Below are 56,650 nucleotides of genomic sequence, written 5' to 3' on the forward strand. Positions count from 1 at the left end.
TAGACGCCGTCGGCCTTCACGATCACGCGGCTGCCCGCGCGATTGAGCGCACCCATGTCCGAGAACGGATGGATGTGATGCGCGGCGTCGAGCGCGCGGTATTCGGCGGTCGAGTGTGCTTGCGTCGTGCGCGGTGCGGTGGCCGGCGCGGTGGGCTGGATCCACGCGGGTTCGTTACGGTAAGTCATGTTTCCTCCGTCGTTCCTTGATGCGGTCGTGCGCACGCTCACACGTGCAGCAGCAGATGGCGACGTTCCCACGAACTGATCACGCGGAAGAACGCTTCGTATTCGGTTTCCTTCAGCGCCAGGTACGCCTTCACGAACTTGTCACCGAGAATGCCGGCGAGCGGCGTGCACGCCGCCATCAGCGAGATGCCTTCCTCGAGGTTGCGCGGCAGCTGGTACGGCAGGTCGTAGCCGTCGGACGCGATCGGTTCGGTCGGCGCGAGCTGCTGCGTGAGGCCGAGATAACCGGCGGCGAGCGTCGCCGCGAACGCGAGGTACGGATTGCAGTCGACGCCCGGAATCCGGTTCTCGATGCGCCGCGCGACCGGCGTCGACTGCGGGATGCGAAAGCCGACCGTACGGTTGTCGTAGCCCCACTGCACGTTGATCGGCGCGGCCATGAAGCGCGACAGGCGGCGATACGAGTTGATGTACGGTGCGAAGATCGGCATCAGCGCGGGCGTATATTTCTGCAGGCCCGCAAGATAGCTTTGGAACATCGGCGACACGACGCCGCCGTCGTCGGCGAACAGGTTGCGGCCGGTGTGCACATCGGCGAGGCTCTGGTGGATATGCATCGCGGAGCCCGGCTCGTTTTCCATCGGCTTGGCCATGAACGTCGCATACATGTTGTGGCGCAGCGCCGCCTCGCGCACCGTGCGCTTGAACAGGAACACCTGGTCGGCGAGCGACAGCGCGTCGCCGTGCACGAAGTTGATCTCCATCTGCGCGGCGCCGACCTCGTGGATCAGCGTCTCGATGTCGAGGCCCTGCATCTCGCAGTATTCGTAGATGTCCTCGAACAGCGGATCGAACTCGTTGACGGCCTCGATCGAATACGACTGACGGCCGGTTTCCGCCCGCCCCGTGCGCCCGACCGGCGGACGCAGCGGCAGGTCGGGGTCGGCGTTCATGTCGACCAGATAGAACTCGAGTTCAGGCGCGACCACGGGCTTCCAGCCCTTTTCCTTGTACAGGTCGAGCACGCGGCGCAGCACGTAGCGCGGCGAGATCTCGACCGGCGAACCGTCGAAATGCACGCAATCGTGGATCACCTGCGCGGTCGGGTCGACGGCCCACGGAATCAGGCAGATCGTCGACGGATCGGGCACGCACACCATGTCGGGATCGGTCACGCCGGTCAGCGTGCCGTCCTCCGGATAGTCGCCGGTGACGGTCTGCACCATCACGGCCTGCGGCAGGCGCATCGATTCGCCGGACTCGAATTTGTTGCGCGGAATGATCTTGCCGCGCGCGATGCCGGCCATGTCGGGAATGATCGCCTCGACTTCGGTGATGCGGTGCTGGCGCAGGAATTCGCTCAGTTCGGGTTGCATGATCGGCCTCGTTCAGTCGATGTCGGATGCAGCCGGCGACGGCATGGTGCCGCCGGCCGCATAAATGCGGTGTGTCATGCGCGCGCGGCACGCCGCGCCGAATGCCGTAAAGATGTCGCGCGACAGCGGTTGCTCCGCGTGGCGCCATTCGGGATGCCACTGCACGCCGAGCGCGAACGCGCGCGCGCCGCGCACGCTCACGGCCTCGATCAGCCCGTCGGGCGCGCTCGCCTCGACCGCGAGGCCCGCGCCGAGCCGCGCGATACCCTGGTCGTGCAACGAATTGACCATCGCGTCGTGCGCGCCGTGCGCGATCCGTTGCAGCAGCCCGCCCGGCGCGAACTGCACGCGGTGCGCGGGGCCGTACTGCCGCTCGAGCGGATCGCCGTCGCGCTCGCGATGATCGTCGAAGCCCGCGCTCGCATGCAGCCGCTGATGCAAGGTGCCGCCATACGCGACGTTCAGCTCCTGCATGCCGCGGCAGATCGCGAGCACCGGCACGCCCGCATCGATCGCCGCTCGGATCAGCGGCAGCGCGGTCGCATCGCGCGCGGGATCGTGCAGGGTATCGGGCGCGCTCGCCAGGCCGCCGTAGTGATGCGGCTCGACGTTCGAATAACTGCCGGTCATCAGCAGCCCGTCGATCGCCGCGACGATCGCGTCGACCGGCTGCCGCGCACCCAGCGCGGGCAGCACGAACGCCAGCGCGCCGGCACCGTCGACCAGCGCGACGAGATACTTCTCCCCGGCCGTGTGGTTCGGATGGGCGCCGCGCATGACGCGATCGGCGGTGACGGCTACGAGCGGGCGCGGTCGCATGATCGCCTCCGCGATAAATGCGCGACGCGTGCGGACGCGCAGGACGATGGCGGCCCGCGATGGCGCTGCACGCGTCCACGCGCGATCGTGCCGCTCGGACGGTGCGGCAGCAGGCGGTGCGATCCGACGCGAAAGCGGAAAAGGACGCTAGGGCAACAATGAAGCGCTGCCGTCGCACTGCACCGCGCTGAACACGTGTGCGGTGACGACATTGAAGCGGCGCAGGCCGCGATGGGGCACAGCGAAGAAGCGGGGCTCGCGTATGGGGGCGGCGCGCGTGCCGCGATCAGCATGCCGGATCGGCCCGGCCTGAGGCGGCGCGCCCGCCGACGGACTTCGGGTCCGGCGTATCGAAGGGCTGGCGGCTTTCACGATCGTACTCGACTGACTGATGAAGGCAGGACACGTGTCGCGATGAAGCGGGGGCGGCAATGCCGCGCGACGACACGTCGGCAAGGTGTCTCGCAACGGATTCCGGCGCGGTGCGGCGCTGATCGACGCTGTCGCGGCCGGGGCGCGCGTGACGACTTCCTGACATTCAGCTTATATCACCTAAAAATTGCGTCAAATTTTCAGGTACCGATCCCGACATAGATCAGACGAAAAAACGGCATCGACCGCTCGGGTCGATGCCGTTTTGTGCGATGCACCAATGTGCGCCTTGCCAGCCGGCCGGCCGTGGCGCGACATCGCGCCGTGCCGCCGCACGCGCCGACGGATCAGCGATGCGCGAGCGCGGTTTCGACGAGCGTCTGCAGCAGCGGCACGATCCGCGCGGCGCGCGCTTCGTCGTACGCATACGGACGCGTCTCTTCCATGTAAGTGATCTGCGACAGCTCCAGTTGCACGGCTTCGACGCCGGTCGCGGGCACGCCGTAGTGGCGCGTGATGTAGCCGCCCTTGAAACGCCCGTTCGCGACGGCCGTATAACCGCCGTGCGCGCTCACGCATGCGGCCAGCGCCTCGGCAAGGCCCGGCGCGGCGCTCGCGCCGCTCGACGTGCCGAAGTTGAAGTCCGGCAGGCGGCCCTCGAAGAAGCGCGGCACGTGCGAGCGGATCGAATGCGCTTCCCACACGAGCACGCGGCCGTGCTCGCGCTTCAGGCGCGCGATCTCGCCCTGCAGCGCGTCGTGATACGGGCGCCAGTAGCGGTCGCGACGGCGCATGATCTCGTCGTTGCCGGGCAGCGCGCCCGCCGGATACAGCGGCGCCTTGTCGAACGTATCGACCGGCACGAGCCCGGTCGTGTCCTGCCCCGGATACAGGTTCTCGTTGTCGGGCGGACGGTTCAGGTCGACGACGTAACGCGCGTGCGACGGCACGAGGATCGACGCGCCGAGCGTCGCCGCGAAGCCGTACAGGCGCTCGAGGTGCCAGTCGCAATCGTCGACGAAGCGCGCGTCGGGCGTCATCGTCGCGGCGATGTCGTCGGGGATGTGGGTGCCTGCGTGCGGAATCGAGATCAGCAGCGGCAGCGTGCCCTGCTTCAGCGTGAATACAGCCGGTTGTTCAGTCATGTCGCATCACCGTAAAAGTCGGCCGGCGCACGCGCGCGGCGTGCGCCGGATGCCGCGCATTCAGCGCAGCAGTTGCGCCAGCGCGGCGCGGTAGTCGGCATAAGCTGCGGCTTCGTCGCGATGGCGGCGGCCGCTCACGACGCGCTCGCCGCCGGTATAGACGTCGAGCACCGGCGTGTCGCCGTGCTCGGCGAACACCGTGCCCGACAGCCAGGACGCGCTGTCGTGCTCCGCGATCGCCGGATGATCGGGATCGAGCACGAGCCAGTCGGCGCGGCAGCCTTCACGCAGCGCGCCGATGCGCCGCCCGCTCGCCTGCGCGCCGCCCGCGAGCGACGCGTCGAACAGCCGGTCGGCGACATGCGCCTGCGTGTCGCTCGCGAGCACGTTGCGCGCGCGATGCACGAGCCGCTGCCCGTATTCGAGCAGGCGCAGTTCCGAGCGCCAGTCGACCGACGCATGGCTGTCCGAGCCGACGCCGATCACGCCGCCCTGCGCGAGATAGTCGAGCGCCGGGAACACGCCGTCGCCGAGGTTCGCCTCGGTGGTCAGGCACAGGCCGGCCACCGCGCGACGCTTCGCGAGCGCGGCCGTTTCGGCCGCATCGACGTGCGTCGCGTGCACGAGGCACCAGCGCGCATCGACGTCGAAACGATCGAGCAGCCATTGCACGGGACGCGCGCCGTAGGCGCGCACGCAATCGTCGACTTCGGCCGTCTGTTCGGCGATATGGATATGCACCGGCGCGTCGTCGGGCAGGCCTTCGAGCAGCACGCGCAAGCCGTTCTCGGACACCGCGCGCAGCGAGTGCGGGGCGACGCCATAGCGCAGGCCGCCGTGCTCGGGCGCGACGCGGCGCATCGCGTCGAGCAGCTCGAGCAGGCCGTCCGGCGTATTGATGAAGCGGCGCTGGTCGTCGCGCGGCGGCTTGTTGCCGAAGCCGGCGAACTGGTACGACACGGGCAGCATCGTGATGCCGATGCCGGCCGAGCGCGCGGCGTCGACCACGCGCGCACCGAGTTCCGCGATCTGCGGATAGCGTGAGCCGTCCTGCGCGTGATGCACGTAGTGGAATTCGCAGACCGACGTGTAGCCGCACTTCAGCATCTCGACGTACAGCCAGCGCGCGATCGCCGCAAGCGCGTCGGGCGTGATCTTCAGCGCGAAGCGGTACATCAGGTCGCGCCAGCTCCAGAAGCTGTCGGCGGGATTCGCGCGATATTCGGTGAGCCCCGCCATCGCGCGCTGGAACGCGTGCGAATGCAGGTTCGGCATGCCGGGCAGCACGGGCCCGGCCGCGCGCGCGACGCCGGCCGGCGCGTCGGTGTCGGGCGTCACGTCGGTCAGCGTGCCGGCCGCGTCCCAGCGCAGCAGCACGTTGCGGCGCCAGCCATCGGGCAGCCGGGCATGGTCTGCGAACAACATAGAGTCGGTCATCGTGAGTCCTTGTTGGCCGGATTCGGCGAGCTAACGCGCAGTCCGGTCCCAAGCCCCGGATGGCAGGAGGCGGCGCGTCGGCGCCCGCTTCCGCTCCGTGGCGATCGACCGGACCGACGCTTCAGCGCCGCGTCCGGCCCTCCGCAAAAACTAGCCGTTCATCCGGCGAAACACCGTCGCGCCGCCGCGCACGACCTGCTCGCACAGCGGCCGGCCGATCCAGTACGCGAGCTCCGACAGCGAGCCGACCGACCAGACCGCGAAATCGGCCTGGCGGCCGATCTCGAGCGCACCGTGACGATCGGCGCGACCGAGCGCCGCGGCCGCATGGCGCGTCACGCCCTGCAGCACCTCGGGCACCGTCATGCGGAACAGCGTGCAGCCCATGTTCAGCGTCAGCAGCAGCGATTCGAGCGGCGAGGTACCGGGGTTGTGATCGGTCGCGAGCGCGATCGGCACGCCATGCTTGCGCAGCAGCTCGATCGGCGGCAATTGCGTTTCGCGAATGAAGTAATACGCGCCGGGCAACAGCACGGCGACCGTACCGGCCGCCTTCATCGCCTCGATGCCGGCTTCGTCGAGAAATTCGAGGTGGTCGGCCGACAGCGCGCGATAACGCGCGGCAAGCGCGGTGCCGCCCGCGTTCGACAACTGCTCCGCGTGCAGTTTCACCGGCAGCCCGCGCCGCGTCGCGGCCTCGAACACGCGCTCGGTCTGCGCGAGCGAAAAGCCGATGCGCTCGCAGAACACGTCGACCGCGTCGACCAGGCCTTCGTCGGCGAGCGCCGGCAGCATCCGGCCGCACACTTCGTCGATGTATTCATCCGCACGGCCCGCATATTCCGGCGGCAGCGCGTGCGCGCCGAGGAACGTGGTGTAGACCGTGACCGGGAAGCGCTCGCCGAGCTGGCGCGCGACGCGCAGCATCTTGCGCTCGCTCGCGAGGTCGAGCCCGTAGCCCGACTTGATCTCGATCGCCGTCACGCCGTCGGCGAGCAGCGGCTGCAGGCGCGCGGCGGCCTGCACGAACAGCGTCGTCTCGTCGGCCGCGCGCGTCGCGCGCACCGTCGACACGATCCCGCCGCCCTGCCGCGCGATCTCCTCGTAGCTGACGCCGGCGAGGCGCTGCGCGAACTCGTCGGCCCGCGTGCCGCCGTACACGAGGTGCGTATGGCAGTCGACGAGGCCCGGCGTCACCCACGCGCCGTGCAGGTCTTCCCGCTGCCAGTGCGCATAACCGTGCGGCAGCGCGGACAACGCGCCGAGCCACACGATCGTGCCGGTTTCGTCGACGGCGATCGCCGCGTCGTCGATCGTCTCGTCGGGATGGCCGTGCGGACACAGCCTCAGGTGATGCCAGACAGTCGGTTTCATGCGTTCAGTCTCGTTCGCCGACGGCGAGCGACACGGCGAGCAGCGCGCCGCCTCCGCTCACGACGACGTCAAACGCACGCTGCGGCCCGTCGAGCCGCAGCGTGTCCATTTCCTGCAGTGCGTAGTGCGCGCCGTCGATCTCGACGCCGACCGCGCCCGTCGCGCAGAACAGCAGCACGGTATCGGCGCGCTCGGCGCGGTGCGTGCCTTCGGGCCACACGTCGAGCGTCCCGCGCGCGGCCGAACGGCGCGTCATCAGGTTGAAGTCGCGCGTCGCGCCGTCGTGCAGCGTCGCGTCGATCGCCGTCTCGCCGGCGAAGTCCGCACGCGCGAGCGGCGCGTCGAGCACGTGGCGCGCGCCCCCTTCTTCGGCGAGCGTCATGCCCGCGCCGGACAGCAGCACGAGCGTGCGGTCGATCCCGTCGAAACGCGAGAACGGGCCGGCCGCGCCGACGTCCGCGACGCTCACGCGCCATGCGAACCTATCGAGCGCGGCGCCCGGCGGGAATGCACCGATCTCGCGCGTCACGCCGCCGCCGTTCTTCCACGGCGACGCGACGAGATCCGCCGCGCGGATCATCGTCACGCTCACCGGCGCCTGGTCGAGCGCCGTCATGCTCAGCGGCCGAGCATCGGCAGCTTCAGGCCGGCTTCGCGGGCCGTCTGCTGCGCGAGTTCGTAGCCGGCATCCGCATGGCGCATCACGCCCGTCGCCGGATCGTTCAGCAGCACGCGGCCGAGACGCTCGTGCGCTTCGGCGGTACCGTCGGCGACGATCACGACGCCCGAGTGCTGCGAGAAGCCCATGCCGACGCCGCCGCCATGATGCAGCGACACCCACGATGCGCCGCCTGCGGTGTTCAGCAGGGCGTTCAGCAGCGGCCAGTCGCTCACGGCGTCCGAACCGTCCTTCATCGATTCCGTCTCGCGGTTCGGGCTCGCGACCGAACCGGTGTCGAGGTGGTCGCGGCCGATCACGATCGGGGCCTTCAGTTCGCCGTTCTTCACCATCTCGTTGAACGCCTGGCCGAGGCGATAGCGATCCTTCACGCCGACCCAGCAGATCCGCGCCGGCAGACCCTGGAACGCGATGCGCTCACGCGCCATGTCGAGCCAGTTGTGCAGGTGCGGATCGTCGGGGATCAGCTCCTTCACCTTCTGGTCGGTCTTGTAGATGTCTTCCGGATCGCCGGACAGCGCGACCCAGCGGAACGGGCCCTTGCCTTCGCAGAACAGCGGGCGGATATAGGCCGGCACGAAGCCCGGGAAGTCGAATGCGTTCTCGACGCCCATTTCCAGCGCCATCTGGCGGATGTTGTTGCCGTAGTCGAGCGTGGCGGCGCCGCGCTCCTGCAGCGTCAGCATCGCGCGCACCTGCACGGCCATCGACTGCTTCGCGACCTTCACGATGCTCTGCGGATCGACCTTCTGCGCTTCGCGCCATTGCGCGACGGTCCAGCCTTGCGGCAGGTAGCCGTTGATCGGGTCGTGCGCGCTCGTCTGGTCGGTCACGCAGTCCGGCGTGATACCGCGCGTCACGAGTTCCGCGAACACGTCGGCCGCGTTGCCGAGCAGGCCGACCGACACCGGCTTGCCGGTGCGCTTCGCTTCGTCGATCATGCCGAGCGCTTCGTCGAGCGTCGTCGCCTTCTTGTCGACGTAGCGCGTCTTCAGGCGGAAGTCGATGCGCGTCTCGTCGCATTCGACCGCGATCATCGAGAAGCCGGCCATCGTCGCGGCGAGCGGCTGCGCGCCGCCCATACCGCCGAGGCCGCCCGTCAGGATCCAGCGGCCCGACGGATCGCCGTTGAAGTGCTGGTTCGCGACCGAGAAGAAGGTTTCATAGGTGCCCTGCACGATGCCCTGGCTGCCGATGTAGATCCAGCTGCCGGCCGTCATCTGGCCGTACATCATCAGGCCCTTGCGGTCGAGCTCGTGGAAGTGATCCCAGGTCGCCCAGTGCGGCACCAGGTTCGAGTTCGCGAGCAGCACGCGCGGCGCATCCTTGTGCGTGCGGAACACACCGACCGGCTTGCCCGACTGGATCAGCAGCGTCTCGTTCTCTTCGAGATCCTTCAGCGACGCGAGGATCTGGTCGTAGCATTCCCAGTTGCGCGCCGCGCGGCCGATGCCGCCGTACACGACGAGCGCGTGCGGATGCTCGGCGACTTCCGGATCCAGGTTGTTCTGGATCATCCGGTAGGCCGCTTCGGCCAGCCAGGTCTTGCAGACCTTCTCGCTGCCGCGCGGCGCGCGGATCGTGCGGGTCGGATCGAGACGGGGATCGATGTGTTTCGGATGGTTCATGACGACTGCTCCCGAAGGAAAATGACTATCAAATAGGAATCAGAAATGCCCGGTGAAGCGATAACGGCTGCCGGGGTGCCACAGATTCGCCACCGAGGCGACGACGCCCTGCGACCAGGTGCGCCGATGTAAAACCAGACACGGCTCGACGTCGTCCATCCGCAGCTGCTCGCGCCGCCCGGGCGCCGGAGCCGCCGCTTCGATCCGGTACTCGACGCGCTGCAGCGGGGCCGCGCGCATCAGGTACAGGTTCGGCGTCGTGTTCGTAAAATCCTGCTCGGCATAATCCGGCGCGACCGCCGGATTCACCCACCGTTCTTCGAGCTGGACGGGTTCGTCATTCTCGAAGTGCAACACCTGTGAATAAAACAGCTTCGCGCGCACGGCCATCTGCATCTCGTCGGCGAGCGCCTCGTCGGCGCGGATCGTCTCGAGGCCGAGCACGCTGGCGCGGTACGCATGCCCGCGCGCGTCGACCTCTTCCGAGATGCTGCGGATCGCGACGAGCGTCGACTCGTACTTCGGCCGCGCGACGTAGGTGCCGGCGCCCTTCATGCGCGTCAGCACCTGCTCGGCCGTCAACTCGCGCAACGCGCGGTTGACGGTCATGCGCGCGACCTTGAACTCGCGGGCCAGTTCGTTCTCGGAGGGCACCTGGTCGCCCTCCGCCCACTCGCCGGCGTGAATGCGGCCCAGGATGAAATCCTTGATCTCCTGGTAGACCGGCGCGCTCATGGGCTTACTGTTCCGATGCGAACGAGAACGGCGCGACCTTCGCGAACGCGCGCTCGCCGACGAGCTTCGCGATCACCGCGATGTCCGGTGCGAAGTAGTGGTCGAGCTCGTAGTGCGCAACCTTGCCGCGGATCGTTTCCATCACCGGCGCGAGCTTCGGGCTCGTGTGGTACGGCGCGCGCAGGTCGACGCCCTGGGCGGCGGCCAGCAGTTCGATCGCGAGGATGTGCTTCGTGTTGTCCGCGATGTCGGCGAGCTTGCGCGCGGCGAACGTCGCCATCGACACGTGGTCTTCCTGGTTCGCCGAGGTCGGCAGCGAGTCGACCGACGCCGGGTGCGCGAGCGTCTTGTTTTCCGATGCCAGCGCGGCCGCCGTCACGTGGGCGATCATGAAGCCCGAGTTCACGCCGCCGTCCTTCACGAGGAACGGGGGCAGGCCCGACAGCGTCGCGTCGATCAGCAGCGCGATGCGGCGCTCGGCCAGCGCGCCGATTTCCGCCGCGGCGAGCGCGAGGTTGTCGGCCGCGAATGCGACGGGTTCAGCGTGGAAGTTGCCGCCCGACAGCACTTCGCCGGTATCCGGGAAGATCAGCGGGTTGTCCGACACGGCGTTCGCTTCGACCAGCAGCACGTCGGCTGCATGGCGCATCTGGTCCAGGCACGCGCCCATCACCTGCGGCTGGCAGCGCAGGCTGTACGGATCCTGCACCTTGTCGCAGTCGCGGTGCGACTGGTTGATCGGCGAGCCTTCGAGCAGGTCGCGGTACGACGCGGCCGCGTCGATCTGCCCTTGATGGCCGCGCAGTTCGTGGATGCGGGCGTCGAACGGCTTCACCGAGCCGGCTGCCGCGTCGACCGACAGCGCGCCCGCGACCAGCGCGGTGCGGTACAGGTCTTCGATCGCGAACATGTTGTCGAGCGCCAGCGCGGTCGACGCCTGCGTGCCGTTCAGCAGCGCCAGGCCTTCCTTCGCCTGCAGCGTCAGCGGCGCGAGGCCCGCGACGCGCAGACCGTCCAGCGCGCTGGCGCGCTCGCCGCGGATGAACACTTCACCGACGCCCAGCAGCACGGCCGACATGTGCGCGAGGGGTGCCAGGTCGCCCGATGCGCCGACCGAGCCCTTCACCGGGATCAGCGGCAGCACGTCGGCGTTGAACAGCGTGATCAGCGCGTCCATCACTTCGCGACGGATGCCGGAGTGGCCGCGGCCGAGGCTCGACAGCTTCAGTGCCATCAGGAGACGCACCGACGAGCGCGCCATCGGCTCGCCCACGCCGACCGCATGCGACAGCACCAGGTTCTTCTGCAGCAGCTCGAGCTGGTCGTGCGGGATGTGCGTGCTGGCCAGGCGGCCGAAACCCGTGTTGATGCCGTATGCGGGCTCGCCCTTCGCCGCGATGTCGGCGACGGCCTTCGCGCCCGCGTCGATCTTCGCGAAGCTCGCCGGGTCGAGCTTGAGCTGCACGGATTCGCGAGCGATCTTGCGCAGTTGCGGAAGGGTCAGGTGGCCGGGGGTCAACGTAATCATGTGAGCAATCCTGTCTAGACAAGTTCGGGATGGATTGCAGTGTAGCCACCGCGACTTGTCTAGACAACCTGTTTTTCATAATTCCGACTCGGGAGTTTCCCTGATGTCCGGCGCGGCGCGCCGGAGCGGCCAGACAGGCCTCGCAATTAACATATGTTGCAATTATTTTGTCTTTGGCAACATACGAATCGACGCTTCCCTACGATCCGCCCACGGAGATCCGCCATGACCACCCCGCCCCGGTTGACCACCCTTCTCGGCCGCGGCCTGCTCGTCGCCGCGTGCGCGCTCGCGTGCGGCGCATCGCTCGCCGCGGAGCCGCTGTCCGGCACGCTCGAGAAGGTGCGGCAAAGCGGCCTGATCTCGATCGGCCATCGCGAGACGTCGGTGCCGTTCTCCTATGTCGACGCGAGCGGCAAGGTGATCGGCTTCTCGCAGGACCTGTGCGACCGCGTGATCGCCGCCGTGAAGGCGCGCACCGGCAAGCCCGACCTGCAGGCGCGCTTCATCCCGGTCACGTCGCAGAACCGCATCCCGCTCGTGCAGAACGGCACCGTCGATCTCGAATGCGGGGTGACCACCAACCTCGCCGCGCGTCACGCGCAGGTCGCGTTCTCGACCACCTTCTTCGTCGCGACGACGCGCCTGCTCACGCGCACGAACTCGGGCATCCGCGACTTCCCCGATCTCGCCGGCAAGACGGTCGTGACGAACCAGGGCACGACGTCCGAACGCCTGCTGCGCAAGATGAACGAGGAAAAGAAGATGAACATGCAGATCATCAGCGCGAAGGACTACGGCGAAGGACGCCTCACGCTCGAATCGGGCCGCGCGGCCGCGTACATGATGGACGACGTGCTGCTCGCCGGCGTGCGCCAGCTCGCGGCGAAGCCGGCCGACTGGGCGATCGTCGGCACGCCGCAATCGTCGGAAGCGTACGGGTTCATGCTGCGCAAGGACGATCCGCAGTTCAAGGCGCTCGTCGACGGCGTGCTCGTGCAGTTGATGAAGAGCGGCGGGATCAACGCGCTGTACGACAAGTGGTTCATGAAGCCGGTGCCGCCGAAGGGGCTCGCGTTCGAGTTCCCGATGAGCGACGTGATCAAGGCGCGCTACGCGGCGCCCAACGACGTACCGCTCGAATGAGCGTCGCGCGCTGAAACGGGGTCAGCGCGCCCACGCGACGCACGCCGCGTAGCCGGGCGCCGCGTCGAGCCAGCCCGCGTCGAACGCGGCCACGCCGGCGGCGGGCGCGGCCGGCTCGACGATCGTCGTCGCGGGCGTCGCCGCATCGCGCGGCGGCACGACCGCGAACGCGCGCAGCCCGCCGACGATGCCGGTGCCGAGCGCCTTCAGCAGCGCCTCCTTCGCGGCCCACACGCGCATGAACGCGTCCGCGCGGGCGGCGAGCGGCAGGCCGTCGAGATACGCAGCCTCGGCGGCCGCGCACACTTCGCGCGTCAGCGCACGCCAGTCGGTCGTGCGGTTGCAGCTTTCGATATCGACGCCGACGCGCCCCGTCGCCGCCCACGCGATGAGCGCGTGATCGCCCGCGTGCGACACGTTGAAATCGAGCGACACGCGATGCGCGGAATCCAGCGACGGCCGTCCCGATGCGTCGACGACGATCGCGATGTCCTTCGGCGCGATGCCGAGCGCCGCACCGAGCACGTCGCGCAGCGCGGCGCGCGTCGCGGCACTGCGCACCGCATCCTCCTGCCGCAGATAGCGCCCGGCACGCCCCCGCTCCGCGTCGCTCAGCGCCGCGTAGGCGGGCGATGCGAGCGGCACGCGCCAGTCGAAATCGACGCGCGCGACCTGCACGCCGGCACGCGACGCGGCCGGCGGCACATCGAGCAGGTGCACGCGCCACGCGCGGGACAGGTCGTCGGCAATCTCGGAATCGGGTGGAATGGACATCGGCACGCGGCAGTCAGGCGAACGAAACGTTCGATGTTAATCGATCGTACGGGACGGAGACCGACGCATCGCGACCGAGATCGTCGGCAGCGGCAGCAGCGGCAGCCGGTGCAACCGTCTCATCGACGCGATGGCCGGGTTGCGCGCGCGTTCACCCGTGCGCGACGGCACCCGGCACGCCGCTTCCCGCCAGCCGCGCACGCTGCGCCGGATGGCGCGCGTGGACGCGGCCCGGCGCATCGGCCGGCAGCGCGCCGTGTTGCAGCCAATCCAGCGCGACGGGCCACAGCGTGTCGGTGAAGCGGCTGTGGAAGAACGCGAAGTGGCCTATCGCGTCGACGCCGATGTCGCGCGGCGCGATCCGCAGGTGCGTGACGTCGCTGCCCGTGTAGTAGCCGACCAGCCGTTCGATCGCGTCGACCGTGCCGAACCCGTCGTCGTCGAGGCCGATCGCGAGCATCGACGCCGGCAGCCGCGCGAAGCGGGCCGGCAGCGCGGCGCGGCTCGCCGCGGGTTCGGCGAGCAGGCCGTGCGTGAAGGCGTCCTCGAAGCGCGGTTGCGCGCGCACCCACGACAGCGCGACGCCGCGCGGCGTGTCTTCCATCCAGCCGAGCCGCTTCGCGGGCACGTAGCCGAACACGGCCGCGAGCGCCGGCATCGCGACGTGCCATTTCCACCACATGCGCCGCCGCTCTTCCGGCCGATAGTCGCGCCAGTACGCATACTGCGCGCCCACCGTCACCACGTGACGCACGTACGCGTTCGACGCCGCGAGCCCGAGCACGCAGCCGCCGATGCTGTGCGCGACGACGTCGAGCGGCTGGCCCGGAAATGCATCGCGCGTGTATTGCAGCGCGGCCTCGCAATCGAGCCGCCCCCAGTCGAGCCAGTTCGCGCGCAGCTTCGCGAGCCGCGCGGGGCGCGAGCCGCCGATCCCGCGATAGTCGTAGACGAGCACGTCGCGCCTCCGCGCGAACAGCCAGGCCGCGAAACGGAAGTAGTAGTCGCAGCGCACCGACGTCGCGCAATTGACGACCGTCACGGGCCGCACGGTGCTGCCGCGATGCCGCCACACGTAGCCGCGCAGCACGTAACCGTCGGCCGCGGTCAGCGTCACGACCTCCGGCGGCAACGCACCCGCCGGGCGCCCCGCTGCCTGATCCGCCGCGCACGCGGCCCCGCCTGCTTCGTTCGAAATCGTCATCGTGTCTCCTGTGCGGCACCGCCTGCCCGGCGCCCGCCCGATCGGCCAGCCTCCATTGAACTTGACGCGCCGGACGTTCTCAACCAATCTTGCTGCTCCGTTCGCATGAGCCCTACGCATGTCAACGCCGCTCGTCCGTCTCCCGTCGCTGGACCTCGTGCGCGGCTTCGTCGCCGTCGGCCGCCGCATGAGCATCACGCTCGCCGCGCAGGACCTGTGCGTCACGCAGTCGGCGGTCAGCCGCCAGGTGCACGCGCTCGAGGCGCATCTCGGCGTCGCGCTGCTGCAGCGCGGCTATCGCAAGATCGCGTTCACGCCGGAAGGCGAGCGGCTGTTCCGCGCCGCCGATGCGGCGCTGCTCAGCCTGCAGGACACCGTCGCATCGCTCGCCGCCGCACGCGAGCGGCAACCCGTCACGATCACCGCGAGCATCGGCGTCACCGCGCTGTGGCTGCTGCCCAGACTCGGGCGCCTGCAGGCGCGCCTGCCCGACATCGACTTGCGCGTGGCCGCGAATGACAAGGTACTCGATTTGCGCGCGGAAGGCATCGACCTCGGAATCCGCTACTGCCCGCGCGAGCGCGCGCCGGCCGGCGCGCTGCACCTGTTCGACGAGATCGTCGTGCCGGTCGCGCACCCCGCGCTGGCCGCCCGGCCCGTCACCGACGCGGCGGCGATCGCCGAGCACGTGCTGCTCGAATTCGACGGGCCGCCGCAAACCCGACTGCAGTGGCGTGCGCACCTGCACGCGGCCGGGCTCGGCGACGCGCGCCCGAAGGGCGTGCTGCGCTTCAACCAGTACGACCAGGTCATCCACGCCGCGATCGCCGGCCAGGGCGTCGCGCTCGGCAGGCTCGCGCTCGTCGCGCCGATGCTCGCCGACGGCCGGCTCGCGGTGCTCGGCCCGCACTCGCAGGCGTTGTCGGATGCGTACGGCTACTGGCTGTTCCGGCACGATCCGGCACCGCGCCGCGAAGTCGCCGACGTGCGCGACTGGATCCTCGCGGAAGCGGCCGAGTGCGACGCCGCGATGCGGGCGTACGACGTGGCGCAGCGGTAGCCGCGAGCCGCGAGCGAAATCCCGCATCGAGGCGGCGCCGGCGTGGCCTTCGCACGTACATGAACGCCGCCACGGGCGCTGCACCGACGCCCCGCTCCGTTGCATCGGCCGCCTGTCACGCCGGCTGCATGCGGCGCAGCGGCTTCACGCATCCGGCGCATACAGCCCGCGTCGCCGACATCGCGTCCGCGCCGCATCGCATTCCCCGCACGCATGCGAACGCGACCGAATGATCGCTTGAGCGCCCCGGCACCGGATCGTCTAATCGGATCGAACGCGGCCGCCGCGCCACACGCATCCATCCGGAGACACGCATGACCCCGATCGAACAAGACGCCCGGCGCCGCTGGCTGCCGGTGCTCGCGGGCGGCCTGATCATGGGCGCCGCGCTCGGCATCCGCCACGTGCAGGGACTGTTCCTCGCCCCCGTCACGCTCGACCACGGCTGGTCGCGCGAAGCGTTCGGACTCGCGCTCGCGCTGCAGAACCTGATCTGGGGCATCGCGCAACCGTTCACCGGCATGATCGCCGACCGCTTCGGGTCGGTGCGCGTGATCGTCGCCGGCATGCTGCTGTACGCGGCCGGGCTCGTCACGATGGCGTTCGCCGCATCGGCCGGCGTGTTCACGGCCGGCGCGGGGTTCGTGATCGGCGTCGCGCTGTCGGGGTCGGCCTTCGCGTCGATCTACGGCGCGCTGAGCCGCCTGTTTCCGCCCGACCGGCGCGGCTGGGCGCTCGGCGTCGCCGGCGCGATCGGCGGGCTCGGCCAGTTCTGCATGGTGCCGGTCGCGCAGGTGCTGATCGGCGGCATCGGCTGGCAGCATGCCTTCGTCGCGCTCGCCCTCGTCTCCGCGCTGCTCGCGCCGCTCGCCGCGCTGGTGCGCGACCGGCCCGCGCAGGCCGCGAGCCGCGCGGACGGCCCCGACCAGTCGATCGGCGCGGCGGTGCGCGAAGCGTTCGCGCATCGCGGCTTCTGGCTGCTGAACGCGGGATTCTTCGCGTGCGGGTTCCAGCTCGCGTTCATCGCGACCCACCTGCCCGCCTACCTGCTCGATCACGGCCTGCCGGCGCGCCACGCCAGCGTCGCGCTCGCGCTGATCGCGCTGACCAACGTGGCAGGCACCTACGCATGCGGCCATCTCGGCGGCCTGCTGCGGCGCAAGTACGTGCTGTCCGTGCTGTACCTCGTCCGCGCGCTGGCAATGGCCGCGTTCGTTGCAGCGCCGTTGTCGCCCGCGAGCGTCTACGTGTTCGCGGCCGTGATGGGCTTCACGTGGCTCGGCACGGTGCCGCTGACCAACGGCGTGATCTCGCAGGTGTTCGGCGTGCGTTACATCGCGACGCTGTTCGGCTTCGTGTTCTTCGGGCACCAGCTCGGCAGTTTCTTCGGCGTCTGGCTCGGCGCGCTCGTGTACGACGCGACGCATTCGTACCTGCCGCTGTGGATCGGCTCGATCGCGCTCGGCGTGCTGGCTGCGCTGCTGCACCTGCCGATCGACGACGCGCGCATCGCGCGGCCGGTGCCGGGCAAAGCCGCATGGGCGTGATGCGTGCGGCGCTGGCCGCCGGCGCGCTCGCGTTCGTCGCGTGGTGCGGCGCGGCCTACTTCGATTCGGGCGTCGCGCTCGCGCTGCTCGAGCACGCGGCGTTCTGCGACTGACGCGGCGAACCGTGCCGCGCGCAGCGCGGCCGGTCACGCCTGGCGACGCTTCGGCAACGAGGCCAGCGCATCGAGCGCGCGACGGCGCGCGCCGTCGTGATCGACGATCGGCGCCGGATAGTCGACGTCGAGCCGCACGCCGGCCTCCGCAAGCTCCATCGGGGATGCCTCCCACGGCGCGTGGATCGTCACCGCGTCGAGGCCCGCGAGTTCCGGCACCCAGCGGCGCACGTACGCCCCTTGCGGGTCGAACTTCCGGCCCTGCGTCACCGGATTGAAGATGCGGAAATACGGCGCGGCGTCGGCGCCGCAGCCGGCCACCCATTGCCAGTTCGCCGGGTTGTTCGCGGCATCCGCGTCGACGAGCGTGTCGTGGAACCAGCGCTCGCCGGCCCGCCAGTCGATCAGCAGATGCTTGACGAGAAACGATGCGACGACCATCCGCACGCGGTTGTGCATCCAGCCGGTCGTCCACAGCTCGCGCATCCCCGCATCGACGAGCGGGTAACCGGTCAGCCCGCGCTGCCACGCGCGCAGCGCGGCAGGATCGTCGCGCCACGGCATCGCGTCGAACTGCGCCCGGAAGTTGTCGGTCGCGAGCGCCGGAAAGTAATACAGCAGCACATGGCTGAATTCGCGCCAGCCGAGTTCGCTCAGGAACTTCTCGGCGCCGGCCGCGCAGGCCGCACCGCCCGCCTGTGCCGCACCCTGCACCGCATGCCACACCTGTCGCGGCGACAGGTTGCCGAAGCGCAGGCACGGCGATAGCCGGCTCGTCGCCGACCGGTCGGGCCGGTCGCGCGTATCGGCATAGCCGGTCAGCGACTCGACGGAAAACGTATCGAGCCGCGCCTGTGCGCCGGCTTCGTCGGGTGCCGGCCACGCGTCGCGCAGGCCGCCCGCCCAGTCCGGCGCGTGCGGACGCAACCCGAGCGCGTCGAGCGGCAGCGCGCGTTCGCGCACGCCGGCCGGCCACGGATGAAACGCGATCCGCTCAGGCTCCGGCAGCGGCGCCGCCACCGTGCGATCGCGCCGCACCGCGCGCCAGTACGCGGTGAACACCTGGAACGGCGTGCCGGCGCCCGTCAGCACGTCCCACGGTTCGTTCAGCAGGCTGCCGTTGCTGCTCTCGACCTCGACGCCGCGCGCCTTCAGCGACGCCTTCAACGCCGCATCGGCATCGCGCTGCGGCTGCGCATAGCGGCGGTTCCAGTACACCGCTGCCGCGCCCGTGTCCTGCGCGACGCGTTCGATCTCGCGCGGCGCATCGCCGCGCAACAGCAGCAGGCGTCCGCCATGACGCGCGAGCGCCGCATCGAGTCCGGCGAGCGACCCATGCAGCCACCAGCGCGCCGCCCCACCGAGCGCGCGCCCCGCGCCTTCGCCCGTGTCGTCGACGTACACGCATACGAGCGGCCGGCCCGACGCAACCGCGCGCGTCAGCGCGGGCTGGTCGGTCACGCGCAGATCGTCGCGGAACCACACGATGGCAGGAGCAATGGTCGACTTCGCTGGCACGGGCACCTCGAGCAGGAAACTGAAGAGTGACCGGTATTGTCGCGGCAGGTTCGCGCGATGTCGACGTTCGAACCGCACGGCGTACCGCGCGCGTGCGTCGCGTACCGACGCCGACACCGGATCGCCGGCCCGGTGAAACGCCTTAGTCCGTTCCGACGATTCTTCGCCGCACGCACCGGCCTACGCTCGATGTGGGGTTCGCCGCGATGTGCGACGCGCGCCGGCCGCCGCTCAGCCCCATGCATTGCGCGGCGCGTCCGCCATGCCCGCCGGCGCCGGCGCGACCCGTTCCGGCTGTCGCGGCGCGTACCCGCCCGTGCGGGCGCAGCCGCGGCCCCCTCCGCTCCCTCACTCACATTCGATACCCGCCATGACCAAACCAGCCAATCTCGTCACCTCGATCACCGTCGCGATCGACGCCCCCGCTGCCGTCGTCTGGGAAGTGCTGACCGACTTCCCGCGCTACGGCGAATGGAACACGTTCTGCGTCGGCCTCGAGACGACCGGCCGGATCGGCGACTTCGTGCACATGCAGGTGCGCATTCCCGGCACGGAGACGGTGATTCCCGTCAACGAAATCCTCGTCGCATACGAGCCCGAGCGCCTGCTGTCGTGGGAGCAGCGCCCGACCGACGACAACAAGGACGCCGCGCGCCGCGACCAGTACGTCGAAGCCGACGGCGCCGAACGCTGCCGCTACTTCACGACGGACCAGTTCCTCGGCCTCAACGCGGAAACGATCATGCGCGAGCACGGCGGCTGGGTGAAACAGGGGTTCGACCAGTGCGCGCGCGACGTGAAGCAGCGCGCGGAAGCGCTGCATGCGGCCCGCCGGTGCAAAAGCGCATGACGGAGCGCAACCGATGCCCGACCTGCAGACCCTCTCCGATCATCACGACATCCGCGATCTGATCGTCGCGTACTCGAGCGCGATCGATGCGCGCGACTTCGACGCGCTCGATACCGTGTTCATGCGCGACGCGACGATCGACTATCGCGCGATGGGCGGCATCGCCGGCACGTATCCGGACGTCAAGGCGTGGCTGCGCACCGTGCTGCCGCAGTTCCCGCAGTACCAGCACATGGTCGGCAACCTGTCGATCACGCTCGACGGCGACACCGCGCGCGGCCGCACGATCTGTTTCAATCCGATGGAAGTCGCGCTGCCGGACGGCGGCACGCAGGTGATGTTTCTCGGGCTGTGGTACGTCGACCGGTTCGTGCGCACCGCGCAGGGCTGGCGCATCGCCGAGCGCGTCGAGGAACGCTGCTACGGCCACAACGTGCCGGCCGTGCTTGCGAACGCGACCGGCTGAACAGCGACACGTCGCACGATGCGCGCGCCGTGGCATCGTTGCACGGCGCGCGTGTCGCAGGCCCTCGGGTCAGTCGAGACGGAACGCCGCTTCGAAGCGCGCGGCGAACGCGTCGAATTCGGTTTCCGGCAGATGGTTGATGCCGCCCGCGCGCTTGCGCCCGCCGCCGGTCGGGAAGCCGCGGCAGAATTCGTCCGCGCCGAGCGCCCGGCCGTCCGGCACGCGCACGCTGACCACGAACCCGCCCTGCGCGCGCGGCGACAGCACCGCGAGCGCCGCATGCGGCGCATTGCGCATCCGCTCGTTCGCGAGCATCCCCGTCGCGCGCCGCGCCCACGGATGATCCGGCATCCTGATCAGCGTCGCGCCCGGCACGTCGCGCAACGGCGCGAGTGCGCCCGCGAGCGCCATGTCGTCGCGATAGCCGTCGCGCAACGCGGCGAACACCGGCGTGTCGCGCACGAAGTCGAGCGGATCGACGCATGGCAGCATCGCGTCGGCCAGCACCGCCGGATCGAAATGCAGGTCGCCGACGCATTCGCCGTAGGCGTTGTAGTTCAGGTAGAGGCCGAGTTCGGCCAGCGTGCCGCGTTCGGCTGCGTCGATCCCGTATGCGCGCGCGAGCGCGTCGCCGAGCGCCGGCAGTTCGTCGCCGAACGCCGCGACGATCGCCCAGCGCACATGCCGGCCGCCGAGACGGCGGTTCACGAGCGCGCTCGTGCAGACGTCGGCGGCCGTGTCGATATACGCGTCGAAACGCGGATCGCCGGGCAGCTCGCCCGCGAAGTGATGGTCGAAGTAGCGAACCGCGGCGCCGTCGCGCAGCAGCCGCGCGCATGCGTCGCGGTTCTGGTCGTGCGACACGTCGAGCACGGTCACGCGGTCGCCGGCCCGCGCGTCGATGCGCTCGAGCAGCCTGATGTCGCGCTTCACGCCGGTCACGAGCGTGCCGCGTTCGCCCTCCGCGAGCCGCAGCTGCTGCAGCGCGCACAGGCCGTCCGCGTCGCCGTTGAACGCGAAGAAGTGGCGCCCCTGTTCCTGTTGTCGTTCCTGCATGATCCGTTGCTCCGTTCTCAGGGCATGAAATCGCCGCCGTTCGCGTCGAGCGTCGCGCCGGTCACCGCGTTCGCGTAATCCGACGCGAGGAACAGCGCGGCGCGCGCGCAGTCGTCATCGGTCGGCAGCTTCGCGAGCGCGATGTTCGACGCGATCGGCGCGATGATCGCCTCCTCCGTCGTGCCGTACTCGGCGGCCGCCTGCCGGAAATACGTCTGCGTCGGCACGCCCCACATCCAGCCCATGTGGATGCTGTTCGCGCGGATCCCGTGCACGCCAAGCTCGCGCGCCAGGTATTTTGCCGCAACCGCGAGCGCGCCCTTCGATACAGCGTAGCCCGCTTCCCCTGCAAACGGCTTGCGGGTCGCCTGCGTGTTGATCATCACGATCGCGCCGCGCTTCTGCCGCTTCATGTGCGGCACGATTTCCTGCGTGAGCGTCATCGTGCCGAACACGTTGGTGTCGAACACCGCGCGCCAGCCGTCGAGATCGGCTTCCTCGACCGGCTCCGGGAACGTGCCGTGCGCGAACGCGCTGTTCACGAGCGCGTCGATCCGGCCGAAGCGCTCGACCGCCTGCGTCGCGAGCCGCCGGCACTGCGCGCGCTCCGCGATGTCGGTGCGCACCTTCAGCACGTCGCACGCGACGCCGAGTGCGCGGATCCGTGCTTCCGCGTCGTCGAGCTTGTCCATCGTGCGTGCCGCGACGACCACGCCGCGCGCGCCCTCGCGTGCCGCCTCGACGGCGAGCTTCACACCGAGCCCCGGTCCGATCCCTGAAATCACGACGATCTTGTCCTTCAGCAACATGGGTTGTCTCCTGGTTGTCGTTCGTCTCGCGGGCGCGCCGTCAGCCGGCCGCCCGCAGGTGCCGCGCGCGATACGCGGCGAAGTCGTGCTCCAGTTGCGCATCGGTGAAGCCGAAGCGCGCGATCGAGTAATCGTGCGCGGCGCGCTTGTCGCGGCCGTTGCGCGCCATCCAGGCCGTCATCGCCGCGCGCTGCGGCGCATCGAGCGACATGCCCGCGAAGCGGTACACGGCTTCGGCCACGCCGAGCGGATCCGACACCGTGTCCTCGAAACGCACGTCGAGAAAGCGCTCGGCCGGCAGCGCGTCGCGCGCCGTCATCGCCGCGCCGATCGCGCGCGCCATGCCGGCGTTCCACTGCGCGCCGACCGTGCGCGGATCAGGGTCGTCCGCATACATCTGCCACAGCGTGTGCGCCATGCTCGCCATCGACGGAATCGTCTGCGCCGGGTCGCGATGCGTGAGCACGACCTGTGCCCGCGGAAACACGCGGCACAGCACGTCGAGCGCATGCAGATGCTGCGGCGTCTTCAGCAGCCAGCGCGCGGCCGCTGCGACGCCGCGTTGCGCCTTCTGCCACTGCAGGAACTGCAGCATCCGCTTCAGGTGCGTATAGACCGGCGTCAGGTCCTGCTTCGCGAGCCACGCCGTATAGCCCGGCACGTTCGCGTACGAATCCATCGCGCACACGAACGAATGCTCCATCAGCATGAACTCCTCGTCGGCAAGCATCGCGTCGAGCGGATGGATCGCGAGGATCTGCGGAATGCAGTCGATCATCGTCGCGACCTCGGCCTGCGCGCGCGCGATGCGCACGCTCGGCGCGTCGAGCGTCTCCCCGGCGAGCGGCGCCGGATAGCGCGTTTCCCACCACGCGGCCGAATAAAAGCGCGGATCGACCGCGAGCAGCCGCTGCAGCAGCGTCGTGCCGGTGCGCGGCAGCCCGACGATCACGAGCGGATCGTCGATCTCGATGTCGGCGATCTCCGGATGACGGCCGAAGTAATCCTCGATAACGAGCCGGTTCACGAGCTGGCCGACGAGTTTCTCGCGCATCATCGCCACACCGCGCGCCGACAGCTTCGCTTCGTCGATCAGCGATGCGCACATCACGTCGAGCGCCTCGCGATACGGGCCGTCGCCGAACACGGTGAGGCCGCCCGTGCGCGACACGGCCTCGGCGATCAGCGCGTCGGCGTCGAGCTGGGTGCGGATCGGGTCGAGCGGCGCGTTCATGCGGCCTCCTTCAGCGCGGCGAGCTTGACGACGCGCGTGCGCGGATGCACCGGCTGCGCGGCGCCGACCCAGCGCCAGCAGATCGTGCCGGTGCGATGCCCGGCCGTATCGAGCCAGTTCGCGCCACCCGGCCGCGACGCGGCGACCACCACCGTCACGCCGCCATCCGCATTCAGCCGCGCGCTGTGCTTGTTCACGCAGATGTCGAAGTGCCGATAGTCGAGCGACTCCATCCAGTAATTGTTGAGCTGCACGTTCCAGAAATCGCAGTCGGGCACGGTGTCGACGTCGATCACCAGCGCCTCGTCGTCGGCGAGCGACCAGCACGAGTGGTAGTAGTAGATGTTCGGATCGCCACCGACCGACTGGCACAGCGCCTGGTCCGCAGGCGGCAGCGCGTTTACGTGCGAGCCGTAGCTCGCGGCCCAGTCGGCGAACAGCTTCGCCGTCTGCTCGACGAACTGCGCGGCGCGCGTGAGGCCGCCCTGCAGCACGAGCGGATCGAGCGGCGCCGGGCGATCGTGCGCGCCGATGCGTTCGATCTTCAATTGCGCGGGCGTCTCCGCGCGCCGGTCGAGGAAAGTCTGACGCACCAGCAGCGCGTTCGTACCCGGCTCCATGCGCACCCAGTTGCCCGCGCGCGGCGTTTCGCTCAGCACGATCTCGAAGCTGCCGTCCGGCGCGAGCTCGAGCTGCTTCGCGTCGAGAAACCCGGTCTGCAGCATCTTGCCGTCCGTCTCGTAACCGCCCTTCTGCGTGCCGAAGCTCAGGTATGCGACCGTGCCGCGCCGCCCCGTCACACGATATTCGCAGCGGCCGTCGAGGCGCGCGTACTGGTACAGGTTGTCGGGATTGTCGGCGCCGATCTTCGCGGTCTCGTGCGACGGCGAGAAGAAGCCGGGCCACGCGCCGTCCGCGAACTCGACGTGCATTTCGAGCGCGATGCGCATCAGCCGGCTCAGGTAGCGGAATCCTTCCGCGCGCGTGAGCGGATCGTCCGGCGCCTCGGCGCGCAGGATCTGCTCGCCGCTGCGTTTCAGGGTGTCGCAGAAATCGGCCCAGGTCTGGCCCGAAAGCAATTGCGTGGCGCGTGTGTCGTCCGTCATGTGTCGTCTCCGCCGATGGTCGAGCGCTCACCTTAAGCGAGCGCCTCGCGCGCCACTTCGTCCGGGTGGACTAAGGAAAGATCCGCTGCCCGCCGCGCCGCGTGTTAGTCCACCCGGACGAAGAACGGCACCGCCCTCGCTCGATACCGTTGGCGTCATGCACGAAACGCCGCACATGTCGCGCGGCGCCGGCATGCAACAAGGAGACGAACGATGTTGACCCACTTGGAGCGACTGGAGGCCGAAAGCATCCACATCATGCGCGAGGTGGTCGCGGAAAGCGAAAACCCAGTGATGCTCTATTCGATCGGCAAGGACAGCTCGGTCATGCTGCATCTCGCGATGAAGGCCTTCTACCCGGCGAAGCCGCCCTTTCCGCTGCTGCACGTCGATACGACGTGGAAGTTCCGCGAGATGATCGCGTTTCGCGACGAGACGGCCGCGCGCCTCGGCCTCGACCTGCGCGTGCACGTGAATCCCGACGGCGTCGCGAACGACATCAATCCGTTCACGCACGGCTCGGCCGTGCACACCGACGTGTGGAAAACGCAGGGACTCAAGCAGGCGCTCGACCACTACGGTTTCGACGCCGCGTTCGGCGGCGCGCGCCGCGACGAGGAGAAATCGCGCGCGAAGGAGCGCATCGTGTCGCTGCGCTCGGAGCAGCACCGCTGGGATCCGAAGCGCCAGCGTCCCGAACTCTGGTCGCTGTACAACGCGCGCAAGCGCCGCGGCGAAAGCCTGCGCGTGTTCCCGATTTCCAACTGGACCGAGCTCGACATCTGGCAATACATCCGGCTGCACGACATTCCGATCGTTCCGCTCTACTACGCGAAGGAGCGGCCGGTGGTCGAGCGCGACGGCGCGCTGATCATGGTCGACGACGAACGCCTGCCGCTGCGCGACGGCGAAGTGCCGCAGACGCGCAAGGTGCGCTTTCGCACGCTCGGCTGCTATCCGCTGACGGGCGCGATCGACAGCGACGCGAGCTCGCTCGACGACATCCTGCAGGAAATGCGCGACACGCGCACGTCCGAGCGCCAGGGACGACTGATCGACAGCGATTCGGCCGGTTCGATGGAAAAGAAGAAACAGGAGGGATATTTCTGATGGCACACGTACTCACCGCCCCCGAGGCACTTGCGCACACGACGCCCGACATGCACTCCGACGATGCGCAACCGAAGGACCTGCTGCGCTTCATCACGTGCGGCAGCGTCGACGACGGCAAGAGCACGCTGATCGGCCGTCTGCTCTACGAATCGAACCTGCTGTTCGACGATCAGTTGACCCAGCTCGAAGCCGATTCGAAGAAGGTCGGCACGCAAGGCGGCGAACTCGATTTCGCGCTGCTCGTCGACGGCCTGTCGGCCGAGCGCGAACAGGGCATCACGATCGACGTCGCGTACCGCTTCTTCGCGACCGCGCGACGCAAGTTCATCGTCGCCGATACGCCCGGCCACGAGCAGTACACGCGCAACATGATCACCGGCGCGTCGACCGCCGATCTCGCGGTGATCCTGATCGACGCGCGCAAGGGCGTGCTCACGCAAACGCGCCGCCACAGCCATCTCGTCGCGCTGATCGGCATCAAGCGCGTCGTGCTCGCAATCAACAAGATGGACCTGGTCGACTACGACCGCGCCGTGTTCGAGCGTATCGATGCCGACTACCGCGCGTTCGCGGCCGAACTCGGCCTCGACGAAATCGTCAGCATTCCGATGTCCGCGCTGCGCGGCGACAACGTGATCGCATCGAGCGAGCGGATGCCATGGTACGCGGGCCCCCCGCTGATGCGGCATCTCGACACGCTGCCGCTCGTCGAGCGCGTGACGCGCGACGAGCCGTTCCGGCTGCCCGTGCAATGGGTCAACCGTCCGCACCTGAACTTCCGCGGTTATGCCGGCAGCATCGCGTCGGGCGAAGTGCGCGTCGGCGAACGCGTGCGCGTGCTGCCGTCCGGCAAGGAGAGCCGCGTTGCGTCGGTGATCACGCCGGCCGGCGAAGCCGATGTCGCGCGCGCCGGCGAAGCGGTGACGCTCACGCTCGCCGACGAGATCGACGTGAGCCGCGGCGACATGATCGCGCGTGCCGACGCGCCGCCGGAAGTCGCCGACCAGTTCGAGGCGACGCTCGTGTGGATGCACGACGAACCGCTGCTGCCGGGCCGGCCGTATCTCGTGAAGCTCGGCACGCAGACGGTCGGCGCGACCTGCGCGACGCCGAAGTACAAGATCGACGTGAACACGCGCGAGCATCTCGCCGCGCGCACGCTCGCGCTGAACGAGATCGGCGTGTGCAACCTGAGCTTCGACCGGCCCGTCGCGTTCGATCCGTACGACCTGAATCGCCACACCGGCGGCTTCATCGTGATCGACCGCTTCACCAACGACACGGTCGGCGCCGGGATGCTGCACTTCGCGCTGCGCCGCGCGCACAACGTGCACTGGCAGGCCGTCGATGTCGACCGCGACGCGCGCGCGGTGCAGAAGGCGCAGACGCCGCGCATCGTATGGCTGACCGGGCTGTCGGGCGCGGGCAAGTCGACGATCGCGAACCTCGTCGAGCGGCGCCTGCATGCGCTCGGCAAGCACACGTACCTGCTCGACGGCGACAACGTGCGGCACGGCCTGAACCGCGATCTCGGCTTCACCGAGGCCGATCGCGTGGAGAACATCCGGCGCGTGGCCGAAGTCGCGCGGCTGATGCTCGATGCCGGGCTCATCACGCTCGTGTCGTTCATCTCGCCGTTCCGCGCGGAACGCGACATGGCGCGCGCGCTGGTTCGTCCCGACGAGTTCGTCGAAGTGTTCGTCGACACGCCGCTCGCGGTCGCCGAGGAACGCGATCCGAAGGGGCTGTACAAGAAGGCGCGCAAGGGCGAACTGAAGCACTTCACGGGAATCGACTCGCCGTACGAGCCGCCGGCGCAGCCGGAACTGCGCATCGATACGGTGGCCGAGTCGCCGGAGGCCGCGGCGGAACGCATCGTCGCGTACCTGCTGCGCGAACGCACCGCGTAAGCGGCGCCGGGGGCTGCGCACGCTGCGTCGCTCCGGCACGGCCCGCGTCGTCTACTCCGTTCGGATGACGCGGGCGGCTGGCCTGTCGGTATGCTGGCTCGGGAGCATTCACCCCGACCCAGGAGAACACGAGCATGCGGATCGCGCTGGCGCCCGGCGACACGGCCGCACACGACAGCTTCGACGACGCGGCATGGACGGCCCGCGAACTCAGCGCGTGGCTCGGGCTCGTCTATCAGGGCCCGTCCGAGACGACGCCTTGGGCGGGCTTTCTCGAAGCGATGCGCGTGCGGCTCGACGCGAGCTTCACGACGCTCGTGCTGCGCAGCCCGCGCGGCACGCGGCGCGGGCTCATCATCAACGCATCGACCCACGGCCCGCTGCTGCCCGGCGAACCATCGTACAGCGAAGAGTTCTACGCGCTGTGCCCGTTTCTCGACCACCCGCCCGGCCAGGTGTTCACGGCCGACACGCTGTTCGGCGCGACGCGCTGGTGCGCGCACGATTTCTACCGGCAATACCTACAGCCGCTCGACCTGCGCTTCATCCTCGGCGCGAATCTGCGCGGCGAGCGCGGCGTCGAGTGCGCGTTCTTCGTGAGCCGCCCGCATCATGCGCGCGACTTCGACGCGGCCGAACGCGCGCAGGTCGCGACGCTGCTGCCGCACCTGCAGCGCGCGGTCGAGCTGCACGCGGCGCTCGACGTGCTCGACGCCGAACGCGCGCTGTACGCGGGCACGGTCGACCGGCTCGACGTCGGCACCGCGATCCTCGACGAGGACGGTCGCGTGATCAAGCACAACCGCATCGCCGAGCGGCTGTTCGAGCAGCAGGACGGCCTGTGCCTGCGCCAGGAGCGGCTCCATGCATCGTGCCCGCTCGACGAGCGCCGGCTGCAGAAGGCGCTGCAGGCCGCGCTCGAGCATTTCCGCGCGGGTGCGCTCGGCCGCATCGAGGCCACCACGCTGTCGCGCCCCGGCGGCGCGATGCCGTTGAACGTGCTGCTGCGCCCGCTCGCGCCCTTTCACGGCGCGGAGGACCGCCAGCACCGGCCGGCCGTCGCGGTGTTCGTCCGCGATCCGGCGTCGTCGCCGCAGACCTCGCGCGACATGCTGCACCGGCTGTTCCGCCTCACGCCGATGGAAACCGAGATCGCGCTGCTGCTCGTCGACGGCCTGACGCTCGACGAAGCGGCCGCCGCGACCGGCATCACGAAGAACACCGCCCGTGCGCATCTGCGCGGAATCTTCGCGAAGACGGGCGCGACGCGGCAGGCCGTGCTCGTGAAGATGCTGCTGAACAGCGTCGTGTCGATGGCATAGCGGGCCGCGTACGAGGCCGGCAGGTTGCCGGAGCGAAGTCCGCCGCAGAGCAGCACCGAGCGGCATGCCTGCCAACCCACGTCATCCGTCATCAGACGTGATCGCGCACGGCGACAACGTCCCGACATTTCCCGATTTTTGAATACGCTCCGGGTAAACCCGTGACGTCATATCAGGATCTCAAGCGTACCATGTCATACGACAACATACTACTTAGATCCCCACCCGACGCGAACGCGGGCCGCTGCCCCGTTCGCCGCCCGCCCGGAGACTCCCTTGACCTCGCCCGCCCTGCCCGGCCGCGCCCCGCTCGCATCCGCCACCTCGAAAGTGAAATGGCACGTGCTGCCGCTCGTGTCGATCATGTTCATCGCGGACGATATCGACCGCTGCCGACGGCCTTCGGCTATCTGAAGCAACATACGGGTTCGATCGCGGGCGGCCGGGATGCGCTCGCGATCGCGTTCCTAGTCGCCACGGTCGCCGCGCCGTTCGCGCGCACGCGCCGCGCAGCGATCCGCCGCGCGGCCTGCCGACCGGCGAGTCCTTCACGCACACCGCAATGCTCCGCCATGCCGAACACTGACCGCCTGACCGTCGTCGTCCCGAATGCCGTCGACGGCGACCTCGCCACGTTCTCGCTCACGTCCGACGGCACGCTCGCGCCGCTCGCCCGCTACCCGGCCGGCGACGTCGCGATGCCGGTCGCCGTGCAACCCGATCGCGCGCGGCTGTACGTCGCGACGCGCGGCGAGCAGCCGACGATCGTCGCATTCCGCGTCGCCGCAGCCACCGGCGCGCTCGCCCGCATCGGCGCGACCGCGATCGACGCGAGCCTCGCCTACCTGTCGCTCGACCGCAGCGGCCGCTGGCTGCTCGGCGCGTCGTACGGCGGCCATTCGTTGAGCCTCTACGACGCCGCGCGCGTGCGCGACGGCGACGGCGCAGCGCTGCAGGTCGCGCACGGCATCGCGAACGCACATGCGGTCGTCGTGTCGCCGGACAACCGCTTCGCGTACGTGAGCTCGCTCGGCTCGGACCGGATCTTCACGTTCGCGCTGATCGAGGATGCCGGCGGCCTGCGTGCGGTCGAGCACGGCGAAACGCGCGTGCCGGGCGGCTTCGGGCCGCGCCACCTGCGCTTCGCGCGCGACGGCCGGATGCTGGTCGCGGTCGGCGAATTCCAGGCCACGCTCGCGACCTTCGCGCGCGACGCCGACAGCGGCCGCCTCGGCGACGCACGGGTCAGCGCGCGCCACCCGGCCGTCGCCGGCCTCGCGCAAGGCCATGCGCGCCCGCCCGCGCCGACCGGGGCCGCCGTGTGGGCTGCCGATCTCCACCTGACGCCCGACGAGCGCTTCGCGTATGTGAGCGAACGCACGTCGAGCCAGTTGCTCTGCTATCGCCGCGATGCGGACGGCGCCTTCGAACCCATACACGCGACGGCCACCGAAACGCAGCCGCGCGGCTTCGCGATCGATCCGTCGGGACGCTGGCTCGTCGCGTGCGGCGAGCAGTCGGAATACGTGTCGGTGTACGCGATCGCGCCGGACGACGGCACGCTGGCGTTGCACGCCCGCGTGCCGGGCGGCCGCGGGGCGAATTGGGTGGCGATCGTCTGACGGGTCCATCGACCGATGGATCCCATGATCGCTTCATCGACGCCGGGCGCACGACCGGCACCGGCCCGCGCCGCCCGGCGCGCAGTCAGCGCCGCTCGCTCGGCGCGACGCCGGTCCAGCGCTTGAACGCACGCGTGAAATTCGCGCGGTCGGTATAGCCGATCCGCGCCGCGATCTCGTCGACCGGCAGGCGCGTGCCCTCGAGCAACCGGAGCGCATCGCGCAGCCGGATCTCGTCGAGCAGCGCCGAATAGGTCGCACCGAATTCCGCGAGCTTGCGTTTGAGCGTGCGCGCCGACACATGCAGTTCGCGCGCGACCTCGTCCACCGACGGATATCCGGTGTCGCCGCAGATCAGCAGGTTGCGCACGCGCTCGACGATGCTTTCCGCATAGCCGAGCCGCGCGAGTTCGGCCTCGCATTGCTGGACGATCATCTGCGCGGTCTGCGCGTTCGCGGTGCCGATCGGCTCGTCGAGCAGCGCGGCGTCGCAGCGGATGCGGTTCGCGCTCGCGTCGAAATGACAGCGCGGCAGCCGCGCGCGATAGCGCTCGAACCACGGCGGTTCGGGCCATTCGAAATGCAGCTCGGCGCGCGACTGCAGCGTGCGCCCCGGCGCGGGATCGAGCAGCGAGTTGAACAGGATCGCCGTCTCGACCAGGAAGTTCTCCACCGCGAACTGGCGCAACCGGCCGAGCGGAAACGCCTCGAGCACGTCGATGTCGACTATCCCGTCGAGCTCAGCGAGCCGTACCGAAAAGAACGGCACGCGCGTCGGCAGGTAGCGGATGCCGAGCGCGATCGCCTCGCCGAGCGTTGCGCAACTCATCAGCCCGAAGCCGATCAGCCCGGATTTCGTGAGGCTGCTGCGCAGGCCGATCTCGATCGCGATCGACGGATCGCCCGTCGCCTCGAGCAGGTTGAACACGATCGCCGCCTGCTGCAGCGGCGTGATGCGCGCGTCGGGCTGCGCGAGCCGCTCGCGCTCGACGCCCGAGCCGGCGAGAATCCGGCCGCCATCGATGCCGCGCTCCTCGGCGAGCATCAGCATGAACAGCGCATACGCGGACGATACCGTCGCCTTGTTCAGCTGGCGCGCGGCATCCGGGGCGGACAGGGCCATGCGGCGGACTCCGGAGCGGTTTCGGCGGATTGTAGCGCTGCTGGCCCGCAATGACACCGCAGCGGCATTCTAGCCGCCCGATGCGGCATCGCACGCCCGCGCACCGGCCACCGTGACCCGAAATGACACCATCATTGGCACCGGCGGCCCTCGCATGCGCTCCGGGGCGCGCCTATGCTTGTCACATCGGCATTGCGCCCCACTCTTTCCGCACGGATTCCGGTCGATGAGCCAACCCGCACGAACCGTCTTTCGCCACGACGCCGACAAGGTCGCGTATGTCCGCCGCGAGGTCAACGCCGCGAGCGACGCGATCCGCGCGCGCTTTCCGCTGCTCGACAACCAGAACCTCGTCGGCGCGACCGTGATGGCCGTGTCGGTGGGCGCGATGCTCGCGATCGCATGGCTGTATGCGCGCAGCGCGATCGCGTGGTACGTCGCGTTGCCGCTCGCCGCGTTCGTCACGTCGCTGATCCACGAACTCGAGCACGACCTGATCCACCTGATGTACTTCAAGAAGACGCCGTGGGCCTATCACCTGATGATGGCGCTGTGCTGGCTCACGCGGCCGGGCACGATCAACCCGTGGACGCGCCGGCGCATGCACCTGCATCACCACAAGGTATCGGGCGGCGAATCGGATCTCGAGGAATTCGGCATCACCAACGGCGAACGCTGGGGCGTGAAGCGGCTGCTGATGATCGCGGACGGCATGCTCGCCGTCGTGCTGCGGCCGGATGCGATGCGCCGCAAGGTCAAGCAGTACGTGGCCGCGCAGCCGGTGCAGGATGCGGCCGAGCGTGCGCAGTTGCGCATCGAGCAGGTGTCGTCCTACATGCCGGTCGGTCACGCGTACTACGCGCTGTGGCACGCGTTCATCGTGTATCACGCCGGCCTGTTCGCGTTGCATGCGTTCGGCTACGCGGTGACCGTGCCGGCCGTCGTCGAGCGCGTGATGAGCGTCGTCGATTTCCTCGCGGTCGTGTGGCTCGGGCCGAACTTCGTGCGCAGCTTCTGCATCAACTTCGTCAGCTCGAACATGCATTACTTCGGCGACATCGATTCGCGCAACGTGATCCAGCAGACCCAGGTGCTCAACCCGTGGTGGATGCTGCCGTTCCAGCTGTTCTGCTTCAACTTCGGCAGCACGCACGCGATCCATCACTTCGTGGTGCGCGATCCGTTCTACATCCGGCAGCTGACCGCGCGCACCGCGCATGCGGCGCTGCGTGAAGTCGGCGTGCGGTTCAACGATGTCGGCACGTTCAGGCGAGCCAATCGCTGGGGCGCGTATCGTCCGATTCACGGTGCGCGCGGCGCGCAGCGGGCCGACGCGTAACGGCGGGCGGCGCGGCTCGCCGCGCGGGTCCCCGCGGGTCCCGTCAGTCGGTCAGTCGATTAGCTGGTCAGTCGGTCAGTCCTTCAGCGCCGATCGCCGGCATCGGTCCCTGCCCGCGGATCCATGCCCGGTTCGCGAGTTCGGCCATTTCCTTGTCGCCGCGGCTGTCGCCGTACGCGAACAGCTTCGCGGGCGGCTGATTTCCCCACCAGCCGCGCAAGCGCACGACCTTCTGCGGGCCCCAGCAGTTCTCGCCGTTCAGCCGCCCGGCAAACGCGCCGCGCTCGAACGCGAGGCGCGTCGCGAGCACCGTGCCGATGCCGACCGTCTTCGCCCACTTCTCCAGATACAGCGACGGCGACGCGCTGACCAGCACGACTTCATGCCCGCGCGCCTGATGCTCGCGCACCCGTTCCAGCATGTCCGGACGCACGAGGTTCGGCAGATAACCATCGACGAAGCGGCGCGCGAGCGCGTCGAGCGCGTCCTCGCGGATCGGCCCGAACGCGAACCAAGCGAACTTCGCCTTCGCATCGCCGCGCGACAAGAGGCCCGCCTTCATCGCGACGATCCACGGCAGCGCGCGCAGCCCGGCCCATGCGAAACGCGGCGTGCCGACCGCGTAGCGGACGAAATGACGGAAGCTGTCGGTGGTCGTGATGGTGCCGTCGAAATCGAATGCGGCGACGATGCGGTCGGTCATGGAGAGGCGGGAAAGCGGTGAGATGCCCGGGAAGATAGCAGAGTCGGGACGCCGTGCGTGCGGGCGCGGGCGTGAGTTGAGGGCACGGCTCTTCCGCGGCGGCTGCATTCGGACGACGCAGGGCCGCCGCGCGAGCCGCGGGAGGCGGCTTCCCGGTTAATTTCAGTGGCTCGCCAAAGAGAGTGGCGGGAGGCCGCCAGAGTTTGCTATACTTTCGGTCTTCCGGAGAGATGGATGAGTGGTTTAAGTCGCACGCCTGGAAAGCGTGTATAGGTTAATCGCCTATCGGGGGTTCGAATCCCCCTCTCTCCGCCAGAACGCAGGAAGCCCCTTGATTCCCCTGAGAAATCAAGGGGCTTTCTTTTTCCCGCCACGATGCCCCCCATCCAGCGCCTTCGCGTCACGGATGCCGAATGTAATCCACCAACGCCCGCGTATACTCATCCGGCTGCCGATCTAACAGGCTGACTGCGATCGCCACCGCGAACCCCGCCGGCACGCCGAACACGCCTGAACTGATCGGCTCGATCCCGAACCACGTCTGCCCGGCGAATCCGGTGAGCTGCGTGAAGTACGGATAAGTCGACACGATGTAGTACACGCACACCGCGAGCCCCGTCACCATCCCGGCGATCGCACCGCGCGTCGTCGTGCGTTTCCAGAACACCCCAAGCACGAGCACCGGAAAGAAACTCGACGCCGCGAGCGAAAACGCCGCCCCGACCAGAAACAGGATCTTCCCGGTATTGAGCGACGCGACATACGACGCGAACAGCGCGACACCGAGCAGCAAAACCTTCGAGATCGTCACGCGCCGCTGGCTCGACGCATCCGGCGCGACCATGCAGTAATAGACGTCGTGCGACAACGCATTCGCGATCGTCAGCAGCAACCCGTCCGCGGTCGACAGCGCTGCAGCCAGCGCACCGGCCGCGATCAGCCCCGACACGACATACGGCAGCCCCGCGATCTCCGGCGCGGCGAGCACGACCATGTCCGGCTGCATCTGGATCTCGGACCAGTGCACGATGCCGTCGCGAACCACCTCGACGACGCTGATCAGGTCCGGCTCGAAGTGATGCCACTGCGTGACCCACGCGGGCAATTCAGCGGTCGGCCGCCCGACGAGGTTGGTCAGAATCTCGTACTTGATCATCACCGCGAGCACCGGCACGCTCAGGTAGAACAGCGCGATGAAGAACAGCGTCCAGCCGACCGAGCGCCGCGCGGATGCGACCGACGTCGTCGTGTTGTAGCGCGTGAGGATGTGCGGCAGGCTCGCGGTGCCGAGCGACAGGCACAGCAACAACGCAAGGAAATTCCGCTCGCGCGGCTTGCGGTCGTCGTCGTTCGCCGCGGGAAACGGCTCGTGCATCGGCACGGGCGGCTCGGCGCGTGCCAGCAGGTCGTCGCGCGCCTGTGTCCACGTCACGCGCGCCGCCGTCGGGTCGCGCGGAAAGTCCGCCAGCTCGCGCTCGCGCTGGTTGATCTCGCGCAGCGGCCCGTTGTGGCGCCGCAGGTCCGCGAGCTGGTCGACGAGTTGCCGGCGTGCATCCGCATATGATGCGGGCAAGCGATCGAGCTGCGCCTGCACGGCCGCCGCCTGCCGGCGATACGCATCGCGCACCTGCTGCTCCTCGGCCGCGTCGCGCAGCTGCGCCTCACGCGCCGCCACGCGTTCCATCAGCTTGCCGTAATTGAACTGCGGCACCGGCCCGAGCCCGTTCTTCATCGCGATCAGCGACACGGGAATCAGGATCGCGCTGATCAGGATGATGTACTGCGCGACCTGCGTCCACGTGACCGCGCGCATTCCGCCGAGAAACGAACACACGAGAATGCCCGCGAGCCCGCAGAAGATCCCGATCGCGAAATCGACGCCGATGAAGCGCGTCGCGATCAGCCCGATCCCCTGGATCTGCGCGACCAGATAGACGAACGAGCACAGGATCGCCGCGCCGGCCGCGAGCGCGCGCACGGCGGTGCTCGAAAAGCGCGTGCCGAGGAAATCGGGAATCGTGTAGCGCGCGAGCTTGCGCACGTACGGCGCAAGCAGGAACGCAACGAGGCAGAACCCGCCGGTCCACCCCATCACGTACGCGAGCGCATCGTAGCCGGTTGCGTAGAGCGAGCCGGCAAGGCCGATGAACGACGCCGCCGACAGCCAGTCGGCCGCCGTCGCCATTCCGTTGAACGCGGATGGGACGCGCCGCCCGGCCACGTAGTATTCGACGAGATCGGACGTGCGCGACAGCAGCCCGATCACCGCATACACGGCGATCGGCACGAACAGGAACACATAGCCGATCCACACGCCGGAGCCGGTCGCGCGCTCGATCCGCCACAGCAGCAGCACGAACCCGAGAAAGCCGAGTGTGTAAAGCGCGTACGCGCGAATCAGTCGATGCGTCAGCATGGATCAGCGAGCATGGTGCGCATTGCCCGCGTGCGCGGCATGTTCGTCGTACGCGCGCCGCAGCATGCGGTCCGCGCGTTGCATCAAGCCGATGTAGACGACGATCAGCACGAGATACACGAGAATCGCGCCCTGCGCACCGACATAGAACGGCAGGCTGAAACCGGCGAAGCGAATGCCCGCGAGCGCGGGCGCGAAGAACGGCACGACGAACGACACAGTGAAGCCGATCGCCATCAGCACCAGGATCAATGCGACGTTGAAGCGCCAATAGCGCGCATGCGCACGCGCGAGCGGCTCGGGAACGGGCGGCGGCGCGGCAGGCGCCGGACGGTGCGGAACGGTCATGCCGTTATTTAGCAAAAAGCCCCTGCGCAGGCAATCGGGATTGCCGCGCAGGGGCCCGTGCGCGCAACGTGCGCAACAGGCGCGATCAGCGCACTTCGGCGAGCTGCTCGAGGATCGCCGGGTTCTCGAGCGTGGACGTGTCCTGCGTGATCGCCTCGCCCTTCGCGAGCGAGCGCAACAGGCGCCGCATGATCTTGCCCGAGCGCGTCTTCGGCAGGTTGTCGCCGAAGCGGATGTCCTTCGGTTTCGCGATCGGCCCGATCTGCTTGCCGACCCAGTCGCGCAGCGCCTTCGCGAGCGCCGCCGCTTCCTCGCCTTCCGGACGCGAGCGCTTGAGCACCACGAACGCGACCACCGCCTCGCCAGTCGTGTCGTCCGGGCGGCCGACCACCGCCGCTTCCGCCACCAGCTCGTGCGAGACCAGCGCCGACTCGATCTCCATCGTGCCGAGCCGGTGGCCCGACACGTTCAGCACGTCGTCGATGCGGCCCATGATCGTGAAGTAGCCGGTGTCCTTGTCGCGCACCGTGCCGTCGCCGGCGAGATAGAGCGTGCCGCCGAGTTCTTCCGGGTAATAACTCTTCTTGAAGCGCTCCGGATCGCCCCAGATCGTGCGGATCATCGCCGGCCACGGACGCTTGACGACGAGAATGCCGCCTTGCCCGTTCGGCACGTCCTGGCCCGTCTCGTCGACCACCGCGGCCATGATGCCCGGCAGCGGCAGCGTGCACGAACCCGGCACCGTCGGCGTCGCGCCCGGCAGCGGCGTGATCATGTGGCCGCCGGTTTCGGTCTGCCACCACGTGTCGACGATCGGGCAGCGCTCCTGGCCGACGTGCTTGTGGTACCACATCCACGCTTCCGGATTGATCGGCTCGCCGACCGTGCCGATGATGCGCAGGCTCGACAGGTCGTAGCTCTTCGGGTGGACCTTGTCGTCGGCTTCCGCGGCCTTGATCAGCGAACGGATCGCGGTCGGCGCGGTGTAGAACACCGTGACCTTGTGATCGCCGATCATCTTCCAGAAGCGCCCGGCGTCCGGATACGTCGGCACGCCCTCGAACACGACCTGCGTGCCGCCGCACGCGAGCGGGCCGTACGTGATGTACGTATGGCCGGTGACCCAGCCGATGTCGGCCGTGCACCAGAACACGTCGGAGGGCTTCCAGTCGAAGGTCCACTTCATCGTCTGCGCGGCCCACAGCAGGTAGCCGCCGGTGCTGTGCTGCACGCCCTTCGGCTTGCCGGTCGAGCCCGACGTATACAGGATGAACAGCGGATGCTCGGCGCCGACCCATTCCGGCGCGCAGGTGTCGGACTCGCCGTCGGCGATCTCGTGCATCCACAGGTCGCGTTCGGCATGCCAGTCGATCTTGCCGCCGGTGCGGCGATAGACGATCACGCTCTTGACCGCTTCGCAGCCGCCCATCGCGAGCGCTTCGTCGGCGATGCTCTTGAGCGGCAGCGTCTTGCCGCCGCGCGCCTGCTCGTCGGCGGTGATGAGCGCAACGGCGCCGACGTCGACGAGCCGCTCGTTGAGCGATTTCGCGGAGAAGCCGCCGAACACGACCGAGTGCGTGGCGCCGATGCGCGCGCAGGCCTGCATCGCGACGATGCCTTCGATCGACATCGGAATATAGATGATGACGCGATCGCCCTTGCCGATCCCGCGTTTCTTCAGCGCGTTCGCGAAGCGCGACACGCGCGCCAGCAGCTCGGCATAGGTGACGCGCGTGACGGTGCCGTCGTCGGCCTCGAAGATCACCGCGACGCGCTCGCCGTTGCCGGCTTCGACGTGGCGGTCGAGGCAGTTGTACGACGCGTTGAGTTCGCCGTCGTCGAACCACTTGTAGAACGGCGCGTCGCTCTCGTCGAGCACCTTCGTGAACGGCTTGTGCCAGCTGAGGCCCTCGCGCGCGAGACGCGCCCAGAAGCCTTCGTAATCCTGCTCGGCTTCGGCGACCAGCGCGCGGTAGGCCGGCATGCCGGAGATGTTGGCCGCCTTCTCGAGCGCCGCGGGCGGCGCAAACTGACGGGTTTCGTGAAGAACCGATTCAATCGCAGACATCGACAACCCCTTGGTGAACATGAATCCTCTGCATGGCGGCGCGATCATGCGCGCCGCGCTTCTTTGGCCGGCGCATGTGCGCCGCTGTCTCCCACCCACCCGCGCGCGGCCCGGAGGCTGCGCACGATGCTGCGCCGCACCACGTCATGCGACGATGGACGTACGGCCCGGCGATATCCACGATAAGCGCTCGAACTTACCCGTCACTTACGCGGCATGACCGTTTCGCACGCCAGCGCCGCCTTGCGGTCGGCTGCATGACAGCCGGCTTTACGCTGTTACAAACGCGACCCTACAATCCTAACTGAACTCGCCCCCCGGACTCCAGCTTGAATCGCTACGCCCTCTTCCTGATCCTGTCGATGCTGTTCGTCGGCAGCAACGTCGGTATCGGTAAATCCATCGTCGTCTTCGTCCCGGTCGCCATCCTCGCCACGCTGCGCTTCGTGATCGCGATCGCCGTGCTGTGGCCGCTGTTCAGCCCGGTGAAGATGCGCGCGGTCCGGCGTGCGGAATGGCTGAACCTGTTCCTGCAGGCATTCTTCGGCACCTTCATGTTCACGCTGCTGATGCTCAACGGCGTGCAGCGCACGAGCGCGGTCGCGGCCGGCGTGATCACGAGCACGATCCCCGCCATCGTCGCGCTGTTCGCGTGGCTGATCCTGCGGGAAAAACCGAACGGCCGTGCGCTCGTGTCGATCGCGCTCGCGATCGCCGGCGTCGTGACGATCAACCTCGCCAACGGCAGCGCAGGCAGCGCGTCCGCGCACGGCGCCGGCACGTCGTCCGGCTCGCTGACCGGCAACCTGCTGATCCTCGGTGCCGTGTGCTGCGAATCGATCTACGTGATCCTGTCGCGCCGGCTCACGCAGACGCTCGCGCCGATCGACATCTGCGCGTACACGCACCTGTTCGGCCTGTGCCTGATGCTGCCGCTCGGCGCGACGGCGCTGTGGCATTTCGATTACGCGAGCGTGCCGGCCGGTACGTGGGCACTCGTCGTCTGGTACGGGCTGTCGGCCAGCATCTTCTCGTTCTGGCTGTGGATGAAGGGCATCCGGCACGTGCCGGGCAGTCTCGCCGGCGTGTTCAGCGCGGTGCTGCCGGTCGCCGCCGCCGCGTACGGCATCGCTTTCCTCGGCGAACGCCCGACGCTCGCGCACGGCATCGCGCTCGCCTGCGTCGTGACCGGCATCGTGCTCGCGAGCCTGCGCGTGAAGCGCGTGCCGGCTGCCGCGTCCTGATCCGTCCCCGGCAGCGCCGGCGCGTCGCTGCAGTCGCGCCGGCCGACGCGTTACAATAGCGCGCCTTTTCAAGATTACCCCCGATACCTGCGCACAGCGCCCGTACCACCATCATGTCTGCCCCGCATTCGCCCGGCTCCACCCGTCGTCCCCTGCGCCCGCTGCCCGCGCTGATCTTCATGAGCCGCTGGCTCCAGGTTCCGCTTTATCTGGGCCTGATCGTCGCGCAGGCCGTCTATGTATTCCTGTTCCTGAAGGAAGTCTGGCACCTGCTGTCGCACGCGAGCTCCCTCGACGAGATCAGCGTGATGCTCGCGGTGCTCGGCCTGATCGACGTCGTGATGATTTCGAACCTGCTGATCATGGTGATCGTCGGCGGCTACGAGACGTTCGTGTCGCGCCTCGGCATCGAGGGCCATCCCGACGAGCCCGAGTGGCTCGACCACGTGAACGCGGGCGTGCTGAAGGTCAAGCTGTCGATGGCGCTGATCAGCATTTCGTCGATCCACCTGCTGAAGACCTTCATCAACCCGGATCAGCACACGACGCACGCGATCATGTGGCAGGTGCTCATCCACGTGTCGTTCCTCGTGTCGGCGCTCGTGATGGCGTGGGTCGACCGCCTGACGACCCACACGCACCCGGCCCATTTCCACGAGACGCATGCGCCGACGCCGGCCGTGTCCCGCAAATCGGTCGAACCTGCCGTCCACGCATAAACGTATTCCCCACAGTCCCCACAGAGTCTCAGCCATGACCGTCATCAAACAGGAAGACCTGATCCAGAGCATCGCGGATTCGCTGCAGTACATCAGCTACTACCACCCGCTCGACTACATCCAGGCCCTCGGCCGCGCGTACGAGCTGGAAGAGAGCCCGGCCGCGAAGGACGCGATCGCGCAGATCCTCACGAACAGCCGCATGTGCGCGGAGGGCAAGCGCCCGATCTGCCAGGACACCGGCATCGTCACGATCTTCGTGAAGGTCGGCATGGACGTGCGCTGGGACGGCGCGACGATGGGCCTCACCGACATGATCAACGAAGGCGTACGCCGCGGTTACACGCACCCGGACAACGTGCTGCGCGCGTCGATCGTCAATCCGCCGGAAGGCGCCCGCAAGAACACGAAGGACAACACGCCGGCCGTGATCCACTACGAGATCGTGCCGGGCGACAAGGTCGACGTGCAGGTCGCGGCGAAGGGCGGCGGCTCGGAGAACAAGTCGAAGTTCGTGATGCTGAACCCGTCCGATTCGATCGTCGACTGGGTGCTGAAGACGGTCCCGACGATGGGCGCGGGCTGGTGTCCGCCGGGCATGCTCGGGATCGGCATCGGCGGCACCGCCGAGAAGGCGATGCTGATGGCGAAGGAATCGCTGATGGAGCCGATCGACATCCAGGAAATCATCGCGCGCGGCCCGAAGGACTGGGTCGAGGAGCTGCGCGTCGAACTGCACGAGAAGGTCAACGCGCTCGGCATCGGCGCGCAGGGCCTCGGCGGCCTCGCGACCGTGCTCGACGTGAAGATCATGGCTGCTCCGACGCACGCGGCATCGAAGCCGGTCGCGCTGATCCCGAACTGCGCGGCCACGCGTCACGCGCACTTCGTGCTCGACGGCTCGGGCCCCGCGAAGCTCGAGGCGCCGTCGCTCGACGCCTGGCCGAAGGTCCAGTGGGAACCGAACACGGAAACCAGCAAGCGCGTCGACCTGAACACGCTGACGCCGGAAGAAGTCGCGAGCTGGACGCCGGGCCAGACGCTGCTGCTGTCGGGCAAGATGCTCACGGGCCGCGACGCCGCGCACAAGCGCATCGCCGACATGCTGGCGAAGGGCGAGAAGCTGCCGGTCGACTTCACGAACCGCGTGATCTACTACGTCGGTCCGGTCGATCCGGTGCGTGACGAAGTAGTCGGCCCGGCAGGTCCGACGACGGCCACGCGGATGGACAAGTTCACCGAGACGATGCTCGCCCAGACGGGCCTGATCTCGATGGTCGGCAAGGCCGAACGCGGCCCGGTCGCGATCGACGCGATCAAGAAGCACAAGGCGGCCTACCTGATGGCGGTCGGCGGTGCCGCTTACCTCGTGTCGAAGGCGATCCGCGGCGCGAAGGTGCTCGCGTTCGAAGACCTCGGCATGGAAGCGATCTACGAATTCGACGTGCAGGACATGCCGGTGACGGTGGCCGTCGACTCGTCGGGCACGTCGGTGCACCAGACCGGTCCGAAGGAGTGGCAGGCGAAGATCGGCAAGATCCCGGTCGCAACCGCTTAAGCGCACTCGCACGAAAGGCCGGACGACGATCCGGCCTTTTTACTTCTCATTCTCATGATTGCGCGCGGCCGGTGCTTCGACGCTGATTCTCATTCCCGGCAAAAGGCAGGCCCGACAAGGCTCCGAGGCTTGGCATTTCCCGTTCGAGCGATTATCGTTCGGTTTCTGAAGCCCCATTGAACAAGGAACAGCCATGCAAGGCGACAAGAAAGTCATCGAATACCTGAACGCCCAACTGAAGAACGAACTCACGGCGATCAACCAGTACTTCCTGCATGCGCGCATGTACAAGCACTGGGGCCTCGACAAGCTCGGCAAGCACGAATACGACGAATCGATCGGCGAAATGAAGCACGCCGACTGGCTGATCGAGCGCGTGTTCATGCTCGACGGCCTGCCGAACCTGCAGGATCTGCACAAGCTGCTGGTCGGCGAGGAAACCGAAGAGATCCTGAAGTGCGACCTGAAGCTCGAGCAGATCTCGCAGTCGACGTGCAAGGAAGCGATCGCTTACTGCGAATCGGTGCGTGACTACGTGTCGCGCGAGATCTTCGAAAAGATCCTCGACGACACCGAAGAGCACATCGACTGGCTGGAAACGCAGATCGACCTGATCGGCAAGGTCGGCCTGCAGAACTACCAGCAGACGATGATGGGTTCGCCCGAGTAATCCTCCCCCCCTCGATCGCCACCTTGCCTTCAGCATGACGATGACGAACCACCGCGCCGCCCCCGTCGGCATCTTCGATTCCGGGCTCGGCGGCCTGTCGGTGCTGCGCGCCGTGCGCGCGCACCTGCCCGGCGAGTCGTTCGTCTACGTCGCCGATTCGCACCATGCACCGTACGGTCCGCGCGACGAGGCGTTCATTACGGAGCGTACGCTGGCCATCGGCGAGTGGCTCGCCCGCGAAGGGGCGAAAGCGCTCGTGATCGCCTGCAACACGGCAACGGCGCGGGCGATCGCGGCCATCCGCGAACGCCTGTCGATCCCGCTCGTCGGTGTCGAGCCGGGCATCAAACCGGCCGCCGCCGTGTCCGCGACCGGTATCGCGGGCGTGCTCGCCACGCAATCGACGCTGAACAGCCCGCGCTTCCAGGCGCTGCTCGACCGTTACGGCGCGGGCCGCCGCTTCATCTGCCAGCCGGGCCACGGGCTCGTCGAAGCGATCGAACGCGGCGACACGAACTCGCCCGCGTTGCGTGCGTTGCTCGAGCGTTACCTGCAGCCGATGCTCGACGACGGCGCCGATACGCTGGTGCTCGGCTGCACGCACTACCCGTTCTTCACGGAAACGATTCGTGACCTTGTCGGCGACCGCCTGACGATCGTCGACACGAGCGATGCCATCGCCCGCCAGCTCACGCGTGTGCTCGACGAACGCGGCCTGCGCGCGCCGGCCGGCACGCGTGCCGCGCCGCCGCGCTTCTGCTCGACGAGCGACGGCCTGCAACTGCGCGCACTCGCGTCGTCGCTGCTCGGCCTCGACGTGCCGGTCGAATCCGTCACCATTTCCTCGCCGAACGCGCGCGCCTGCGCGACCGCCTGAAGCGGGCCGGCACGCCGCCGGTTCACCCTCTCCGCCGGCCGCTGCGCCGCCCCTCCATTTCAAGGGTCCGATGACCTTAAAAAAAGCCGAACCCAGGCTTGTCAACGCTCGCAAATTTAATGATAATAATTCGCATTAACGTTAGCTATCGCAACTCATCATGATCGTCTGCGTGTGCAAGTCTGTTTCCGATCGCAAGATTCGCGCGTCCCTCGCCGAGGGCGTGAGTTCCTTCGATGAACTCCAGTTCGAGCTCGGCGTGGCCACGTGCTGCGGCAAGTGCGAGGAGTCCGTACGCGACCTCATGGCCGAGCAAGGCGTCTGCGCGAGCCGGTGCGGCGTCGAGCACCACGCTCACCCGATCCCGGTCACGTTCTACGACCGCAAGGCCGCCTGAGCGGCGCCGAGCGTACGCACGCGGCTGCGGCCGCATTTGATGTCCGACCGTCAGCAAGCCATCTTCCGCGCGAGCCAGCGGCTTACCTGCCAAGGAGCCTGTCATGGAATTGCTGATCGGATTTGTGACCACCGTGTGCATCTCGCTGCTGATCTTCCGCAAGTAACACCGATTCACCCGGCGCGCCCCGGGTGCGACGTCGTCCTTTCAAGCTAACATGCAGGCTTCGCAATCCGCTCCTGCCGGCGTCCTGCCGGCTGCCCCACGTATGAATCCCCGGGTCATCACCGTCGCGGTCGGTGTGCTTGCCGCACACGCGATCATGCTGGCGGCCGCCTGGCTCCATCGCAACGCGCCGCCGCCGAAAGAGATCGAGGTCCAGTCGATCACCGCGCAACTCATCCCGCCTGCGCCTGCCGCTCAGCCGGTCGCGGTCCAATCGGCCGCGCAGCCCGCACCGCCGAAGCCCGTGCCGCGCGAGAAGCCCAAGGTCGAGCCGAAGCCCGTGCAGAAGGCGGTCAAGCCGACGCCTCAGCCGGTCGCGCAATCCCCGTCGCCGACGCCCGCGCCGGCGGCTGCCGATCCGACACCCGCTCCCGCCGCGCCTGCCCCTGCCGCGCCGGCCGCCGCACCCGGCCCGGCTCGCGAGACGATGCAGGTCAGCGCGCCGAAGAACGTATCGGCACTCAGCTGCAATTTCGTGAAGCCCACCTATCCGTCGATGTCGCGCCGCCGCGGCGAAACGGGCACGGCTTATGTTCACTTCATCATCGGCGTGACGGGCAAGATCGAAAGCGTCCAGTTGCAGAAGAGCAGCGGCTACCCGCGTCTCGACGAAGCCGCGCTCGATGCGACGCGCGCCAGCACCTGTCCGCCGTACATCGAGAACGGGCAAGCGATTCGCGCCGCCCATACGCTGCCCTTCAACTTCACGCTCGACGATTAACCCGCCTCATTCGGAAGATTCAAAGGAAACAAAAATGCAAAGCTACGGTATCGCGCACGTCTGGGCGCAAGGTGATTTCGTCACGCGCGCCATTGCGATCACGCTGCTCGTGATGTCGGTCCTGTCGTGGATCGTGATCATCGTCAAGGGCTGGAACGTGGTTCGCCTGAACCGTCTCACGAAGAATGCCGAGCAGGCGTTCTGGCATTCGGACGATTTCGACGACGGCATCAAGAAGCTCGGGCTCGCCGCATCGACGCCGAGCGACAACCCGTTCCTCGCGCTCGCGCTGTCGGGCAAGGAAGCCGCCGATCACCACCATCAGACGCAACCGCACCTGCACGACCGCATGGACGTGTCGGACTGGGTCACGCGCTGCCTGAAGGACACGATGGACGAAGGCATCTCGCGCATGCAGGCCGGTCTCGCGATTCTCGCGTCGATCGGCAGCACGGCGCCGTTCGTCGGCCTGTTCGGCACGGTCTGGGGCATCTACCACGCGCTGCTGGCGATCGGCGCAACCGGCCAGACGTCGATCGACCAGGTCGCGGGTCCGGTCGGCGAATCGCTGATCATGACGGCCTTCGGCCTGTTCGTCGCGATTCCCGCGGTGCTCGGCTACAACGCACTGACCCGCGCGAACAAGGGTGTCGTCAGCAAGCTGCGCCGCTTCGCGCACGGTCTGCACGCGTACTTCGTGACGGGTGCGCGCCTCGCATCGTCGTCGCCCCGCGACGGCCTGCGCCTTGCTTCACGCGCCAGCTGAGACGGGGTGAACCATGGCAATGAACACCGGCTTCAGCGATGACGACGACGATGGTGTGATGAGCGAGATCAACATGACGCCGCTCGTCGACGTCATGCTCGTACTCCTGATCATTTTCCTCGTGACGATCCCGGCGATGCAGCATGCGGTGAAGATCGACCTGCCGCACGCGAGCAGCCAGCCCGTCGACGAAAAGCCGCAGACAGTCGACGTCGCGATCCAGGGCAACGGTACGATCCTGTGGAACGAACAGACGGTCACGCGCGAGCAACTGCAGGCGCACATCGCGGAAGCGGCACAGCATCAGCCGCAACCGGAGTTGCACCTGCGTGCCGATCGCAAGGTTGCCTATGAACGTGTGGCCGAAGTGATGTCCGATGCGCAGGCCGGCGGCCTGACGAAGCTCGGCTTCGTGACGGAGCCGACTGCGAGGGCGAAGTAACGCACGCGCATTTCGCTACGCGACGGTCGGTCGCTTGGCCGGCCGCGCCTCGCCGGCCACACCTAGCCGGCCGCACCTAGCCGGCAGCGCCTAGCCGGCCGCACACAAAGTAAAAGGCCTTCATCGCCAGATGAAGGCCTTTTTTCATGCGCACGCGGGCGCCTTCGGGCGGCGGGCTCTTCGGCGGTATCGGTTGCGCCTCGAGCAACGCAAATGCGGCTACCGTGGTCTGCACGGACTGCGCGTTCTGCCCTATCTGGCTCGCAATATATGCGGCCACCTGATTCCGCTCAGAACTTCCTTCGCGAAATGGGATTTCAATATAGGCCTGCCCGCGGATGCATTCAAGGTCCCGGCGATTGAAACTTGCGATTGCAGGCGGCGCTTCAATGACAAAACAAATTTGCCACGACGCGCATCTTGCATTCAGGTGGCCGAAGCATCGGCCGCCGCCGCATCCTTCTTCGCGCGCTCGGGGCAGCCCGGCTGCTTGTATTCGCCGTGGTCGAGCTTCTCGACCAGATAGTCGACGAACGCGCGCACCGCGGGCGGCATCCCCTGCCGCGACACGAACACCGCGTAGAGCTGCGGCACCGGCAGCGTCCAGCCCGGCATCACCGGCGACAGCTGCCCCGCGCGCAATGCATTGCCGTACATCATCTCAGGCAGCGCCGCGATGCCGAGGCCGTCGAGCACGGCCTCGCGGATCGTCATCAGGTCGGCCGTCACGAGCCGCGGATCGTGCTCGTGCAAATGACGCGTGCCATCCGGTGCGATCAGGCTGAACACGTGCCGCCCGTCGACGCTCGGCGTATCGAGCGTCTCGAAATGGGCCAGATCGTCCGGCACGAGCGGCGGCGCATTCTGGTTCAGCAGGCTCGGCGCGCCGACCAGCATCTGCTCGGTCCGCCACAGCGGCCGCACGACGATGTTCGCGTTCTGCGGCGGCTCCGAGCGCACGCGCAACGCGACGTCGATCGAATCCTCGAACAGGTCGATCACGCGATTGGTCACACGGATGTGCACCTTGACCTCGGGATAGCGGTGCAGGAATTCGGGAAGGATGCGCGACAGCATCGTCTGCGACAGGGTAACGGGGACGCTCACGCGCACCGAGCCGCGCGGCGACGCACGCAGCTGCTGCACGGCGTTCATCGCGGCCTGCGCCTCGGCGAGCATCGCCTGGCAATGCTGGTAGAACAGTTCTCCCGCCTCGGTCAGCGCGAGCTTGCGCGTCGAGCGCTGCAGCAGGCGCACGCCGAGCGCCGCCTCGAGTTCGGTCAGGCGCCGCGACAGGCGCGATTTCGAGATGCCCAGTACGCGTTCCGCCGCCGAGAAACCGCCGTGTTCGACGACCTGCGAAAAGTACATGAGGTCGTTCAGGTTGTGTGCATCGATGTTCATGTCATCGTTCCAATTTCAGAACAATCCATTGCGAACCGCCGCAAATCGGCCGGTAAAACGCCCAATATAATAGCGCTATGTTTCAAAAATGACGCTATTCCGATGTTATCGAGGGCTTTTGCATGACGACCGCTCGCTCGCTTGACCGCACGTACCCCGCGCTTCGCACGACCGAAGGCGGCGGCTTCGTGGTTCACCGTCCGTTCCCGACCCGGCTGCTGATGGATTTCGATCCGTTCCTGCTGCTCGATGAAATGGGCCCCGTCGACTATGCCCCTGGCGAAGCCAAGGGCGCGCCCGACCATCCGCATCGCGGCTTCGAGACCGTCACCTACGTGCTCGACGGGCGTTTTCGTCATCGCGATTCGGCCGGCCATGCCGGCACGCTCGGGCCCGGCGACGTGCAGTGGATGACGGCCGGCGCGGGCGTCGTGCACAGCGAAATGCCGGATCCCGAGTTCGCTCGGGCCGGCGGACGTTCGCACGGCTTCCAGCTGTGGGTCAATCTGCCGCGCCGCGACAAGCTGATCGCACCGCGCTACCAGGAGATCCCGGCCGGCCGCATCCCGAGCGCGACGTCGCCGGACGGCCGCGCGCAGGTACGCGTGATCGCCGGCGAAGCGTTCGGCGTGCGTGCGGCAATCGAGACGCGCACGCCGATCCTCTACCAGCATTTCACGCTGCAACCGGGCGCAACGATCACGCAGCCGGTGCCGGCAGGGTATCGCGTGTTCGCCTACCCGCTCGACGGAGCCGGCCGCTACGGGCCCGACAGGCAGCCGGTCGACGCACGGCACATGGTCGTCTACGGTGACGATGGCGATGCGGTGACGTTCGAGGCCGGCGATACGCCGCTCGACCTGCTGCTGATCGGCGGCGTGCCGCTCAACGAGCCGATCGTCCGCTATGGCCCGTTCGTGATGAATACCGAGGAAGAGATCCGGCAGGCCGTCGTCGACTACCAGACCGGCCGCATGGGTCGCATCGAAGCGTGACGTCCGATCGGGGGGGCGCAGGTGCCGCGAAACCGCTCGTTTTGCGTCACAATGACTTCTTGAACCATGTGGCTGCCCGCCACCAGAAGGAACCCGCCCCCGTGAATTTCGAACATCTGATCCAGATCAACTCCGACGATCCGGCCGTGCCCTCCCTGACCCGCGACCAGCTCTGGGAAGGCCTCGTACTGCGCGCCGAACAGCCGCAGCTGTTCGTGATCGGCCTCGACAGCTGTGTCGTCCACGAACGGACGGACACGACGCTCGAACGCGAACTGCACTACGGGCATGCGACCGTGCGCGACCGCGTGACGTTCACCCCGAACCAGCAAGTGCGCTACGACATCCATGCGGCCGGCGGCGAAATCGGCGGCTCGCTGACGATGACGATCGAGGAGCGCGACGACCACGAGCTGTTCCTGCGCTTCGAATACTGCACGACGCTGACCGTCACGGACGACAGCGAGGAAGCGCGCCAGACGCACGGCATCGTCAAGGAAGCGTATCGCACGTCGGACATCGACACGGTGCGCCTGATTCGCGAATACGCCCAGGGGCGCAAGGACCCCGACCCGCTCCACTGACGTCGGCGGCGGCCTGCGGGCCGCCCATTCGACTCAGGCTATCGAATTCGTCATATCGATCGATAAAGAGTTTTTGTAAATGGGAATAGTTATCATTTAGAATTCATTCCATCGTATCGACAGTCACCGATCAACCGAATGACCGACACCACGCGCCCGACCACGCTGAGCTTGCGCCGCCCGACCGGCACCGCAAGCGCCAACCGTCAGAAGACGGCGGCGGTCACGACGCCGGCGAAACCCGCCGCTAGTAGCCACGATGCCGGCACCCGGACCCTCAGCAGCGATGCGCTGCTGCAAGGCCACAGCCACATCAGCATCGCGCATAACGGAGAGACGTATCAGTTGCGTGCCACGCGGCTCGGCAAACTGATCCTGACGAAGTAACGACAGAGTATTGTGGGGACCACCTCCCTGAGAGGTGTTGGGCAGTAGCCAGCGTAACGGCTTGCACGCGAGATCTAGACCCCTTCGTGCAAACACACTCAAGCAGCCGTTGCAGCAAGCCAAGCCACTTTTTTGGTTCTCGCACAAGGCAGAAAAAAGCGACACGTCGAAGGACGTGTCGCTTTTTCGTTTGGGCGTCCGGATGCAACGGAAAAAGCATCGCGGTTGTCTGCGCTGCGGCTTCGACGCGTTCCGGAGCCACGCAGCGGACCACCCTCTGGTTCCGCCGGAACCCGACCGCAAGGCCTTCAATCCCGCATCAGAAACCCCAGAACATCAGCCACCATGCGCTGTCGACCACGGCCAGGCCTGCGGCGAACCACGCGAATGCAGCCAGCCGGCGCGGCCATGCCGCATAGCGCCCCGTCACTTTCCATGCGAGCCAGGCGCTCCACGCGTTCGCGCCGACCAGAATCGCGATGCGCACGTCGGCTGCCCAGCCGAGCGGCACGTGCTCGGCCCGCAGCAGCGACAGCGTCGTCGCCGACAGCCCGAGGAACACGCCGGCACCTGCGATCGGGATCAGCGCCTGCGCGAGATGATGGAGACGCGTGCGATCGAAGCGTCCGAGCATCAGCGTCGCGCCAGCCAGCAGCACGAGCAGCGCGGTGCCGTACACGAGCCCCGTGCCGACGATGTAACTGACGATCAGCCCGCCGTCGAGCCACGAAAACACGTCGTTGCGATCCGGATAGTGCGTGAGCAGGAACCACGGTGCATTGGTCTCGAGCGGCCACGTGATGTCGTGATCGATCAGCCAGCCCGCGAGCCATTGCTTGATCTGCACGAACCACGGGCTCACGGTCCAGTGGAACGCACCGATCGCGACGCCGAGCAGGCCGTACAGGATCAGCGCCGTGTCCCACGGGCTCGCCTGCTGCGCGCCGAGGTTCACGACCTCGTCGGACGGCGAGCGCCACGACAGCTCAATTGCGTCACGGTGCCCGCTGCAGCGGCCGCACATGTGGCAGGCGGCGGCGCCCTTCATGTTGCGCAACGGCACGAGCGGCGCGCAATTGATCGGAATCACGCGATGCCCATGCTCGCCGTTCTTGTACGAGCGGCGCCACGCATCCTCGTCGACCTTGTAGCGCATCGGCGCGAGCCGCGCGAGCAGCCCGAACACGCCATTGACCGGGCACAGATACTTGCACCACACGCGCTTCTCGCGGCCGTACAGCACGCCGATCACGATCGCGCCGACGGTCGAGCCGCCGAGCACGAACAGCACCGCGAGCGGGTACTGGTACACGCTCACCATCTGCCCGTAGATCGTCGTGAGCCCGAACGCGACGAACGGCCAGCCGCCCCACCGCATCCAGCGCGGAATCGCGCCGCCGCGGCCGAACCTGCTTGCATATTCGGTCAGCGCGCCTTCCGGGCACAGCACGCCGCACCAGACGCGGCCGAGCATCACCATCGACAGCAGCACGAACGGCCACCAGATGCCCCAGAACACGAACTGCGCGATCAGCGTGAGATTGTTCCAGAGGTGCGCGGAATCGTCCGGCAGCGGCAACACCGCCGGCACGATGATCAGGAATGCGTAGACGCCGACGACGACCCACTGGATGCCGCGGATCACCGCGCCGTGGCGCTGCATCCACTGGCCGGCCTGCGCGAGCCAGCCCGGCTTGGCTGCGGCGACGACACTCATGCCGCGCGGCCTGCGGGAACGGCCGGACGACGGCTCGCGCGCTTCATCAGCAGCCAGACCACCGCCCAGTACACCGCATAGGCGATCAGGTTGGTCAGGGCCGGATGCGCGCGGTAGCCGGTCAGCGTCGCGACGAGCGAACCGAACGTGCCGGAATCATCGAGGATCCCCGACGTGTCCCACACCTGCGAAATGCCGAGCGGCAGGATTTCCTTGTCGATCAGCTTGTCGACGCCGGTCTGGAACAGGCCCGCGCCGAGGAACAGCAGCATCACTTCGGTGACACGGAAGAAATGCCGCCACGAGAAGTACTTGCCGCCGAGCTGCAGCAGATAGAACGTGAGGAGCGCGAGGCCGAGGCCGATCACGACCGCGAGCATCTGGCCGCCGTCCACGTGCCCCGACTGGCCGAAACCGAGGCCGTACAGGAAGATCACCGTCTCGCTGCCTTCGCGTGCGATCGCGAGTGCGACCAGCACGGCGACGCCCCACCAGTTCGAATCGCGCGTGCTCTGCTGCAGCGACTGCTCCATGTCGCGCTTCAGCGTGCGGCCGTGCCGGCGCATCCACAGCACCATCTGCACGATCAGCACGCACGCGATCAGCACCATCGCGGTCTGGAAATAGTCCTGCGCGTCGCCGGACAGCACTTCGGTGAAGCCGACGAGCGCGGCGCCGAGACCGACGGCCATCAGCAGGCCGACTGCCACGCCCGTCCAGAGAAAGGGCAGGCCGCGGCGCGCGTCGTCGTCGCCGTTCTTCAGCCATGCATAGAGGATGCCGACGACGAGCAGCGCTTCGACGCTCTCCCGCCAGACGATGAACAAGATCTGACCCATTGAATCCTCCTGACGTGCGGGGCAAGGCACGCGTACGCCCGCACGCAGATAAAACGCATTACTTCGCGACGATCACGCCCTGTGCCTGCTGGTGGAAATCGTCGAAAAACTTGTATTCGCCCGGCGACAGCGGGGCGACGACCACGAACGAATCGGCGCCCGGCGCAAGCACCTTTTCCTTGCGCAACTGCACGCTCTCGAATTCGGCGGCGCCCTTGCCGGTATTCCGGATCTCGATCTTGAAGCGCTGCCCGGCCGGCACTTCGATACGGGCGGGATTCAGCTTGCCGTCCGTCATCTCGAGCTTGAACGTCGGCAGATCGGCGGCATGCGCCGCGCCGACGAGCCACAGCGCGGCGGCTGCGGCGACGATTTTCTGGGGAAATTTCATTCTGGGTTCTCTACGCCGACGGCGCGCCGAAGCGCGCCGTCCGTGATGCCACCGATCAGTACCCGCCCTTCTTGCCGATACCGGCGAACGGGAAGTCGTATTCGAGGGTGATGGGCTTGAACCACGCGCCCACGCCCGTTTCCTTGTCGACGTGACGGCCGAACGCCATGTGGCCCGACTGCATCGGCGGCTTGACGGTCATCGTCAGGTGGTACTTGCCCGGGCCGGCCAGCTTCACGTTGTCGCCGTAGTGCGGGCCGTCGCTCGCGACCATGCCCATCAGGTCGCCTTCGGCCTTCCACTTCGTGTCGCCCTGCTTCGTCAGCTTGTACGTGACCTGCAGGTACGGCATCCAGTCGCCTTCCGCGAAACCCGTCGGGTTGTTCTTGACCGCGTGGATGTCGGCCTCGAGGTGGATGTCCGAATCCGACGCCTTGCGCATCATCCCTTCCGGATCCATCGAGATCGGCTGCAGGTACACCGCGCCGATTTCCATGCCGCCCTGGATCTGCTGCTTGCCGATCGGATATTCGGCTGCCGTTGCCGACATCGCGGCAAGCGCCGCCGCTACCGCAACCGACGTGCGGATGAACGAAGAACCCAACATGGACACTCCTTGTTATTTGTCTGGTGACTTGCGCGCCGCCGGTCAGGTCCGCGCGCTGGAAACACTAACGCAACGAATAACGTTAATGCGAACTATTCTCAATACTTGCGAAGTTTAGCACCGAACCGGCTCCGGAACAAACGAGACACCGCGTAAACCCCTGATCCGACAAGGCTTACAACGGTGTTACCAGAAGGTTTCAGTGACGTTTGGAAAGATTTACCGGCCGCCGTTGACGTGGTCGCCCACGTTCGCGCCGAACACGCGTTCACGCAGCAACGCAAGCTGGTCGCGCGTCGCCGCAGCCTTTTCGAACTCGAGGTTCTTCGCGTAGTCGGCCATCTGCTTTTCGAGACGCTTGATCTCTTTCGAGATCTGCTTTTCCGACATGTCCTCGAACTTCGCGCGTTGCTGCGCTTCCTTCAGCTCGGCGCGCGCTTCGTCGGCGTTGTAGACGCCGTCGATGATGTCCTTGATGCGCTTCACCACGCCGCGCGGCGTGATGCCCATCTTCTCGTTGTGCGCGATCTGCTTCGCGCGGCGCCGCTCGGTCTCGCCGATCGCGCGTTTCATCGACTCGGTCATGTTATCGGCATAGAGGATCGCCTTGCCGTTCACGTTGCGCGCCGCGCGGCCGATCGTCTGGATCAGCGAGCGTTCGGCGCGCAGGAAGCCTTCCTTGTCCGCATCGAGAATCGCGACCAGCGACACTTCCGGGATGTCGAGGCCCTCGCGCAGCAGGTTGATCCCGACCAGCACGTCGAACGTGCCGAGCCGCAGGTCGCGGATGATCTCGACCCGCTCCACCGTGTCGATGTCGCTGTGCAGGTAGCGCACCTTGACGCCGTGGTCGGCCAGGAACTCGGTGAGCTGTTCGGCCATCCGCTTCGTGAGCACGGTGATCAGCACGCGCTCTCCGGCGTTCACGCGCGCGTTGATCTCGGTCAGCACGTCGTCGACCTGCGAGCTTGCCGGGCGCACTTCGATTTCCGGATCGACGAGCCCGGTCGGCCGCACCACCTGCTCGGCCACCTGCCCCGTCACGCGCTGCTCGTAGTCGGCCGGCGTCGCCGACACGAACACCACCTGGCGCATCTTGCGCTCGAACTCGGGGAACTTCAGCGGCCGGTTGTCCAGCGCCGACGGCAACCGGAAACCGTAGTTCACGAGGTTTTCCTTGCGCGCGCGGTCGCCGTTGTACATGCCGTTCAGCTGGCCGATCAGCACGTGCGATTCGTCGAGCAGCATCAATGCATCGGGCGGCAGGTAGTCGACGAGCGTCGGCGGCGGCTCGCCGGGCGCAGCGCCCGAGAAGTGCCGCGAGTAGTTCTCGATGCCCTTGCAGAAGCCAAGTTCCTGCAGCATCTCGAGGTCGAAACGCGTGCGCTGCTCGAGGCGCTGCGCCTCGACGAGCTTGCCGTCGCGGTGGAAGAACTCGAGGCGCTCGCGCAATTCGTCCTTGATCGTCTCGACCGCCCGCATCACGGTGTCGCGCGGCGTCACGTAGTGCGACGACGGATACACGGTGAAGCGCGGGATCTTCTGCCGCACGCGCCCGGTCAGCGGGTCGAACAGCTGCAGCGTCTCGACCTCGTCGTCGAACAGCTCGACGCGCACGGCCAGCTCCGCATGCTCGGCCGGGAAGATGTCGATCGTGTCGCCGCGCACGCGGAACGTGCCGCGCTGGAAGTCCTGTTCGTTGCGCGAATACTGCATCGCGATCAGCCGCGCGATCACGTCGCGCTGGCCGAGCTTGTCGCCGGTGCGCAGCGTCAGGATCATCTGGTGGTATTCGGACGGATTGCCGATACCGTAGATCGCCGACACCGTCGCGACGATCACCACGTCGCGGCGCTCCATCAGGCTCTTCGTCGCCGACAGCCGCATCTGCTCGATGTGCTCGTTGATCGACGAATCCTTCTCGATGAACAGGTCGCGCTGCGGCACGTACGCTTCCGGCTGGTAATAGTCGTAGTACGACACGAAGTACTCGACCGCGTTGCGCGGGAAGAACTCGCGGAACTCCGCGTAGAGCTGCGCCGCAAGCGTCTTGTTCGGCGCGAACACGATGGCCGGGCGGCCGAGCCGCGCGATCGTGTTGGCCATCGTGAAGGTCTTGCCCGAACCCGTCACGCCGAGCAGCGTCTGGAATGCGAGGCCGTCGCCGACACCTTCGACGAGCGTTTCGATCGCGGTCGGCTGGTCGCCTGCGGGCGGGTATGGCTGGTACAACTGGAACGGCGACCCTTCGAAGGTCACGAATTTCGATTCGTCGAGCGCGTCGCCGACTTCGGCGTGATGTTCGGACATGGAGTGCGGCCGGAGCGAGGGCAAAAAAACTATTCTAGCGCTTCGCGGCGTTGCGGACCGCTGACGGCTCCTGACGCGCGGCAGCGGTCCGAAATCGCAATTCGGCGCGCAATCGCCGCCTCCGGCAGCGTGAATTCGCTACAATGTCAGGCTGCTGCGCTTTCCGGCGCCATGCCCGTTGGCGCGCGGTCCGCTGCGCCCGCCCCGCCGGCTGAAAGCCTGACCCTCTTTTCACTACTGCCGAATCATCATGTCGCTCTTCTCCGCTGTCCAGCTTGCTCCCCGCGACCCGATCCTGGGCCTGAACGAAGCCTTCAACGCCGATACGCGTCCGACCAAGGTCAACCTCGGCGTCGGTGTGTACACGAACGAAGAAGGCAAGATTCCGCTGCTGCGCGCCGTTCGCGAAGCGGAAAAGGCGCGTGTCGACGCCGGCCTGCCGCGCGGCTACCTGCCGATCGACGGGATCGCCGCGTACGACGCAGCGGTGCAGAAGCTGCTGCTCGGCAACGATTCGCCGCTGATCGCCGCAGGCCGTGTGGTCACGGCGCAGGCACTGGGCGGCACGGGCGCACTGAAGATCGGCGCCGATTTCCTGCGTACCGTGAACCCGAACGTGAAGGTGGCGATCAGCGACCCGAGCTGGGAAAACCACCGCGCGCTGTTCGAAGCGGCCGGCTTCGAAGTCGTCGCGTACCCGTACTACGACGCCGCAACCAACGGCGTGAACTTCGAAGGCATGCTGTCGGCGCTGAACAGCTATGCAGCCGGCACGATCGTCGTGCTGCACGCGTGCTGCCACAACCCGACCGGCGTGGATCTGACCGAAGCGCAATGGCAGCAGGTGGTCGACGTCGTCAAGGCACGCAACCTCGTGCCGTTCCTCGACATGGCTTACCAGGGCTTCGGCGAGAACATCGAGGCCGATGCCGCCGCGGTGCGTCTGTTTGCCGCGGCCGACCTGAACGCGTTCGTGTCGTCGTCGTTCTCGAAGTCGTTCTCGCTGTACGGCGAGCGCGTCGGCGCGCTGTCGATCATCACGTCGAGCAAGGAAGAAGCGACGCGCGTGCTGTCGCAACTGAAGCGCGTGATCCGCACGAACTACTCGAACCCGCCGACCCATGGCGGCGCCGTCGTCGCGGCCGTGCTCGCGTCGCCGGAACTGCATGCTGCGTGGGTGCAGGAACTCGGCGAAATGCGCGACCGCATCCGCGCGATGCGCAACGGTCTCGTCGAGCGCCTGAAGGCGAGCGGCGTCGATCGCGACTTCAGCTTCATCAACGCGCAGCGCGGGATGTTCTCGTATTCGGGCCTGACCTCGGCGCAAGTCGATCGCCTGCGCGAAGAGTTCGGCATCTACGCAGTCGGCACCGGCCGGATCTGCGTTGCTGCACTGAACACGCGCAATCTCGACGCGGTCGCCAACGCAGTCGCTGCGGTCCTGAAGTAAGCCTGTGCCAGCGGGTGGCAACCCGCTCTGCCGAAACAAAAAACGCGCTCCCCGGAGCGCGTTTTTTCATGCCGTTCTACTGTCAGCGAATGCTCGCTGCAACACAAGCGGCGCGCAGCGCGGCCGCCCGTGCCGGAGCCCGTTACTGCATGAACCAGCCGTGGCTGACGACGAACGACTGGCCCGTGAGCGCGGCGCTCGGGAACGCCGACAGGAACA

Annotated in this window: 51 protein-coding genes, 1 tRNA gene and 3 pseudogenes; 27 read left to right on the forward strand and 28 right to left on the reverse strand. The window is 67.7% G+C overall.

What is annotated here, in order from left to right; translation table 11 throughout:
* From DIE04_RS27665 to hutH, 10 genes and pseudogenes are all read right to left on the reverse strand, one after another.
* Positions 1–188, reverse strand: a pseudogene (locus DIE04_RS27665) (aspartate aminotransferase family protein); the annotation flags it as partial.
* A 38-nt stretch (positions 189–226) separates the two neighbouring features.
* Positions 227–1,564, reverse strand: coding sequence for a glutamine synthetase family protein (locus tag DIE04_RS27670; protein ID WP_044847659.1), 1,338 nt, complete (start codon positions 1,562–1,564; stop codon positions 227–229).
* 12 nt (positions 1,565–1,576) lie between these two features.
* Positions 1,577–2,383, reverse strand: coding sequence for a gamma-glutamyl-gamma-aminobutyrate hydrolase family protein (locus DIE04_RS27675; protein ID WP_124523582.1), 807 nt, complete (start codon positions 2,381–2,383; stop codon positions 1,577–1,579).
* Positions 2,384–3,102: 719 nt separating this feature from the next.
* The gene (gene hutG, locus DIE04_RS27685) at positions 3,103–3,900 is read right to left on the reverse strand and encodes an N-formylglutamate deformylase (protein ID WP_124489555.1); all 798 of its coding nucleotides are present in this window, start codon (positions 3,898–3,900) and stop codon (positions 3,103–3,105) included.
* A 60-nt stretch (positions 3,901–3,960) separates the two neighbouring features.
* On the reverse strand, positions 3,961–5,337 hold the full coding sequence (locus DIE04_RS27690) for a formimidoylglutamate deiminase (protein WP_124489554.1): 1,377 nt from the start codon (positions 5,335–5,337) through the stop codon (positions 3,961–3,963).
* Between the two features lie 150 nt (positions 5,338–5,487).
* The gene (hutI, locus tag DIE04_RS27695; RefSeq protein WP_044847655.1) at positions 5,488–6,711 is read right to left on the reverse strand and encodes an imidazolonepropionase; all 1,224 of its coding nucleotides are present in this window, start codon (positions 6,709–6,711) and stop codon (positions 5,488–5,490) included.
* Between the two features lie 4 nt (positions 6,712–6,715).
* The gene (locus DIE04_RS27700; RefSeq protein ID WP_124489553.1) at positions 6,716–7,327 is read right to left on the reverse strand and encodes a HutD family protein; all 612 of its coding nucleotides are present in this window, start codon (positions 7,325–7,327) and stop codon (positions 6,716–6,718) included.
* A gap of 2 nt (positions 7,328–7,329) precedes the next feature.
* Positions 7,330–9,018 carry a urocanate hydratase gene (gene hutU, locus DIE04_RS27705; protein WP_044847653.1) on the reverse strand — a complete coding sequence of 563 codons (1,689 nt, stop codon included), beginning with the start codon at positions 9,016–9,018 and terminating at the stop codon, positions 7,330–7,332.
* 39 nt (positions 9,019–9,057) lie between these two features.
* Complete coding sequence (gene hutC, locus DIE04_RS27710; protein WP_124489552.1) at positions 9,058–9,753, reverse strand: histidine utilization repressor; 696 nt, start codon at positions 9,751–9,753, stop codon at positions 9,058–9,060.
* A gap of 4 nt (positions 9,754–9,757) precedes the next feature.
* Entirely contained in the window at positions 9,758–11,281 is a 1,524-nt protein-coding gene (gene hutH / locus DIE04_RS27715) for a histidine ammonia-lyase (protein WP_044847651.1), read from the reverse strand.
* Positions 11,282–11,506: 225 nt separating this feature from the next.
* On the opposite strand from hutH, the gene DIE04_RS27720 reads away from it, so the two are divergent.
* Complete coding sequence (locus tag DIE04_RS27720) at positions 11,507–12,427, forward strand: glutamate/aspartate ABC transporter substrate-binding protein (RefSeq protein WP_124523584.1); 921 nt, start codon at positions 11,507–11,509, stop codon at positions 12,425–12,427.
* Between the two features lie 21 nt (positions 12,428–12,448).
* Here the strand turns inward: DIE04_RS27720 and DIE04_RS27725 are convergent, their stop codons facing one another.
* Positions 12,449–13,201: a 4'-phosphopantetheinyl transferase superfamily protein gene (locus DIE04_RS27725; protein ID WP_124523586.1), complete on the reverse strand. Its 753-nt coding sequence runs from the start codon at positions 13,199–13,201 to the stop codon at positions 12,449–12,451.
* 151 nt (positions 13,202–13,352) lie between these two features.
* Complete coding sequence (locus DIE04_RS27730; protein ID WP_124523588.1) at positions 13,353–14,405, reverse strand: alpha/beta fold hydrolase; 1,053 nt, start codon at positions 14,403–14,405, stop codon at positions 13,353–13,355.
* Between the two features lie 118 nt (positions 14,406–14,523).
* On the opposite strand from DIE04_RS27730, the gene DIE04_RS27735 reads away from it, so the two are divergent.
* From DIE04_RS27735 to DIE04_RS30265, 3 genes are all read left to right on the forward strand, one after another.
* Positions 14,524–15,465, forward strand: a complete 942-nt coding sequence (locus DIE04_RS27735; protein WP_124489547.1) for a LysR substrate-binding domain-containing protein — start codon at positions 14,524–14,526, stop codon at positions 15,463–15,465.
* A 314-nt stretch (positions 15,466–15,779) separates the two neighbouring features.
* A complete protein-coding gene (locus DIE04_RS27740) occupies positions 15,780–17,012 on the forward strand; it encodes an MFS transporter (protein WP_124523590.1) in 1,233 nt (410 codons plus the stop codon).
* Positions 17,003–17,125: a hypothetical protein gene (locus tag DIE04_RS30265; protein WP_044847646.1), complete on the forward strand. Its 123-nt coding sequence runs from the start codon at positions 17,003–17,005 to the stop codon at positions 17,123–17,125. Before DIE04_RS27740 ends, DIE04_RS30265 begins: the two co-directional genes overlap by 10 nt.
* A gap of 33 nt (positions 17,126–17,158) precedes the next feature.
* Here the strand turns inward: DIE04_RS30265 and DIE04_RS27745 are convergent, their stop codons facing one another.
* Positions 17,159–18,643: a deoxyribodipyrimidine photo-lyase gene (locus DIE04_RS27745; RefSeq protein ID WP_124523592.1), complete on the reverse strand. Its 1,485-nt coding sequence runs from the start codon at positions 18,641–18,643 to the stop codon at positions 17,159–17,161.
* Positions 18,644–19,013: 370 nt separating this feature from the next.
* Here DIE04_RS27745 and DIE04_RS27750 point away from each other — a divergent pair, with 370 nt between their 5' ends.
* Positions 19,014–19,493 carry an SRPBCC domain-containing protein gene (locus DIE04_RS27750; RefSeq protein ID WP_124489544.1) on the forward strand — a complete coding sequence of 160 codons (480 nt, stop codon included), beginning with the start codon at positions 19,014–19,016 and terminating at the stop codon, positions 19,491–19,493.
* Between the two features lie 13 nt (positions 19,494–19,506).
* Positions 19,507–19,959, forward strand: a complete 453-nt coding sequence (locus DIE04_RS27755; RefSeq protein WP_124523594.1) for a nuclear transport factor 2 family protein — start codon at positions 19,507–19,509, stop codon at positions 19,957–19,959.
* 69 nt (positions 19,960–20,028) lie between these two features.
* On the opposite strand, the gene DIE04_RS27760 is transcribed toward DIE04_RS27755, so the two are convergent.
* Genes DIE04_RS27760 through DIE04_RS27775 form a run of 4 tightly spaced genes read right to left on the reverse strand, consistent with a single transcriptional unit; the run spans position 20,029 to position 24,164 of the window.
* Positions 20,029–21,015, reverse strand: a complete 987-nt coding sequence (locus DIE04_RS27760; protein ID WP_124523596.1) for an acetyltransferase — start codon at positions 21,013–21,015, stop codon at positions 20,029–20,031.
* Positions 21,016–21,032: 17 nt separating this feature from the next.
* On the reverse strand, positions 21,033–21,824 hold the full coding sequence (locus DIE04_RS27765) for an SDR family oxidoreductase (RefSeq protein WP_124523598.1): 792 nt from the start codon (positions 21,822–21,824) through the stop codon (positions 21,033–21,035).
* A gap of 40 nt (positions 21,825–21,864) precedes the next feature.
* Positions 21,865–23,058: a sulfotransferase gene (locus DIE04_RS27770; protein WP_124523600.1), complete on the reverse strand. Its 1,194-nt coding sequence runs from the start codon at positions 23,056–23,058 to the stop codon at positions 21,865–21,867.
* Positions 23,055–24,164, reverse strand: coding sequence for a DUF1214 domain-containing protein (locus tag DIE04_RS27775; RefSeq protein WP_044847640.1), 1,110 nt, complete (start codon positions 24,162–24,164; stop codon positions 23,055–23,057). Before DIE04_RS27775 ends, DIE04_RS27770 begins: the two co-directional genes overlap by 4 nt.
* A gap of 189 nt (positions 24,165–24,353) precedes the next feature.
* Here DIE04_RS27775 and cysD point away from each other — a divergent pair.
* From cysD to DIE04_RS27800, 6 genes and pseudogenes are all read left to right on the forward strand, one after another.
* A pseudogene (cysD, locus tag DIE04_RS27780) lies at positions 24,354–25,274 on the forward strand (sulfate adenylyltransferase subunit CysD); the annotation flags it as partial.
* Positions 25,274–27,187 carry a sulfate adenylyltransferase subunit CysN gene (gene cysN / locus DIE04_RS27785; protein WP_124523602.1) on the forward strand — a complete coding sequence of 638 codons (1,914 nt, stop codon included), beginning with the start codon at positions 25,274–25,276 and terminating at the stop codon, positions 27,185–27,187. The pseudogene cysD and the gene cysN, both read left to right, overlap by 1 nt.
* A gap of 134 nt (positions 27,188–27,321) precedes the next feature.
* The gene (locus DIE04_RS27790; RefSeq protein ID WP_044847637.1) at positions 27,322–28,509 is read left to right on the forward strand and encodes a helix-turn-helix transcriptional regulator; all 1,188 of its coding nucleotides are present in this window, start codon (positions 27,322–27,324) and stop codon (positions 28,507–28,509) included.
* Between the two features lie 276 nt (positions 28,510–28,785).
* On the forward strand, positions 28,786–28,923 hold the full coding sequence (locus DIE04_RS29910; RefSeq protein WP_185500437.1) for a hypothetical protein: 138 nt from the start codon (positions 28,786–28,788) through the stop codon (positions 28,921–28,923).
* A pseudogene (locus DIE04_RS30270) lies at positions 28,902–29,095 on the forward strand (MFS transporter); the annotation flags it as partial. The gene DIE04_RS29910 and the pseudogene DIE04_RS30270, both read left to right, overlap by 22 nt.
* Positions 29,082–30,131, forward strand: a complete 1,050-nt coding sequence (locus tag DIE04_RS27800; protein ID WP_124523603.1) for a beta-propeller fold lactonase family protein — start codon at positions 29,082–29,084, stop codon at positions 30,129–30,131. The pseudogene DIE04_RS30270 and the gene DIE04_RS27800, both read left to right, overlap by 14 nt.
* Before the next feature lie 85 nt (positions 30,132–30,216).
* On the opposite strand, the gene DIE04_RS27805 is transcribed toward DIE04_RS27800, so the two are convergent.
* Entirely contained in the window at positions 30,217–31,254 is a 1,038-nt protein-coding gene (locus DIE04_RS27805) for an AraC family transcriptional regulator (protein ID WP_124523604.1), read from the reverse strand.
* A 226-nt stretch (positions 31,255–31,480) separates the two neighbouring features.
* Here DIE04_RS27805 and DIE04_RS27810 point away from each other — a divergent pair, with 226 nt between their 5' ends.
* Entirely contained in the window at positions 31,481–32,593 is a 1,113-nt protein-coding gene (locus DIE04_RS27810; protein WP_124523606.1) for a fatty acid desaturase, read from the forward strand.
* A 67-nt stretch (positions 32,594–32,660) separates the two neighbouring features.
* Here DIE04_RS27810 and DIE04_RS27815 read toward each other — a convergent pair whose 3' ends face one another.
* Positions 32,661–33,296, reverse strand: a complete 636-nt coding sequence (locus DIE04_RS27815) for an HAD family hydrolase (RefSeq protein WP_124489534.1) — start codon at positions 33,294–33,296, stop codon at positions 32,661–32,663.
* 224 nt (positions 33,297–33,520) lie between these two features.
* Between DIE04_RS27815 and DIE04_RS27820 the strand changes: the two genes are divergently transcribed.
* Positions 33,521–33,611, forward strand: a tRNA-Ser gene (locus DIE04_RS27820).
* 85 nt (positions 33,612–33,696) lie between these two features.
* Here DIE04_RS27820 and DIE04_RS27825 read toward each other — a convergent pair.
* From DIE04_RS27825 to acs, 3 genes are all read right to left on the reverse strand, one after another.
* Positions 33,697–35,712, reverse strand: coding sequence for a sodium:solute symporter family protein (locus tag DIE04_RS27825; protein ID WP_124523739.1), 2,016 nt, complete (start codon positions 35,710–35,712; stop codon positions 33,697–33,699).
* A gap of 3 nt (positions 35,713–35,715) precedes the next feature.
* Positions 35,716–36,060, reverse strand: a complete 345-nt coding sequence (locus DIE04_RS27830; RefSeq protein WP_124489532.1) for a DUF4212 domain-containing protein — start codon at positions 36,058–36,060, stop codon at positions 35,716–35,718.
* A gap of 85 nt (positions 36,061–36,145) precedes the next feature.
* Positions 36,146–38,128: an acetate--CoA ligase gene (gene acs / locus DIE04_RS27835; protein WP_124573305.1), complete on the reverse strand. Its 1,983-nt coding sequence runs from the start codon at positions 38,126–38,128 to the stop codon at positions 36,146–36,148.
* Positions 38,129–38,457: 329 nt separating this feature from the next.
* Between acs and DIE04_RS27845 the strand changes: the two genes are divergently transcribed.
* From DIE04_RS27845 to DIE04_RS27885, 9 genes are all read left to right on the forward strand, one after another.
* A complete protein-coding gene (locus tag DIE04_RS27845) occupies positions 38,458–39,372 on the forward strand; it encodes a DMT family transporter (protein WP_124524008.1) in 915 nt (304 codons plus the stop codon).
* A gap of 113 nt (positions 39,373–39,485) precedes the next feature.
* A complete protein-coding gene (locus DIE04_RS27850) occupies positions 39,486–40,091 on the forward strand; it encodes a TIGR00645 family protein (protein WP_124489791.1) in 606 nt (201 codons plus the stop codon).
* A gap of 34 nt (positions 40,092–40,125) precedes the next feature.
* Positions 40,126–41,649, forward strand: coding sequence for a fumarate hydratase (locus DIE04_RS27855; protein WP_006478316.1), 1,524 nt, complete (start codon positions 40,126–40,128; stop codon positions 41,647–41,649).
* Positions 41,650–41,842: 193 nt separating this feature from the next.
* On the forward strand, positions 41,843–42,319 hold the full coding sequence (bfr, locus tag DIE04_RS27860) for a bacterioferritin (RefSeq protein WP_006482753.1): 477 nt from the start codon (positions 41,843–41,845) through the stop codon (positions 42,317–42,319).
* A gap of 34 nt (positions 42,320–42,353) precedes the next feature.
* On the forward strand, positions 42,354–43,196 hold the full coding sequence (gene murI / locus DIE04_RS27865) for a glutamate racemase (protein WP_124524012.1): 843 nt from the start codon (positions 42,354–42,356) through the stop codon (positions 43,194–43,196).
* Positions 43,197–43,356: 160 nt separating this feature from the next.
* Positions 43,357–43,593, forward strand: coding sequence for a bacterioferritin-associated ferredoxin (locus DIE04_RS27870; RefSeq protein ID WP_011885486.1), 237 nt, complete (start codon positions 43,357–43,359; stop codon positions 43,591–43,593).
* A gap of 217 nt (positions 43,594–43,810) precedes the next feature.
* Complete coding sequence (locus DIE04_RS27875) at positions 43,811–44,539, forward strand: energy transducer TonB (protein WP_044849000.1); 729 nt, start codon at positions 43,811–43,813, stop codon at positions 44,537–44,539.
* Positions 44,540–44,573: 34 nt separating this feature from the next.
* Entirely contained in the window at positions 44,574–45,305 is a 732-nt protein-coding gene (locus DIE04_RS27880) for a MotA/TolQ/ExbB proton channel family protein (RefSeq protein WP_044848999.1), read from the forward strand.
* 13 nt (positions 45,306–45,318) lie between these two features.
* On the forward strand, positions 45,319–45,747 hold the full coding sequence (locus DIE04_RS27885; RefSeq protein WP_124489789.1) for a biopolymer transporter ExbD: 429 nt from the start codon (positions 45,319–45,321) through the stop codon (positions 45,745–45,747).
* 426 nt (positions 45,748–46,173) lie between these two features.
* On the opposite strand, the gene DIE04_RS27895 is transcribed toward DIE04_RS27885, so the two are convergent.
* Entirely contained in the window at positions 46,174–47,151 is a 978-nt protein-coding gene (locus tag DIE04_RS27895; RefSeq protein WP_124489788.1) for a LysR family transcriptional regulator, read from the reverse strand.
* Between the two features lie 122 nt (positions 47,152–47,273).
* Between DIE04_RS27895 and DIE04_RS27900 the strand changes: the two genes are divergently transcribed.
* The 3 genes from DIE04_RS27900 (at position 47,274) to hemP (ending at position 49,117) form a co-directional block, all read left to right on the forward strand.
* Positions 47,274–48,146: a pirin family protein gene (locus DIE04_RS27900; RefSeq protein ID WP_124524014.1), complete on the forward strand. Its 873-nt coding sequence runs from the start codon at positions 47,274–47,276 to the stop codon at positions 48,144–48,146.
* 101 nt (positions 48,147–48,247) lie between these two features.
* A complete protein-coding gene (locus DIE04_RS27905) occupies positions 48,248–48,730 on the forward strand; it encodes an SRPBCC family protein (protein WP_124524016.1) in 483 nt (160 codons plus the stop codon).
* A 138-nt stretch (positions 48,731–48,868) separates the two neighbouring features.
* Positions 48,869–49,117 carry a hemin uptake protein HemP gene (gene hemP, locus DIE04_RS27910; protein WP_124489786.1) on the forward strand — a complete coding sequence of 83 codons (249 nt, stop codon included), beginning with the start codon at positions 48,869–48,871 and terminating at the stop codon, positions 49,115–49,117.
* 319 nt (positions 49,118–49,436) lie between these two features.
* On the opposite strand, the gene DIE04_RS27920 is transcribed toward hemP, so the two are convergent.
* The 5 genes from DIE04_RS27920 to uvrB all read right to left on the reverse strand — a co-directional run bounded on the left by DIE04_RS27920 (position 49,437) and on the right by uvrB (position 54,981).
* Positions 49,437–50,834, reverse strand: coding sequence for a 4Fe-4S binding protein (locus DIE04_RS27920; protein WP_124489784.1), 1,398 nt, complete (start codon positions 50,832–50,834; stop codon positions 49,437–49,439).
* On the reverse strand, positions 50,831–51,673 hold the full coding sequence (locus DIE04_RS27925) for an FTR1 family protein (protein ID WP_124489783.1): 843 nt from the start codon (positions 51,671–51,673) through the stop codon (positions 50,831–50,833). The genes DIE04_RS27920 and DIE04_RS27925 overlap by 4 nt, the downstream gene beginning before the upstream one ends.
* 58 nt (positions 51,674–51,731) lie before the next feature.
* On the reverse strand, positions 51,732–52,064 hold the full coding sequence (locus DIE04_RS27930; RefSeq protein ID WP_124489782.1) for a cupredoxin domain-containing protein: 333 nt from the start codon (positions 52,062–52,064) through the stop codon (positions 51,732–51,734).
* 55 nt (positions 52,065–52,119) lie between these two features.
* Entirely contained in the window at positions 52,120–52,671 is a 552-nt protein-coding gene (locus DIE04_RS27935; RefSeq protein ID WP_124489781.1) for an iron transporter, read from the reverse strand.
* Positions 52,672–52,890: 219 nt separating this feature from the next.
* Complete coding sequence (uvrB, locus tag DIE04_RS27940; protein WP_044848990.1) at positions 52,891–54,981, reverse strand: excinuclease ABC subunit UvrB; 2,091 nt, start codon at positions 54,979–54,981, stop codon at positions 52,891–52,893.
* Between the two features lie 250 nt (positions 54,982–55,231).
* On the opposite strand from uvrB, the gene DIE04_RS27950 reads away from it, so the two are divergent.
* Positions 55,232–56,431 carry an amino acid aminotransferase gene (locus DIE04_RS27950; protein ID WP_124524019.1) on the forward strand — a complete coding sequence of 400 codons (1,200 nt, stop codon included), beginning with the start codon at positions 55,232–55,234 and terminating at the stop codon, positions 56,429–56,431.
* Positions 56,432–56,650 lie beyond the last annotated feature (219 nt).

Source organism: Burkholderia sp. Bp8994 (genome assembly GCF_003853805.1).
GTDB lineage: Bacteria > Pseudomonadota > Gammaproteobacteria > Burkholderiales > Burkholderiaceae > Burkholderia.

What these genes read in the sequence shown, in the direction of transcription:
- DIE04_RS27720 (WP_124523584.1), top strand. Translation starts at nt 11,507, where the DNA reads ATGACCACCCCGCCCCGGTTGACCACCCTTCTCGGCCGCGGCCTGCTC.
- hutH (WP_044847651.1), bottom strand. Translation starts at nt 11,281, where the DNA reads ATGATTACGTTGACCCCCGGCCACCTGACCCTTCCGCAACTGCGCAAG.
- DIE04_RS27830 (WP_124489532.1), bottom strand. Translation starts at nt 36,060, where the DNA reads ATGACCGTTCCGCACCGTCCGGCGCCTGCCGCGCCGCCGCCCGTTCCC.
- DIE04_RS27765 (WP_124523598.1), bottom strand. Translation starts at nt 21,824, where the DNA reads ATGTTGCTGAAGGACAAGATCGTCGTGATTTCAGGGATCGGACCGGGG.
- DIE04_RS27925 (WP_124489783.1), bottom strand. Translation starts at nt 51,673, where the DNA reads ATGGGTCAGATCTTGTTCATCGTCTGGCGGGAGAGCGTCGAAGCGCTG.
- DIE04_RS27755 (WP_124523594.1), top strand. Translation starts at nt 19,507, where the DNA reads ATGCCCGACCTGCAGACCCTCTCCGATCATCACGACATCCGCGATCTG.
- murI (WP_124524012.1), top strand. Translation starts at nt 42,354, where the DNA reads ATGACGATGACGAACCACCGCGCCGCCCCCGTCGGCATCTTCGATTCC.
- DIE04_RS27850 (WP_124489791.1), top strand. Translation starts at nt 39,486, where the DNA reads ATGTCTGCCCCGCATTCGCCCGGCTCCACCCGTCGTCCCCTGCGCCCG.
- DIE04_RS27800 (WP_124523603.1), top strand. Translation starts at nt 29,082, where the DNA reads ATGCCGAACACTGACCGCCTGACCGTCGTCGTCCCGAATGCCGTCGAC.
- DIE04_RS27735 (WP_124489547.1), top strand. Translation starts at nt 14,524, where the DNA reads ATGTCAACGCCGCTCGTCCGTCTCCCGTCGCTGGACCTCGTGCGCGGC.
- DIE04_RS27730 (WP_124523588.1), bottom strand. Translation starts at nt 14,405, where the DNA reads ATGACGATTTCGAACGAAGCAGGCGGGGCCGCGTGCGCGGCGGATCAG.
- DIE04_RS27750 (WP_124489544.1), top strand. Translation starts at nt 19,014, where the DNA reads ATGACCAAACCAGCCAATCTCGTCACCTCGATCACCGTCGCGATCGAC.
- DIE04_RS27740 (WP_124523590.1), top strand. Translation starts at nt 15,780, where the DNA reads ATGACCCCGATCGAACAAGACGCCCGGCGCCGCTGGCTGCCGGTGCTC.
- DIE04_RS27950 (WP_124524019.1), top strand. Translation starts at nt 55,232, where the DNA reads ATGTCGCTCTTCTCCGCTGTCCAGCTTGCTCCCCGCGACCCGATCCTG.
- DIE04_RS27825 (WP_124523739.1), bottom strand. Translation starts at nt 35,712, where the DNA reads ATGCTGACGCATCGACTGATTCGCGCGTACGCGCTTTACACACTCGGC.
- DIE04_RS30265 (WP_044847646.1), top strand. Translation starts at nt 17,003, where the DNA reads ATGGGCGTGATGCGTGCGGCGCTGGCCGCCGGCGCGCTCGCGTTCGTC.
- DIE04_RS27760 (WP_124523596.1), bottom strand. Translation starts at nt 21,015, where the DNA reads ATGCAGGAACGACAACAGGAACAGGGGCGCCACTTCTTCGCGTTCAAC.
- hutC (WP_124489552.1), bottom strand. Translation starts at nt 9,753, where the DNA reads ATGAGCGCGCCGGTCTACCAGGAGATCAAGGATTTCATCCTGGGCCGC.
- uvrB (WP_044848990.1), bottom strand. Translation starts at nt 54,981, where the DNA reads ATGTCCGAACATCACGCCGAAGTCGGCGACGCGCTCGACGAATCGAAA.
- DIE04_RS27815 (WP_124489534.1), bottom strand. Translation starts at nt 33,296, where the DNA reads ATGACCGACCGCATCGTCGCCGCATTCGATTTCGACGGCACCATCACG.
- DIE04_RS27855 (WP_006478316.1), top strand. Translation starts at nt 40,126, where the DNA reads ATGACCGTCATCAAACAGGAAGACCTGATCCAGAGCATCGCGGATTCG.
- DIE04_RS27775 (WP_044847640.1), bottom strand. Translation starts at nt 24,164, where the DNA reads ATGACGGACGACACACGCGCCACGCAATTGCTTTCGGGCCAGACCTGG.
- DIE04_RS27920 (WP_124489784.1), bottom strand. Translation starts at nt 50,834, where the DNA reads ATGAGTGTCGTCGCCGCAGCCAAGCCGGGCTGGCTCGCGCAGGCCGGC.
- bfr (WP_006482753.1), top strand. Translation starts at nt 41,843, where the DNA reads ATGCAAGGCGACAAGAAAGTCATCGAATACCTGAACGCCCAACTGAAG.
- DIE04_RS27810 (WP_124523606.1), top strand. Translation starts at nt 31,481, where the DNA reads ATGAGCCAACCCGCACGAACCGTCTTTCGCCACGACGCCGACAAGGTC.
- DIE04_RS27895 (WP_124489788.1), bottom strand. Translation starts at nt 47,151, where the DNA reads ATGAACATCGATGCACACAACCTGAACGACCTCATGTACTTTTCGCAG.
- hutG (WP_124489555.1), bottom strand. Translation starts at nt 3,900, where the DNA reads ATGACTGAACAACCGGCTGTATTCACGCTGAAGCAGGGCACGCTGCCG.
- DIE04_RS27870 (WP_011885486.1), top strand. Translation starts at nt 43,357, where the DNA reads ATGATCGTCTGCGTGTGCAAGTCTGTTTCCGATCGCAAGATTCGCGCG.
- DIE04_RS27725 (WP_124523586.1), bottom strand. Translation starts at nt 13,201, where the DNA reads ATGTCCATTCCACCCGATTCCGAGATTGCCGACGACCTGTCCCGCGCG.
- DIE04_RS27935 (WP_124489781.1), bottom strand. Translation starts at nt 52,671, where the DNA reads ATGTTGGGTTCTTCGTTCATCCGCACGTCGGTTGCGGTAGCGGCGGCG.
- DIE04_RS27805 (WP_124523604.1), bottom strand. Translation starts at nt 31,254, where the DNA reads ATGGCCCTGTCCGCCCCGGATGCCGCGCGCCAGCTGAACAAGGCGACG.
- DIE04_RS27930 (WP_124489782.1), bottom strand. Translation starts at nt 52,064, where the DNA reads ATGAAATTTCCCCAGAAAATCGTCGCCGCAGCCGCCGCGCTGTGGCTC.
- cysN (WP_124523602.1), top strand. Translation starts at nt 25,274, where the DNA reads ATGGCACACGTACTCACCGCCCCCGAGGCACTTGCGCACACGACGCCC.
- DIE04_RS27875 (WP_044849000.1), top strand. Translation starts at nt 43,811, where the DNA reads ATGCAGGCTTCGCAATCCGCTCCTGCCGGCGTCCTGCCGGCTGCCCCA.
- DIE04_RS27880 (WP_044848999.1), top strand. Translation starts at nt 44,574, where the DNA reads ATGCAAAGCTACGGTATCGCGCACGTCTGGGCGCAAGGTGATTTCGTC.
- hutU (WP_044847653.1), bottom strand. Translation starts at nt 9,018, where the DNA reads ATGAACCATCCGAAACACATCGATCCCCGTCTCGATCCGACCCGCACG.
- DIE04_RS27900 (WP_124524014.1), top strand. Translation starts at nt 47,274, where the DNA reads ATGACGACCGCTCGCTCGCTTGACCGCACGTACCCCGCGCTTCGCACG.
- DIE04_RS27690 (WP_124489554.1), bottom strand. Translation starts at nt 5,337, where the DNA reads ATGACCGACTCTATGTTGTTCGCAGACCATGCCCGGCTGCCCGATGGC.
- DIE04_RS27770 (WP_124523600.1), bottom strand. Translation starts at nt 23,058, where the DNA reads ATGAACGCGCCGCTCGACCCGATCCGCACCCAGCTCGACGCCGACGCG.
- DIE04_RS27885 (WP_124489789.1), top strand. Translation starts at nt 45,319, where the DNA reads ATGGCAATGAACACCGGCTTCAGCGATGACGACGACGATGGTGTGATG.
- DIE04_RS27790 (WP_044847637.1), top strand. Translation starts at nt 27,322, where the DNA reads ATGCGGATCGCGCTGGCGCCCGGCGACACGGCCGCACACGACAGCTTC.
- DIE04_RS27700 (WP_124489553.1), bottom strand. Translation starts at nt 7,327, where the DNA reads ATGACGGCGCTCGACCAGGCGCCGGTGAGCGTGACGATGATCCGCGCG.
- DIE04_RS27675 (WP_124523582.1), bottom strand. Translation starts at nt 2,383, where the DNA reads ATGCGACCGCGCCCGCTCGTAGCCGTCACCGCCGATCGCGTCATGCGC.
- DIE04_RS27670 (WP_044847659.1), bottom strand. Translation starts at nt 1,564, where the DNA reads ATGCAACCCGAACTGAGCGAATTCCTGCGCCAGCACCGCATCACCGAA.
- acs (WP_124573305.1), bottom strand. Translation starts at nt 38,128, where the DNA reads ATGTCTGCGATTGAATCGGTTCTTCACGAAACCCGTCAGTTTGCGCCG.
- hemP (WP_124489786.1), top strand. Translation starts at nt 48,869, where the DNA reads ATGACCGACACCACGCGCCCGACCACGCTGAGCTTGCGCCGCCCGACC.
- hutI (WP_044847655.1), bottom strand. Translation starts at nt 6,711, where the DNA reads ATGAAACCGACTGTCTGGCATCACCTGAGGCTGTGTCCGCACGGCCAT.